Annotated in this window: 45 protein-coding genes (1 of these 45 running past the window's edge); 27 read left to right on the top strand and 18 right to left on the bottom strand. The window is 70.1% G+C overall.

The window, feature by feature from the left end:
* The 5 genes from JOD63_RS00005 to JOD63_RS00025 form a co-directional block, all read right to left on the bottom strand.
* A partial coding sequence (locus JOD63_RS00005; RefSeq protein WP_456152479.1) for a hypothetical protein occupies window positions 1–193 on the bottom strand: 193 nt, incomplete at its 3' end.
* Window positions 193–948: a glucosamine-6-phosphate deaminase gene (locus tag JOD63_RS00010; RefSeq protein ID WP_045274152.1), complete on the bottom strand. Its 756-nt coding sequence runs from the start codon at window positions 946–948 to the stop codon at window positions 193–195. The genes JOD63_RS00005 and JOD63_RS00010, both read right to left, overlap by 1 nt.
* Window positions 945–3,230, bottom strand: a complete 2,286-nt coding sequence (locus JOD63_RS00015) for an MFS transporter (RefSeq protein WP_045274151.1) — start codon at window positions 3,228–3,230, stop codon at window positions 945–947. The genes JOD63_RS00010 and JOD63_RS00015 overlap by 4 nt, the downstream gene beginning before the upstream one ends.
* The gene (locus tag JOD63_RS00020; RefSeq protein WP_045274150.1) at window positions 3,230–4,177 is read right to left on the bottom strand and encodes a BadF/BadG/BcrA/BcrD ATPase family protein; all 948 of its coding nucleotides are present in this window, start codon (window positions 4,175–4,177) and stop codon (window positions 3,230–3,232) included. Before JOD63_RS00020 ends, JOD63_RS00015 begins: the two co-directional genes overlap by 1 nt.
* Window positions 4,170–5,351 carry an ROK family transcriptional regulator gene (locus tag JOD63_RS00025; protein ID WP_045274149.1) on the bottom strand — a complete coding sequence of 394 codons (1,182 nt, stop codon included), beginning with the start codon at window positions 5,349–5,351 and terminating at the stop codon, window positions 4,170–4,172. The genes JOD63_RS00020 and JOD63_RS00025 overlap by 8 nt, the downstream gene beginning before the upstream one ends.
* Before the next feature lie 244 nt (window positions 5,352–5,595).
* Here JOD63_RS00025 and JOD63_RS00030 point away from each other — a divergent pair, with 244 nt between their 5' ends.
* From JOD63_RS00030 to JOD63_RS00050, 5 genes are all read left to right on the top strand, one after another.
* The gene (locus tag JOD63_RS00030; RefSeq protein ID WP_045274148.1) at window positions 5,596–6,840 is read left to right on the top strand and encodes an ABC transporter substrate-binding protein; all 1,245 of its coding nucleotides are present in this window, start codon (window positions 5,596–5,598) and stop codon (window positions 6,838–6,840) included.
* Between the two features lie 74 nt (window positions 6,841–6,914).
* Window positions 6,915–7,865 (top strand): carbohydrate ABC transporter permease, encoded by a 951-nt coding sequence (locus JOD63_RS00035; protein WP_281174253.1) that lies wholly within the window; start codon window positions 6,915–6,917, stop codon window positions 7,863–7,865.
* 25 nt (window positions 7,866–7,890) lie between these two features.
* On the top strand, window positions 7,891–8,814 hold the full coding sequence (locus tag JOD63_RS00040) for a carbohydrate ABC transporter permease (RefSeq protein ID WP_084613605.1): 924 nt from the start codon (window positions 7,891–7,893) through the stop codon (window positions 8,812–8,814).
* Between the two features lie 2 nt (window positions 8,815–8,816).
* On the top strand, window positions 8,817–10,481 hold the full coding sequence (locus JOD63_RS00045) for a hypothetical protein (protein ID WP_052682541.1): 1,665 nt from the start codon (window positions 8,817–8,819) through the stop codon (window positions 10,479–10,481).
* Between the two features lie 72 nt (window positions 10,482–10,553).
* Window positions 10,554–12,932 carry a glycosyl hydrolase family 95 catalytic domain-containing protein gene (locus tag JOD63_RS00050; RefSeq protein ID WP_052682542.1) on the top strand — a complete coding sequence of 793 codons (2,379 nt, stop codon included), beginning with the start codon at window positions 10,554–10,556 and terminating at the stop codon, window positions 12,930–12,932.
* 28 nt (window positions 12,933–12,960) lie between these two features.
* Here JOD63_RS00050 and JOD63_RS00055 read toward each other — a convergent pair whose 3' ends face one another.
* On the bottom strand, window positions 12,961–13,464 hold the full coding sequence (locus JOD63_RS00055) for a pyridoxamine 5'-phosphate oxidase family protein (protein ID WP_045276347.1): 504 nt from the start codon (window positions 13,462–13,464) through the stop codon (window positions 12,961–12,963).
* 198 nt (window positions 13,465–13,662) lie between these two features.
* Between JOD63_RS00055 and JOD63_RS00060 the strand changes: the two genes are divergently transcribed.
* The 6 genes from JOD63_RS00060 (at window position 13,663) to JOD63_RS00085 (ending at window position 20,043) form a co-directional block, all read left to right on the top strand.
* Window positions 13,663–13,884, top strand: a complete 222-nt coding sequence (locus JOD63_RS00060) for a hypothetical protein (RefSeq protein WP_045276348.1) — start codon at window positions 13,663–13,665, stop codon at window positions 13,882–13,884.
* Window positions 13,885–13,914: 30 nt separating this feature from the next.
* Complete coding sequence (locus JOD63_RS00065) at window positions 13,915–15,000, top strand: acyl-CoA dehydrogenase family protein (RefSeq protein ID WP_084613639.1); 1,086 nt, start codon at window positions 13,915–13,917, stop codon at window positions 14,998–15,000.
* On the top strand, window positions 14,997–16,364 hold the full coding sequence (locus JOD63_RS00070; RefSeq protein ID WP_045276349.1) for a PIG-L family deacetylase: 1,368 nt from the start codon (window positions 14,997–14,999) through the stop codon (window positions 16,362–16,364). Before JOD63_RS00065 ends, JOD63_RS00070 begins: the two co-directional genes overlap by 4 nt.
* Window positions 16,361–17,068 carry a glycosyltransferase gene (locus JOD63_RS00075; protein ID WP_045276350.1) on the top strand — a complete coding sequence of 236 codons (708 nt, stop codon included), beginning with the start codon at window positions 16,361–16,363 and terminating at the stop codon, window positions 17,066–17,068. The genes JOD63_RS00070 and JOD63_RS00075 overlap by 4 nt, the downstream gene beginning before the upstream one ends.
* An 81-nt stretch (window positions 17,069–17,149) precedes the next feature.
* Entirely contained in the window at window positions 17,150–17,701 is a 552-nt protein-coding gene (locus JOD63_RS00080) for a Dps family protein (protein WP_045276351.1), read from the top strand.
* 110 nt (window positions 17,702–17,811) lie between these two features.
* Entirely contained in the window at window positions 17,812–20,043 is a 2,232-nt protein-coding gene (locus tag JOD63_RS00085; protein WP_045276352.1) for a beta-galactosidase, read from the top strand.
* 27 nt (window positions 20,044–20,070) lie between these two features.
* Here the strand turns inward: JOD63_RS00085 and JOD63_RS00090 are convergent, their stop codons facing one another.
* On the bottom strand, window positions 20,071–21,054 hold the full coding sequence (locus JOD63_RS00090; RefSeq protein ID WP_211088011.1) for a LacI family DNA-binding transcriptional regulator: 984 nt from the start codon (window positions 21,052–21,054) through the stop codon (window positions 20,071–20,073).
* A gap of 208 nt (window positions 21,055–21,262) precedes the next feature.
* On the opposite strand from JOD63_RS00090, the gene JOD63_RS00095 reads away from it, so the two are divergent.
* From JOD63_RS00095 to JOD63_RS00125, 7 genes are all read left to right on the top strand, one after another.
* Entirely contained in the window at window positions 21,263–22,585 is a 1,323-nt protein-coding gene (locus JOD63_RS00095; RefSeq protein WP_052682544.1) for an ABC transporter substrate-binding protein, read from the top strand.
* 71 nt (window positions 22,586–22,656) lie between these two features.
* Window positions 22,657–23,541 carry a carbohydrate ABC transporter permease gene (locus JOD63_RS00100; protein ID WP_045276354.1) on the top strand — a complete coding sequence of 295 codons (885 nt, stop codon included), beginning with the start codon at window positions 22,657–22,659 and terminating at the stop codon, window positions 23,539–23,541.
* 3 nt (window positions 23,542–23,544) lie between these two features.
* Window positions 23,545–24,453, top strand: a complete 909-nt coding sequence (locus JOD63_RS00105) for a carbohydrate ABC transporter permease (RefSeq protein ID WP_052682545.1) — start codon at window positions 23,545–23,547, stop codon at window positions 24,451–24,453.
* 2 nt (window positions 24,454–24,455) lie between these two features.
* Complete coding sequence (locus JOD63_RS00110; RefSeq protein WP_211088012.1) at window positions 24,456–27,080, top strand: glycoside hydrolase family 78 protein; 2,625 nt, start codon at window positions 24,456–24,458, stop codon at window positions 27,078–27,080.
* A gap of 74 nt (window positions 27,081–27,154) precedes the next feature.
* Window positions 27,155–28,204 (top strand): family 43 glycosylhydrolase, encoded by a 1,050-nt coding sequence (locus JOD63_RS00115; RefSeq protein WP_045276487.1) that lies wholly within the window; start codon window positions 27,155–27,157, stop codon window positions 28,202–28,204.
* Window positions 28,205–28,281: 77 nt separating this feature from the next.
* Window positions 28,282–29,211 carry an aldo/keto reductase gene (locus tag JOD63_RS00120; protein WP_045276355.1) on the top strand — a complete coding sequence of 310 codons (930 nt, stop codon included), beginning with the start codon at window positions 28,282–28,284 and terminating at the stop codon, window positions 29,209–29,211.
* A gap of 61 nt (window positions 29,212–29,272) precedes the next feature.
* Complete coding sequence (locus JOD63_RS00125; protein WP_157004024.1) at window positions 29,273–29,443, top strand: hypothetical protein; 171 nt, start codon at window positions 29,273–29,275, stop codon at window positions 29,441–29,443.
* Between the two features lie 61 nt (window positions 29,444–29,504).
* On the opposite strand, the gene JOD63_RS00130 is transcribed toward JOD63_RS00125, so the two are convergent.
* Window positions 29,505–30,359, bottom strand: coding sequence for an aldo/keto reductase (locus tag JOD63_RS00130; RefSeq protein ID WP_045276488.1), 855 nt, complete (start codon window positions 30,357–30,359; stop codon window positions 29,505–29,507).
* Window positions 30,360–30,527: 168 nt separating this feature from the next.
* On the opposite strand from JOD63_RS00130, the gene JOD63_RS00135 reads away from it, so the two are divergent.
* Window positions 30,528–31,406, top strand: coding sequence for a helix-turn-helix transcriptional regulator (locus JOD63_RS00135; protein WP_045276356.1), 879 nt, complete (start codon window positions 30,528–30,530; stop codon window positions 31,404–31,406).
* On the opposite strand, the gene JOD63_RS00140 is transcribed toward JOD63_RS00135, so the two are convergent.
* Window positions 31,407–33,482: a DUF5054 domain-containing protein gene (locus JOD63_RS00140; RefSeq protein ID WP_052682547.1), complete on the bottom strand. Its 2,076-nt coding sequence runs from the start codon at window positions 33,480–33,482 to the stop codon at window positions 31,407–31,409.
* Between the two features lie 112 nt (window positions 33,483–33,594).
* On the opposite strand from JOD63_RS00140, the gene JOD63_RS00145 reads away from it, so the two are divergent.
* Window positions 33,595–36,618, top strand: coding sequence for an alpha-mannosidase (locus JOD63_RS00145; protein ID WP_045276489.1), 3,024 nt, complete (start codon window positions 33,595–33,597; stop codon window positions 36,616–36,618).
* A 37-nt stretch (window positions 36,619–36,655) separates the two neighbouring features.
* Here JOD63_RS00145 and JOD63_RS00150 read toward each other — a convergent pair whose 3' ends face one another.
* Window positions 36,656–38,536, bottom strand: a complete 1,881-nt coding sequence (locus JOD63_RS00150; protein ID WP_052682548.1) for a hypothetical protein — start codon at window positions 38,534–38,536, stop codon at window positions 36,656–36,658.
* On the bottom strand, window positions 38,533–40,893 hold the full coding sequence (locus JOD63_RS00155) for a glycoside hydrolase family 31 protein (protein WP_052682549.1): 2,361 nt from the start codon (window positions 40,891–40,893) through the stop codon (window positions 38,533–38,535). The genes JOD63_RS00150 and JOD63_RS00155 overlap by 4 nt, the downstream gene beginning before the upstream one ends.
* 23 nt (window positions 40,894–40,916) lie before the next feature.
* Between JOD63_RS00155 and JOD63_RS00160 the strand changes: the two genes are divergently transcribed.
* From JOD63_RS00160 to JOD63_RS00175, 4 genes are read left to right on the top strand one after another with little or no spacing between them, the layout of a single operon-like run.
* Entirely contained in the window at window positions 40,917–41,945 is a 1,029-nt protein-coding gene (locus tag JOD63_RS00160) for a LacI family DNA-binding transcriptional regulator (protein ID WP_084613609.1), read from the top strand.
* 39 nt (window positions 41,946–41,984) lie between these two features.
* Window positions 41,985–43,799 (top strand): glycoside hydrolase family 2 protein, encoded by a 1,815-nt coding sequence (locus tag JOD63_RS00165; RefSeq protein WP_045276358.1) that lies wholly within the window; start codon window positions 41,985–41,987, stop codon window positions 43,797–43,799.
* Window positions 43,796–45,031: a glycoside hydrolase family 32 protein gene (locus tag JOD63_RS00170; RefSeq protein ID WP_052682550.1), complete on the top strand. Its 1,236-nt coding sequence runs from the start codon at window positions 43,796–43,798 to the stop codon at window positions 45,029–45,031. Before JOD63_RS00165 ends, JOD63_RS00170 begins: the two co-directional genes overlap by 4 nt.
* Window positions 45,028–46,800 (top strand): ABC transporter ATP-binding protein, encoded by a 1,773-nt coding sequence (locus JOD63_RS00175; protein WP_045276359.1) that lies wholly within the window; start codon window positions 45,028–45,030, stop codon window positions 46,798–46,800. Before JOD63_RS00170 ends, JOD63_RS00175 begins: the two co-directional genes overlap by 4 nt.
* Window positions 46,801–46,824: 24 nt before the next feature.
* Here the strand turns inward: JOD63_RS00175 and JOD63_RS00180 are convergent, their stop codons facing one another.
* The 7 genes from JOD63_RS00180 to JOD63_RS00210 all read right to left on the bottom strand — a co-directional run bounded on the left by JOD63_RS00180 (window position 46,825) and on the right by JOD63_RS00210 (window position 53,378).
* On the bottom strand, window positions 46,825–47,094 hold the full coding sequence (locus tag JOD63_RS00180) for a hypothetical protein (protein ID WP_045276360.1): 270 nt from the start codon (window positions 47,092–47,094) through the stop codon (window positions 46,825–46,827).
* Window positions 47,095–47,106: 12 nt separating this feature from the next.
* Entirely contained in the window at window positions 47,107–47,937 is an 831-nt protein-coding gene (locus tag JOD63_RS00185; RefSeq protein ID WP_045276361.1) for an ATP-binding cassette domain-containing protein, read from the bottom strand.
* Window positions 47,930–48,832, bottom strand: coding sequence for an ATP-binding cassette domain-containing protein (locus JOD63_RS00190; protein ID WP_052682551.1), 903 nt, complete (start codon window positions 48,830–48,832; stop codon window positions 47,930–47,932). Before JOD63_RS00190 ends, JOD63_RS00185 begins: the two co-directional genes overlap by 8 nt.
* Complete coding sequence (locus JOD63_RS00195) at window positions 48,829–49,725, bottom strand: ABC transporter permease (protein ID WP_052682552.1); 897 nt, start codon at window positions 49,723–49,725, stop codon at window positions 48,829–48,831. Before JOD63_RS00195 ends, JOD63_RS00190 begins: the two co-directional genes overlap by 4 nt.
* Window positions 49,722–50,642 (bottom strand): ABC transporter permease, encoded by a 921-nt coding sequence (locus tag JOD63_RS00200; protein ID WP_169748414.1) that lies wholly within the window; start codon window positions 50,640–50,642, stop codon window positions 49,722–49,724. Before JOD63_RS00200 ends, JOD63_RS00195 begins: the two co-directional genes overlap by 4 nt.
* 53 nt (window positions 50,643–50,695) lie before the next feature.
* Window positions 50,696–52,207, bottom strand: coding sequence for an ABC transporter substrate-binding protein (locus JOD63_RS00205; RefSeq protein WP_045276363.1), 1,512 nt, complete (start codon window positions 52,205–52,207; stop codon window positions 50,696–50,698).
* 127 nt (window positions 52,208–52,334) lie between these two features.
* A complete protein-coding gene (locus tag JOD63_RS00210; protein WP_052682553.1) occupies window positions 52,335–53,378 on the bottom strand; it encodes a YncE family protein in 1,044 nt (347 codons plus the stop codon).
* A gap of 80 nt (window positions 53,379–53,458) precedes the next feature.
* Between JOD63_RS00210 and JOD63_RS00215 the strand changes: the two genes are divergently transcribed.
* From JOD63_RS00215 to JOD63_RS00225, 3 genes are all read left to right on the top strand, one after another.
* The gene (locus tag JOD63_RS00215; protein WP_045276364.1) at window positions 53,459–54,442 is read left to right on the top strand and encodes an ornithine cyclodeaminase family protein; all 984 of its coding nucleotides are present in this window, start codon (window positions 53,459–53,461) and stop codon (window positions 54,440–54,442) included.
* Window positions 54,443–54,451: 9 nt separating this feature from the next.
* On the top strand, window positions 54,452–55,168 hold the full coding sequence (locus tag JOD63_RS00220; protein ID WP_084613619.1) for a GntR family transcriptional regulator: 717 nt from the start codon (window positions 54,452–54,454) through the stop codon (window positions 55,166–55,168).
* Between the two features lie 135 nt (window positions 55,169–55,303).
* Window positions 55,304–57,671, top strand: partial view of a TIM barrel protein gene (locus JOD63_RS00225; protein ID WP_211088013.1) — the 5' portion only. It continues 383 nt past the right edge of the window; the window shows 2,368 of its 2,751 coding nt (coding positions 1–2,368); its start codon is at window positions 55,304–55,306; the stop codon falls past the right edge of the window.

The following is a 57,671-nucleotide window of genomic DNA, read 5'->3' on the forward strand; positions in this document are numbered from 1 at the left end:
CGATGGTGTCCCATTCGCCGGCGGCGGAACCGGTGCGCCAGTCGTCGGGTGCGTCCCAGGGCGACGGTGAGAGGCGGAACCGCCACGCGCCGTCGAGCGACTGCTCAGGGGCGTCGCTGCGCATGCGCGAGCGCGGTGCGATGGTGCCGTCACCCGGTCCGATGCGGGCGATGTCGATGCCGGCGGCGGGCATCACGCGACTGCCCCGATCGACAGATGCGAGGAGGGGAGCAGCGCCGCGGCCGCTTCGTCGAGGAAGAGGGTGACGCGCGGATGCTGTCGCAGGAAGGATGCCGGCACCGCCGGGCCGATCGGTCCGCGCACCGCCGCGGCGACGGCATCCGCCTTCGCCGCGCCCGCGGCGACCAGGACGATCTCGCGCGCGTCGAGGATCGTGCCCACGCCCTGCGTCACCGCCTGCGTGGGAACGTCGTCGGCGCTGTCGAAGAACCGGCTGTTGTCGGCGATCGTCTGCGGTGCGAGGTCGACCACCCGCGTGCGTGACGAATACGCCGACCCGGGTTCGTTGAACCCGATGTGCCCGTTCGAGCCGATGCCGAGGATCTGCAGGTCCACACCGCCGGCTGCCGCGATCGCGCGGTCGTACGCGGCCGCGGTGGTGTGCCGGTCGGCGGTCGCGCCGTGGGGAACGTGGACGCGGGCCGGGTCGAGGCCGAGCGGCTGCCTCGCGTCACGATCGATGACCGCGTGGTAGCTCTGCGGATGCCGCGGATCGATGCCGACGTACTCGTCGAGGGCGAATGCGGTGGCACCGCTCAGGTCGAGGCTGCGCACGACGTGCTCGTGCAGGGCGCGGTACAGCGGCTGAGGCGATGACCCCGTTGCGACGCCGAGCACCAGCCGCGGTCGGCGCGCCGCGACGGCGGCGACGAGATCGGCGGCGGCGGCACCGGCTGCGGCGGCGTCGGGCGAGACGAAGATCCTCATGACGGGTCCTTTCGGGCGAGGAGCGTGTCGACCTCGGGGTAGAGCACGGCGTCGGGTGAGAGCCCGCGGCGCGCGGCGAGCGCGAGCGCGAGGCGCTGCAGCGGCACGATGGCGGGGATAGGCGCCAGAGTCCGAGGCAGGGGAGTGAGGGCGACGACCGCGGGGGACGAGGCGAAGCGCTCCGGGCGATCGGTGAGCACGAGCGTCGCCACGCCGATGTCGCGCAGCCACGCTTCGAGCGACACCGCGCGGTCGAACATCGGGTCGGCCGTCGCGACGACGACCACGGACGAGTCCAGGCTGAGCCGGCGATGCGGACCGTGGGTGAACTCCTCGACGTCGTATGCGGAGGTCGCCACGAGCGCGATCTCGACGATCTTCAGCGCCGCCTCCTGGGCGGTCGCAAGGTGAGTCTGCGTCCCGACGATGTGCAGTCCGTCGGCGACGTCGACGGCGTCCGCGAACGACGCGATGGCCCCGGCACCGCCGTCGAGGGCGGTCCGTGTTGCGGCGGGGAGTTCGCCGATGCCGTCGATCGTCGTTCCGGCGAGCACGGCGGCGAGCCGGAGCAGAGTCACGACGGTCGTGGAGTAGCCTTTCGTCTTCGCGCCGACGTCTTCCGGTCCGGCCGAGATGTCGAGCACGACGTCGACCGGCGGCGCGTGCTCTGCGGCGCCAGTCACGAACACCGTCATCGCGCCGCGGCTGCGGGCGAGGTCGACAGCGTTCCGAACCAGCACGGAGCGCGCAGACTGGCTGATCGCAACCACGAGCGTGTGGTCGTCGAATCTCGAAGCCGGGAGGGCGAACACCGCCTCGGACGGGGTGAGCACCCGGACCTCGGCGCCCGGCAGGACGGTGGCGGCGAACGCCTCGACCGCGCGTGCCGCGAACGACGAGGTGCCGGAGCCGATGAACACGACGCGCTCCGCCCGTGCGCCGAGCGCGCGAAGCGCGACCACTGTCGAATCGGGCCACGCCTCGCTCGCGCGGGCGAGTGCTTCGGGCTGCTCGGTCATGAAGGCCTGGACTTTCGACACGGGAGGCTCACTCTCGGGGGCCGGTGCTGCGGAGTCCTCCGCGCGCGTGCGACGCGTGAAGACCTGGACGGTGAGGGGGATGGATGCGAGGAGGGCCAGAGCGATGACGGCGAACGCCAGCCGGACGTCGACGGCCTCGGCGACGAGTCCGATGACGGGCGGGCCGATCACGGTCGCCAGCGACGCCACCGACGCCACGGCCGCGACACTCGCCGCGGCACGCGGCTGCGCGGCGGCGAGCGACATGCTCACGGGCACGGCGAGTGCGGCGCCGAGCCCCCAGATCGCCGCCGCCGCCAGGGCCGCCGGGACCGACGGTGCGACGGCGACCAGCAGGACGCCGGAGACTGCGAGCGCGGTCGACGAGACCACCGACACCCGTCGCCCGACGCGGTCGATGAGCGGCCCGGTGAGCAGTCGACCGGCGGTCTGCGCGATGAGGAACGTCGACAGGGCTCCCGCGCCCACGGCCGCCTGCGCGCCGTGGCCGTCGACCACGGCGACGGCGAGCCAGTTGTTCGCGGCGCTCTCCGAGAGCGTCGCCGCGAAGACGATGCCGCCGAGCATGAGCACGGTGGGCGTCGTCCAGACCGAGCGGGGGAGGCGGATTCCGGCGGTGATGGTCGGAACTGCGCTGTCGGCGACGCTCGCGGTCGCCTGCCGGTGACCGGCATCCACCGTGATCAGCAGCTGCGCCGCGACTCGCAGTGCCGCAGCGATCACGGCGAGCGCGAGGAACTGCACGCCGATCGGGATGCCTGCCGCCGCTGCCACCCCGCCCAGGGCAGCGCCACCGGCTCCGGCGAGCGAGTAGAACGCGTGGAAGCGCGGAACGATGGTCTTGCCGGCGCGCGCTTCGGCGGCGGCGCCGAGCACGCCCTGGGGCACGTTGGTCAGGGCGAACGCCGCTCCGTGCACGACCCCGCCGAGGAGGAGCACCGCGAAGACGCCGAGCGTGGTCGCCGCAGCGAGCACGAGGTAGGCGGCGGCGAACGCGATGGTCGCGAGTCCGTACCCCCACCGCGCGCCGCGGCGCTCGACGAGGAGGCCGGCCAGAGACACCATGACCAGCGTGCCGAGGGCGTTCGCGAGCAGGAACGCCGCGATGCCCTCGGTGCCGGTGCCGACCGACGACCCGATCTCGGGAAGGCGCGCGTTCCACGAAGCCATCGAGAAGCCGTTGGTCGCATAGGCGAGGCCGACCGCGAGCGTCGTCGGCTGGATGCGGCGTGGGCTCCGCATCACGATGAGAAGGATGCCGCGGTCAGCGCCGTGCGCCGTCGCGCAAGGGCGAGCGCGCCGGCGGCCGGCGGCACGTCGAGCACGCGCACCGTCAAGTCGGATGCGCGTTCGCGCAGGGACGCGACGAGCGCGTCGGCGAGCATCGGCTGGGCGGTGATCACACCCCCGGCGGCGACGACGGTCGTTCCGGTCGCGCCCCGCGCGCGCACGGCCTGCACCATCTCGGCGAGATGCGCGCCCGAGCGGCGGATGACCTGCTTCGCGATCAGCGATCCCTCGTCGGCGGCGGCGAACACCTGGGGTGCGAATCCACCCCACAGGGTGTCGGACGGTGCTGCTTGGAAGCGCAGTGCGAGTTCGACGTGGTCGTCGGTGCCGAAGTGGCGCAGAAGCCTCCGCGCGGCCGGGTCGGCGAGCGACGCCGTGCCGTTGCGGTCGACCTCGCGCAGCACCGCGACGCAGAGCTGACGGGTGAGTCCCGGCGCGCTGGCGTCGTCGGCGATGAGCCAGCCATGGCCATCGGCGGCGATGGTCTCACCGCCTCGGCCGACGCCGACGACGGCCGACCCGGTGCCCGCGATGACGCAGATCGCGTCGTCGGCGCCGATGGCGGGGCCGAGCAGCACCGCGTCGTTCACCGCTTCGACGTGCCCGGCGAGGTGCGAGCGGAGTACCGCGGTCGCGTGCTGCTGCTGTGCGATGCTGTCGATGCCGTGCGCGCCGACGACTGTGCTGCCGGGCTCCCCGCCGACGGCATCGACCACGACCTGCGCGAGCCGGGCGAGGTTGCCATCGTGCTCGAAGATGCTGCCGCGGCGCCAGACGGCGCTGGCGACGACCACGTCGACGCCGTGGTCGGTCACGATGTGGGTCTTCGTGCCGCCGACGTCGACGCCGACGGCCGGGGCGCCCGGGGCAGGTGCAGTCGTGGATGCATCGTCACGCAAGGTAGAGCCCGCCCTTCACCTGCTCGATGACGAGCTGCCCCACTCCGATGACGGCGGCGCGCTCGCCGAGGGCGCCGATGACGATGCGCGGCGGATTGGGAATGCGGCCGCGGAGGCGGGTCTCGATCTCGGAGACGAGCACATCGGCGCGCGCGGGGAGCCTGCCCGAGAGGATGACCTCTGCGGTGTCGAGCACGACGGAGAGCGCCGCGATCGAGATCGCGATGTAGTCGAGCAGTTCGGCTGCCGGGTCGAGTGCGGTGGGCACGCCTTCGGCGTATTCGTCGAGGATCGAGATGCTCGAGTCGCGCCGTGCGCCGGGGGTGCGGGCGGCGCCGAGCGAGAGCACGCGGCTCTCGAGGTCGCCCGCCTCGTCGTAGGTGCGCGCGAACGCGGAGCGATCCGCGATGAGCGAGCCGATCTCGCCCGCGCCCGACCGGAAGCCGCGGAGCAGTCGGCCGTCGGCGACGATGCCCGCGCCGAGGCCGACGCCGAGGAGGAACGCGGCCATGTGCTGGCTGCCCTGCGCGGCGCCCCGAGCCCATTCGCCGACGGCGACGGCGTTCGCGTCGTTCTCGACGACGACGGGAAGCCCGCCGGTGCGCTCGGCGACACGATCGCGCAGCGGTACGCTGCTCCACCCGAGTTCGACGGAATGGCCGACGACGCCGCTCCGGTCGACGAGGCCCGGAACGGCGATGCCGACGCCCTGCGCCGGGGTGCCGCGCTCGGCGGCCGTGGCGATGAGATCCTCGACCGCCTGGAGCACGCCGTCGAGGCGGGACGTCGGGCTGAGCGCCCCGTCGGCCCCGCGCAGGGGAGTGTCGTGCGTGTGCGACACGGCCCCGTTCATGTCGATGAGGGCGCCCCGCGCGGTGTCGTCGGTGATGTCGATCGCGACGACCGTTCGACTTTCGCCGAGGAAGCGGTAGCGATGGGTCGGTCGCCCGATGCCTCCGTCTGCCTCACGCTCGACCGCGATCGTGCCCTCGTCGACGAGACGCGTGCAGAGGCGATGCACGGTCGCGCTGGCGAGGCCGGTCCGCTCGGTGATCTCGGCGCGGGTGAGGGGGCCGTGCTGCTCGAGCGCGTCGACGATCGCGGTGCGATTGAGCCGGGTGACCGTGTGGTTCGTGGCCGTCGCGCGAGCGGAGGTGGTGTCGCCCTCTCGCATGCTGACTCCTGTCGGGGGATCGTCCTCTAATAGATGCTTGCGATGAGATAAAAGCAGAACCGGAGGTCGATCTGCAAACAAACCCGCGAGTTTTCAGTCGAATGTGTCATTCATGTTTCGGCTGGTAACGAGTGAGTGAAGCATGTGTCGGATAGTTGATCTCGAATTGAACGACTAGATCTCAGAGTGATAAGAAATGGGAACGCACCACAGGACCTTCCCCTTCTCACTCACAGGAGTCGCCTTGCGATACACCCGACTTGCGACCGCCGTCACTGCAGTCGCCGCCCTCACAGCCCTCGCCGGATGCTCGTCGTCCAGCGCGGGCGATGGTCCCGCCACCCTTGAGTTCGTCATCTCGGGCGATCAGAACGGCGCGTACCAGGCGCTCGCCGACCGCTATTTCGAGGAGACGGGCGTGACCGTCGAGATCGTCGACGTGCCCTACGACGACCTGACCACGCGGCTCCGCAACGGCGCCCAGGCCGGCGATCTGCCGGCGCTCGCACGCACCGCGGGACTCGACCCGCTGTGGGAGGACGCTGCGATGGAGCTCGGCGACATCGCCGAGGCGCACGACATCATGGACGAGCTGATCGTCGAGGGCCCGGAGGGCCAGGTGCTGACGCTGCCCTCTGACCTGACCGCGGTCGGGCTGTACATCAACAAGTCGCTGTTCGACGAGGCCGGAGTCTCGTACCCGACCGACGAGTCCGACATCTGGACGTGGGACGAGTACCTCGCCGCGCTCACCGAGGTCGTCGAGAACACCGACGCGCAGTACGGCATGGTGATGGACGGATCGGTTCACCGTCTGCGCTCGATGCTGTACCAGTTCGGGTCCAACGGCGACTACTACCAGGAGGACGGCGAGTTCGTCATGGGCGAGGGCACCGAAGAGGCGCTCCAGACCTTCTCCGACATCAACGACGACAAGATGATGCCGCGATCGGTGTGGCTGTCGGGTGACGACGCGAGTGCACTCTTCCAGTCCGGCCGCATCGCCGCCTACTACTCGGGCGTCTGGCAGATCTCGTCGTTCAACGAGTCGATCACGGCGTTCGACTGGCTGCCGGTCTACATGCCGTACGAGACCGAGCGTGCGACCAACATCGGCACGAACTGGATCGTCGGCTTCGAGGGAACCGGCGTCGAGGAGGAGACGCAGGACTTCATCGACTGGATGTACACGGCTGAGAACTACGCGCAGCTCAGTGCCGATGCGAGCTTCCTTCCCGTGATCGAAGGGCTCGAGGTCCCGTACGAGCAGAACGCCGAGTACCTCGATCTGTACAACCACGAGATCGCCGCGGCGAACGAGCTCTCGTTCCTGCAGACCCGCTCGATGGTGGAGTTCGCGTACGACGGCGTGGCCCTCGACAGCGAGCCGCTGACCACCGAGATCCCGGCGTTCCTCAACGGCGAGCAGTCGCTCGACGACACCATCACCGCAGTCGAGTCCGGCATGGACGCGCTCGTCAACGGCTGACACCCGCGGGTGGGCGGACTCCGCGTCCGCCCACCCGCCCCCACTCATCACCTCCCGCCGAACAGGAGACCCCCGTGACCGTCACCGTTTCCCCGCCGAGCCCGCGGGTCCGCCGGCACCACCCGCCCGCGCTGCGGCGCCGCGGCCCGCGTCGCAACCGGCACATCTTCGCCCCGACGGTGCTCGTCGGCGCTGCGGCGATCCTGTTCGTGATCTTCTTCCTCTGGCCCGCGGTCCTCGGGCTGAGCTACTCGTTCACGGACTATCGCGGCGTCGGCAGTCCCGACTTCATCGGCTTCGCCAACTACGCGGAGCTGTTCGCCGACCCCGACTTCTACCGAGCACTCGGGCGCACGTTCCTGTTCGTCGCGATGAGCGTGCCCGTCGGCTTCGTGCTGTCGCTCACCCTCGCAGTGCTGCTCGTGAACCCCCACACCAAGGGCAAGCCGGTCGCCCGCCTCGTGTTCTTCCTGCCGTGGCTCATCTCTCCGATCGTCGCCGGGGTCACCTGGCGGTGGCTCTTCGGCGAGAGCTTCGGCATCGTCAACTACGCCATCTCGCAACTCGGCGGCAATCCGCTGCAGTGGTCGACGAACGGCACGCTCGCGCTCATCGTGATCGTCCTCGCCGCCGCGTGGGGCGGTGCGGCCTTCAACATGCTGCTGTTCATGGCGGCGATCCGGAATGTGCCCGCGTCGTATTACGAGGCCGCGGCGCTCGACGGGGCGAACGGCTGGCAGCGCTTCCGCCACATCACGCTGCCGAGCATCGCTCCGACCTCGTTCATGGTCATCCTGCTGTCGACCATCGGCTCGATGAAGGAGTTCGCTCTGATCCAGGCGCTCAGCGGCGGCGGACCCGGCACCGAGAACCGCCTCATCGTCCAGTACATCTACGAGACCGGGTTCGAGTTCGCCCGAGTCGGATACGCCAGCGCGGTCTCGATGGTGCTGATGGTCATCCTCATCGTCATGGCCGTCATCCAGCTCGGCATCGACCGCCGTGCGAGCCGCGACCTCGCGTGACCCGGACCCCAGAAAAGAGACGATCATGACCCTCACCTCGGTTCCGCCCACCACAGAGGCTGTCGTCGCCTCCGCCCCCGCGCAGGTCGACACGGCGCCAGCCCCGGGGAGGCGTCGCGTCCCGTGGCGCGTGCGCTTCACGCGGTCCGCACTGCCGACCGCGGCGATGTGGATCCTCGCGGCGCTGTTCCTCGTGCCGATCCTGTGGCTGATCCTGAGCTCTCTCAAGCCGGCCGGCGAGCTGTTCACCTTCCCGCTGAGCGTCTTCCCCGAGAACCCGACCCTCGAGAACTACGCCGGCGCGTGGGAGAAGATCGACTTCGCGCGGTACGTCGGCAACACCGCTCTCGTGGCCACCGTCACCACCGCGCTCACCGTCTTCGTGAGCGCCTGCACGGGCTACGCGCTCGCGAAGTACCAGTCCTGGGTGCTCCGCGCACTGTTCATCTGCTTCCTCGCGACGACCATGCTCCCCACCGAGGTGATCCTCAGCCCGTCGTTCATCGTGGTGCGAAACCTCGGCCTGTACGACACGCTCGCCGGCGTCATCGTGCCGTCGATCATCACCGCGACCGGCATCTTCATGTTCCGGCAGTTCTTCATGACCGTGCCCGACGAGCTGATCGATGCCGCGCGCATGGACGGCGCCCGGGAGCTGACGATCTTCTTCCGCATCATGCTTCCGCTGGCCTCGCCCATCCTCGTCACCCTGGCGATCTTCTCGTTCCAGTGGCGATGGAACGACTACGTCTGGCCGCTCATCGTGCTCAACTCGCCCGAGCTGTTCACGCTGCAGACGGCGCTGCGCTCGCTCGTCGGCGCCGAGAACATCCAGTGGTCGCTGCTGCTTGCGGCATCCGTCATCTCGATCCTCCCGCTGCTGGTCATCTTCCTGATCTTCCAGAAGTACATCGTCAGCGCCGATCTGAACGCGGGGCTGAAGGATTGAGCGTGCCGGCTCGCACGGCGACGGCCGTCGACCTCGACCTCGCCGCGCTCGCCGACCGCGCACGCGTCAGCACGAGCGGTGACGCCTACTCGCCGTACCTTCCGGCGCACCGGCGTGCGATGCGGCGCGCGCTCATCGCCGTCGCTCTCGCGGTGGTCGACGGCGCAGCGGCCGCCGAGCATCGCGAACGGACGGATGCTGCGCTCGACGATCTCACCCTGACGCAGCGCCCGTCGGGTCTGTTCGCCGGAGGGGACAACGGCGAGTCGCCGCCCGACAGCTCGTTCACCGCGAACGACCTGTGTCGCGCGATCCGCCTGATCGACAGGTCGGGAGTCGCGGGTCTCGATGCCCAGCGTGCGCGCCTGGTCGAGATCGGGTCGAGGCTCGCCCCGGCCCTGCTGGTCGGCGGCGTCCACACGCCGAACCACCGTTGGGAGATCGCGTCGGCCCTCGCGGCCCTCGGTGAGGTTCTCGGGCACCCTTCCCTCAGCGAAGGCGCGATCGCCTGGCTCGCCGAGGGGGTCGATATCGACGCCGACGGGATGTACTCGGAGCGCAGCGCGAACTACGCCGTGCACGTGAGCGGACCGTGCTTGATCGAGCTCGCGCGGCTGCTCGGCCGCGACGACCTCGCCGCGGCGGTCGAGCGCAATCTGCGTGCGACGCTTCCGCTCATCGATGATCGCGGCCGGGTCGAGACCGTGCACTCGCGCCGACAGGACCAGTCGGGCGACTTCGACGCCGAGCCGTACCTTCCCCTGCTGCTGTGGGCAGCCCGCCGCACGCAGGACGCGCGCTTCACTGCAGCCGCAGATGACATCGTCCGTCGAGGGCTGACGGATCCGGCATCCCGTCTCGTCGAGATCCTCGACGCGCACGACGACGCCCCGCTGCCGCCTGGTGCGCCGCGGTCGGACCACGAGACGGCCGTCCTTCCCAGTTCGGGCCTGGTGCGCTGGCGCGACGACGCCCTCACCACCACGGTGTTCGCCGGGTCGGACTTCGCCACCACCGGGCGTATCGCGTCCGGGCTCTCGAACTCCTCCACGCTCGTGCGTGCGCGTCGCGGCGACCTCGAGCTGCGCGCACTGCGTATCGCCCCCGAGTTCTTCGGCATCGGAGCCCTGCGCCCCCGGCTCGTCTTCGCCGACGAACACACCGCGGTGCTGCAGGAGTCGCGCTCGGCGGCGTTCTACGGGCCGCTGCCCATCACGCGTCTGCGCGCAGGCGGCGACTACCCGCTCACTCCCGACGGCCGGTTCTTCGCGGCGATGGACTTCGGGGCGCGGCCGAAGCATCCGCATACGCTCCGGAGCGACGTCACGATCTCGCGCGCAGCGTCGGGCTTCACCCTCGATGCCGCGTGGCAGGGCATGGATGTTCCGGTGGCCGTCGAGCTCGTGTTCCCCGCCGGCCACTCGGTGCTCGGAGCGGACTTCGATGCCGCGGTCGACGCGCTGGTTCCCACCGGAGCCTCGTTCGTCGTCCGATCGCCGAGCGGTGCCGAACTCGCAGTGTCGTGGACGGGCGGCGAGCCCGCTGTGACAGGATTCGACGAGGGCGAGTCGTTCACCGCGGTGGGCGGACGAGACCGCGTCGACGGCGTCCGGGTTCTGGTGCCGACGCGCACCACCCGCGACTTCGTTCTGACGGTCTCGCTCTGAGACGCCGCCAGGCCCGAGCGCGGTGAGCGCTCGGCGTCGAGCACCGTTGTACTGAGCCGATGGAGGTGACGCGTGAGCGATCATGTGCTGTGGTACCGCGAGCCGGCGCGGACGTGGACGCAGGCGCTACCTGTCGGCAACGGAGCGCTCGGGGCGATGTGCTTCGGCGAACTCGCTGACGCACTCGTGCAGCTCAACGACGAGACGGCCTGGTCGGGAAGCCCGCAGAGCGAGTCCGCCGAGCCGGTCGTCTCGGCGGAGGATGCCCGAGCGGCGCTGGACGCCGCCCGCGCGCACATGACGCGCGGCGAATACCCCGAGGCGGATGCCGCGGTGCGCCGCCTCCAGCACCGACACACGCAGGCCTACCTGCCGTTCGGCGACCTGCGCGTACAGGTGACCGCGCGGGGCGAGGCGCCCGACACCGCAGGCGGGCCCGCCCAGGCGTATCGCCGCGAGCTCGACCTGACCACCGCGACCCACTCCGCGATCGGGTCGATCGCCGGCATCGCCGTGTCGCACTCGACCTGGGTGAGCGGGCCCCACGGGGTGCTGGTGCACACGTTCGAGTCGGAGGAGCCGGTCGACGTGCAGGTGCTGCTCGACACCCCGCTCCGCGAGACGCGACGCGATGGCGTCGCCCTCGAGCAGACCGTGCACGTGCGGCTGCCGACCGACGTGGTCCCCGGCCACGATGACGCTGACGAACCCATCCGCTACGCCGCCGATGAGGAGTCGGTCGCGGGCGTCGTCCACGCAAGGGTCGAGACCGACGGTGTCGCCGAGGGCGACAGCATCCGGAACGCACGGACGGTGACGGTGGTGCTCGCCACCGACACGACGTTCACGCGCATCGGCGAGCCGCTCGAGGCAGACGTCGCCGCGGCCGAGGCTCGGGCTCGGGCGCGTGTCGATGCAGCGCTCGTCGATGGCATCGACGCGGTGCGCGCACGCCAGCTGGCCGACCACGCGGCGCTGTACGACGCCGCGGCGATCCGGCTCGGCGACTCGACGCACGACGGCTCGGACACCCTTTCGCGCCTCAGAGCGGTCAACGGCTCCGACGCGGCGGACCTGCCGGCCGACCCGGGGCTCGCGGCGCTGCTGTTCCACTACGGCCGGTACCTGCTGATCTGCTCGTCGCGCCCGGGCGGGCTGCCGGCGACCCTGCAGGGCATCTGGAACGATCAGCTTCGCCCGCCGTGGAGCTCGAACTACACGACCAACATCAACGTCGAGATGAACTACTGGGGGGCGCACACCACCTCGCTCAGCGAGACCGAGGATCCGCTGGTCGCGCTCATCGCGGCGCTCGCCGTCCGCGGCGCCGAGACGGCTGAGCGCCTCTACGACGCGCCGGGGTGGGTCGCCCACCACAACACCGACGCGTGGGCGTACACGCAGCCCGTCGGCGGGGGAGAGCACGACCCCGCGTGGGCGTTCTGGCCGATGGCGGGGCTGTGGCTGTGCCTGCATCTCGCCGACCGCGACAGGTTCGGCGTGGCCGACCGGCAGGAGCTGGAGCGCACGTTCGACATCGTGCGCGGTGCGGTGGAGTTCGCTCAGGCCTGGGTGTCGCGCCAGCCCGACGGCACGCTCGGCACCCTGCTGTCGACCTCACCCGAGACCGACTTCACGACCGCAGACGGTGCCCGAGGATCGGTCGCACGGTCGGCGACGCTCGACCTCGTGCTGCTGCACGCGAACTTCGGCTACCTGACGGACCTCGCCGAGCGCCTCGGCCGCGCAGACGACCCCGTCGTCGTGGCCGCGCGCGACATGCTGACGGATCTCCCCGGCATTCCGCTGACCGATGACGGATCGGTCGCGGAGTGGCGCGACGCGGTCACCCCGACCGATCCGCATCACCGGCACGTCTCGCCGCTCCTGTTCGCCTACCCGGGCGTCGGCCAACTCGATGAGGTGCTCGCGGCGGCGACACGCAGGTTCCTGGACCTGCGCGGCGACGAGTCGACAGGATGGTCGCTGGCGTGGAAGCTCGCGCTGCGTGCCCGCCTGAGCCAGCCCGACCGGGTCGACCGTCTGCTCGCACTCGTGTTCCGCGACATGCGCGACGACCGCGGCGGCGAGTCGGGCGGTCTCTACGACAACCTCCTCGCCGCGCACCCGCCGTTCCAGATCGACGGCAACCTGGGCTACACGGCCGCCGTCGCCGAGATGCTCGTGCACTCCCACGGCGAGGGCCTCCGGCTGCTGCCGGCGGTGCCGGCATCCTTCGGATCCGGTGAGGTGCGCGGGCTCGTCGCCCGACCCGGTGTCGCGCTCGCATTCTCGTGGGACACGGCGGAGGACGCGCCGCGGCTGACGTCGCTGCGGATGCGCGCGATGACGAATGCCGCGCGGCGCACGCATCGCGTCGACCACCCCGGCGGCGCACTCGTCGTCACGCTCGACGACGGCGAGTGGCACGAGGTCGACCTGCGCGGGTGACGACGGATGCCGCCCCTCGGCGCGCGCGTCAGCAGACGACCCGGCCGTGGTTCATGATGTCGTCGTCAGGCGTGTCCCGCGTGACGAGGGCTTTCAGCATGCCGGCCGCCGTCGCTACCTTCCCCTTCGCGGGCTCCCAGAACTCTGTCTCGACCGGGGTGACGCGCAGCAGCGCGATGCCCGGGGTGTCGAGTCCGTCCGCGAACCAGATGTCGAGGTCAGGCGTGTAGAGCTCCTTCATCCGCTCGGTGTCGTGGACGACGCTCGCGCGCCCCGCGACGGAGACGTATCGGTGGCCCTTCGCGTCGCAGTACGACAGCCCGATATCGCGGTCCGCCTCAGCCTCCTCCACCTTCTTCGAATCCTCCGCGGTGAAGAACCAGATGTCGCCCGCGTCGTCCATCTCGCGCGTGCTCATCGGTCTGCTCACGAGATTCCCCGACTCGTCCTGTGTCGTGAGCATCGTGAAGTCGATGTCTTCGACGAGTTCCTTCACCTTGGCGATGGCTTCTGCGCCTGTCATCTCGGTCATGTCTCGATGGTGAGCCGAGTCGCGTGGAGCCGACAGGGGATTGACACGCGCTCCGCGAAGAGGCATCGCGCGCGATCGCGGGTCGTGCCGCTTCACGACGAGCGGGCTTACCCGTCTCGAACCGGGAATGTCAACCCCCGGGCGTTGACGAGACGTCTTCCTGACAATGACTGCACGCAACCACAGAGATGGGAAGTGATGACGTTGAGCATCGTCGAACCCCCCGAGCGGCCCACGAGGCCTGATCACGACGAGCTTGTTCCGTCACCGCCCCCGGCAGCGACCGACCGCGTCGACGGCGACGATCTCACCGTCGATCTCGACGACGGATCAAGCGATGAGGACGACGAGTTCAGCGACGAGTTCGAAGAGCAGCTGCGCGAGCTGCTCGTGCAGGAGGGCATCATCGATGCCGAGTAGGCGATGACGATCCGGGGCTCCTCTTCGTCCGTGACGGAGATCCCCGATGCGGCGCTGGATCCGACAGCCGGGCAGAGTCCGATCATCGCGCATGCGCTCGCCTCGGCGCGCGGACGCCTGGGCGCTGAGGCGGCGATCGGTGATGTGCTGAACTGGTGCGTCGAGATCGCTGCAGATGTGCCGCTCGCCGGCGACGGCCGTACGCGCGAGCTGTGGGATCTGCTGGGGGCGGTCGCGGCCGTCGACGTCACCGCTGCGCGCGTTCTCGAACCGCATCTCGATGCGCTCAGCATCCTCCGCCAGTCCGGCGTCGTGGCGGCGGAAGGCGGTGTCGCGCCCGGCGCGCTCTCCGACATCGAGGCAGGGGAGACGTCGTCGTGGGGAGTGTTCGCCGCAGAGGCGCCGGGCATGCGCGTCGACGCAGTACCGGACGGCAGCGCCTGGCTGCTCACCGGGACGAAGCCGTGGTGCTCGCTCGCGGGGGTGCTCACCCACGCGCTCGTCACCGCATGGGTGGATGAGTCGCACCGCAGGATCTTCGCGGTCGATCTTCGATCCTCAGGCGTCGACGCCCATCCGGGTCCGTGGTCGCCTCACGGCCTGGCAGATGTCGTGAGTGCGCCCGTGGACTTCGACCGGGTACGCGCGGTGCCGCTCGGCGTTGACGACTGGTATCTCGAACGCCCCGGGTTCGCCTGGGGCGGCATGTCGGTCGCGGCGTGTTGGTGGGGTGGCGCGCTGCCTCTCCGTGACGCGCTGATCGCCGCCGCACGTTCGTCGCGCGCTGATCAGGTCGCCCTCGTTCACGCGGGAAGAGTGGATGCGGCGCTCTGGGCCGCTCGCGCCTGCCTCGCAGAAGCGGCGGCTCTGGTCGACCGAGGCGATTCTGCGGCGGTCGGCGACGGACTGCTCGCCCAGCGGGTGCGGGCCGTGGTCGCGGATGCCGCTGCTCTCGCCCTGGCCGAGTCGGATGCCGCGCTGGGCCCGGGGCCCCTCGTCGCCGACCCGGTGCATGCCCGTCGTGTGGCCGACCTGCATCTCTACCTCCGACAGCACCATGGCCTGCGCGACATGGCTCGCATCGGACGCGCGTTCCGTGAGCGGGGCGGTCGATGACCGCCGCGTTCAGCCACCTCGATCCCGGGACGCCCGAGGCGGTTTGGCGGGCCGACACGAGACTCGCATCGCTGCCCGCGCTCGACATCGACGTCGACGATCTCATCGTCGTCTCCGCGCACCCCGACGATGAGACGCTGGGCGCCGGCGGGCTCATGCATCAGGTGTCGCGCAGAGAAGGCCGCGTGACGGTCGTGATCGCCACCGACGGTGAGGCGTCGTATCCCGATTCGAGCACATACAGCCCGACCGCGCTCGCCGGAAGGCGGAGGATCGAACTCATCACCGCCCTGCTCGCCGTCGCTCCTCGAGCGCGCGTGCACTTTCTCGCCTTGCCCGATGGGAGACTCGACGCGAGCGCGGCAGACCTCGAAGTCGCGCTCGCGGCCATCATCGACGCATCGCCCGGCCGGCCCGAGCGCGCACTCATCGCAGCGCCGTGGTCGGGCGATGGTCACCGCGATCACAGAATCGCCGCCGAGTCCGTGTCACGGGTCGCTGGGCCCCGCGGCATCCGCCACGTCGGGTACCCGATCTGGCTGTGGCACTGGGGACTCCCGGAAGACGTGCCGTGGCGGCTCGGCTACGGGCTGGATCTCTCCGACGAAGACCGAGAGGCCAAGGAGCGGGCACTCCGCGCACACGTCTCGCAGGTTGCCAGGCTGTCGGATGCCCCTGGCGACGAGCCGATCATCTCGAGCGGAATGGCGAGTCACTTCGCGCGCGATCGCGAGTTATTCCTGACCGAATCGCGTGGCGACGCGGCATCGGTCGACGCTGCATGGTTCGACGACTTCTACGCGCGCCACGATGATCCGTGGGGATTCGAGAGCCGCTGGTACGAGAAGCGCAAACGAGCTCTGCTGCTCGCCAGCCTGCCGTCGCCATCGCTCGGCTCGGTACTGGAGATCGGATGCGCGACCGGGCTCATCACGACCGAACTCGCCGAGCGCGCTCGACACGTCCTGGCGCTGGATGCTTCGTCCATCGCCCTCGACGCCGCGCGTGCACGCATCGGCGACGATCAGTCCGTCGATCTCCGGCTCGGCGTCGTGCCGGGGGACTGGCCGCACGGGGAGTTCGACACGATCGTGCTCTCCGAAGTCGGGTACTACTTCTCGCTGAGCGATCTCGATCGCACGGTCTCGCTGATCGACTCCGCGCTCGCCGCGGGAGGAACGCTGGTCGCATGCCACTGGCGGCATCCCGTCGCCGACTACCCGCTCACTGGCGACCAGGTGCATGCCCGGCTGCGGACAGTCGACGCATGGCACCGGCTGTCGTCGCACGAGGAGGAGGACTTCGTCCTCGAGGTGTTCACCCGCGACACCGCGTCAGTCGCCCGGCGCGAAGGACTCGCATGAGCACGCGAGCGCTCGCGGCTGTCGCCGTCGTCGTGCCGGTGCACAACGAGCGGGCGCTGCTCGCGCGATGCCTCGACTCTCTTGAGGCCGCCGTCGCGGAGAGTCCCGTGCCGTGCGTCGTGCGCATCGTGCTGGACCGCTGCTCGGACGGGTCCGCCGAGATCGCGGCGCGGCATCCCTTTCCGGTGGTGCGGATCGAGGCGAACTCGGTCGGACTCGCGCGGCGAGCTGGTGTCGACGCCGCACTCGCAACTCTCGCGGCGTTGCCCGCGGAGCGCGTGTGGATCGCGAACACCGACGCGGACTCGGTCGTGCCTCGCGGCTGGGTGCGCGTGCACCGCGACCTGGCGGACCGCGGGGCGGATGTCGTGTTGGGCACCGTCCGCCCGGACTTCGACGACCTCTCCGCCGCGCATCGGCGACACTGGCTCCGCAGGCACACGCGCGGCGCTCCCGAAGGCAAGACCTATGGCGCGAATCTCGGCGTCCGTGCGAGCGCCTACCGGGCTGTCGGCGGCTTCGGGGATCGGGCTCTGGGCGAGGATGTGCAACTCGTCGAGGCCTGCAGATCCCGAGGAGCTGTCGTGGTGGCGAGCGACGATGCCGAGGTGGTCACGTCGGGTCGCATCGTCGGTCGCGCCCCCGGCGGATACGCGGACTTTCTGCGAGTGACCGCCGAGAGTCTCGCCTCCGGCGCGACCTGACCGCACGCGGCTTCTGTAGTCCGGGAACACGGCGGTGTCAAGGGCGGGGTGCGGCTCTCGTCTTCGCCGTAGGGTCCCGTCATGGCTACGACATCGAAGACCAGAACCGCTCGCTCCGCACCCGGCGGAACCGGGGCGAAGCCCACGCGGCGCCAGAATGCGGAGAAGGGGTTCGTCGCGTCGAAGAAGCTCGACGAGAGCCTGCAGGCGGTGCTCGTCGATCTGATCGAACTCGGCATTCAAGGCAAACAGGCTCATTGGAACGTCGTCGGACGCAACTTCCGCGACACCCATCTCCAGCTCGACGAGATCATCGATGCCTCCCGCGAGTTCAGCGACAGCGTCGCCGAGCGCATGCGGGCACTCCACGCCGTGCCCGACGGGCGTAGCGACACCGTCGCGGGCACGACGACGCTGCCGGAGTTCCCCCAGGGCGAGATCGACACCGCTGAGACGGTCGATCTGATCACCGTCCGGCTGGAGGCGACAGTCGCGACGATCCGCGATGTCCACGACGACGTCGACGAAGAGGATCCCACGAGCGCCGACATCCTGCACGCGATCATCGAGAAGCTCGAGCAGTTCGCCTGGATGATCAGCGCCGAGAACCGGTCACCCGCGAAGCGGGGGTGACCAGCACCGCCTTCAGGATCGTCCATGTGCGCGAGGCAATCGTGCATGGGCCCGGCGCATCCGCCTGGCTAGCCTGGGTGTCGCACCGTCCGCTCCGGCATGAAGGCACCATGAAGCACACCGCACGACACCGTCCGTTCTCCGGCCCCGAGACCCCGGCAGCCCAGCCCGATCCCGCCGAGGCGGCGCGCGGGCTGTCGGTCACCGATCGGGCCTTCTACCGTGACGGGGTGGGATTCGTGCCGGTCTCGGGCGAGATCCACTACAGCCGGATCCCCCGCGCACGGTGGGCGGAGCGGCTCGGGCAGCTGCGTGCGGCGGGCATCACCCACGCCTCGACGTACGCCTTCTGGAACCACCACGTGCCCGAGCGCGGGGCGCCGTCGTTCGAGGACGGGCTCGACGTCGGGGCCTTCATCGACGAGTGCGCGGCCGCCGGCCTCGAGGTCGTCCTGCGGATCGGGCCGTGGGCGCACGGCGAAGCGCGCAACGGCGGCTTCCCCGACTGGGTGCAGGAGGCACCCGTCGGGCACCGCACCGACGACCCCGCCTACCTGGAGCTGGTCCGCGGGTGGTTCGGCCAGCTCGCCACGGCGCTCGCCGGGCGCGCGCGGCCCGGCGGCGCGATCATCGCGATCCAGCTCGAGAACGAGCTCTACGACCAGCCCGGCCACCTCGTCACCCTCAAGCGGCTCGCGCGGGAGGCGGGGATGGCCGCGCCGCTGTGGACGGCGACCGCGTGGGGGAGCGCCCAGCTGCCCGACGGCGAGGTCGTGCCCCTGTTCAGCGGCTACGCCGACGGCTTCTGGGCCGACCCCGCCCAGGGATGGGACGCCTCGTTCCGCGCGCACTTCTTCCCGTCGCACGAGTGGGACGACCCGGGCGTCGGCGCCGACGTGCGGGCGGCGCTCGGAACCGACGCGGTGGCCGCGGGCGGGTCGCCGACCGACCTGCACGGGTTCCCCCCGGCCACCTGCGAGCTCGGCAGCGGCATGGCGACGGCGTACCACCGTCGGCCCGTGCTGACCGCGCTCGACATCGCCGCGCTCGCGCACAACAAGATCGGCAACGGCTCGGCGTGGCAGGGCTTCTTCATGTTCGCCGGCGGGCGCAATCCGCGCCCCGGGCTCCAGGAGACCATCGCGACGGGCTATCCGAACGACATGCCCGAGCTCGGCTACGACTTCCACGCGCCGATCGGCCAGTCGGGTGACCTCACCGACACCGCCGCGGCGCTGCGTGAGCAGCACGCGTTCCTTGCCGCCTTCGGCGGGATGCTGTCGCAGATGCCGTCGACGCTGCCCGATCGCCTTCCGGCCGGCCTCGACGACACGGGCACCCTGCGCTGGGCGCTGCGCTCCGACGGCGATGCCGGATTCATCGTCATCTCGCACCACCAGCCCTACGAGCCCGTCGACGGCGTCGCCGGCGCGCAGTTCGAGATCACTCTGGACGACGGCGTAGTGACGCTGCCGTCGCAGCCGGTCGACATCCCGTCGGGCACCCTCGCGCGCTGGCCCGTCGGTCTTCGCATCGGCGACATGCGCGTGCGCTGGGCGACGGCATCCGCCCTCACCGTCCTCCCGGGGTCTCGCCCGACGCTCGTGCTGGTGGCCACCGCGGGCGTCGGCACCGAGCTCGCCCTCGACGATCGGGAGCCGGTCACGGTCGCCCCCGGCGTCTTCGCCGCAGACGCCGCAGATGTGCTCGTCCTCGAGTCGTCGGCATCCGTCTGGGTGCAGGAGTCGGTGGCCGGGCGACGGATGCTGCGCACCGGCGGCGAGCTCGCCTTCGCCGGCACCGGCGACGTCGTCCGGGGCGCCGCGACGGTGGAGGAGTACGACCCCGCGTCCGGAACCTGGCAGCCGGTGCAGATCGACGCGCCCGACCTGCCCGCGACGGAGATCCTCGCACCGCACATCGTGCGGGAGGCGGAGGAGGCGCCCGCCGACTACGGGTTCGGCGGGGTGCGGCATCGCGCTCCGTCGACGGAGGCGTTCGACGCGCTCGCAGCGGTGCACCGGCTCGACCTCCCCGACTGGGCCCCCGAAGAGCACGCCGACGCCGTGCTCGAGATCGACTGGGCCGGTGACGTCGCACAGCTGCGCGTCGACGGCGTGCCGGTCGACGACCGCTTCTGGGACGGCACGTCGTGGAGCATCTCGCTCATCGATGCCGGGGTCGCCGCCGGCAGCGTCGTCACCCTGCATGTGCTCCCGCTGTCGGCCCGGAGCACGGTATGGCTTCCGTCTGCTTCGCAGGCGCGCCGGTCGGCGACGGATGCCCTCGCCGAGGTCGGCGAGGTGAGGGTCCGCGCCCGCGGACGGTGGCGCCCGCTCTGAGGCGGGTGTCCGGGAGCGGCCTCCGCGCTACGCGCGCGGAAGCGTGGATGCCCGGGGGATGAGGTGCGGCTCGAGCACGAGCGACCGCGCGATCGCCCCCGGCTCGGCGATGCGCTCGAGCAGGAGCTCTGCTGCGACGCTGCCCATCTGCTCGCCCGGCTGACTGATGGTGGTGATGGGCACCGCGCTCTCGGATGCGAAGTGGTTGTCGTCGTAGCCGGTGATGGCGATGTCGCCGGGGACCGAGAAACCGACCTGCGTCGCGAAGGCCTGCACGAGTCCGACGGCCACCAGGTCGGACGGGGCGACGATGCCGTCGTAGCGGCCGGCGCCGTCTTCGATGATGCGCAGGCCGGCCTCGCGGCCGTGCCGGATCGTGAGGCCGCGCGTCTCCATCAGGTCGATGCGCGCGTCGTCGTGGGCGGCGACCGCGCGCTGAACGCCTTCGTAGCGCTCGCGGACCGCGTTGAGGAAAAGGGGCCCGCCGACGTAGAGCAGCCGGCGTCTGCCGAGGGAGAGGAGGTGGCTCGCGGCGAGCGCACCGCCGTGGCCCTCGTCGACGGCGACGGAGGAGAACCGCGCGTCTGATCGCCAGTTCACGAACACCGTCGGCGTCGTGCGCACCGGGAGGACCTCGGTGCGTGCCAGAGCGGTGTCGAGCGGGGCGAGGATGATCCCGGCCACGCGAGCCCGCTCGAACGTCTCGAGGTTGCCGACTTCGCGCTGCGGATCGATGTCGGTGTTGGCGATGAGCAGATTCATGCCCTGCCGGCGCAGCACCTGCTCCGCCCCGCGGGCGATGTCGACGAAGAACGAGTTGCCGAGGTCTGCCACGACGAGTCCGACGGTGGAGCTGGTGCCGGCAGCGAGCGACCGCGCCGCGTCGTTGCGGACGAAGCCCAGCTCGGCGATCGACGCGAGCACCCTGCGGCGCGTCGCATCCGACACCTTCTCCGGGCTGTTGAGCGTGTTCGAGACCGTGCCGAGTGACACCCCGGCGTGGCGTGCCACATCGGTCATGCTCGGCTGTGCGCGCCCGGGGGGCTGCGTATTGAGTGTGATGGTGACCTCCAGCGCCGCTGCTGGCTCCAGATGACTTCGCCGAATCTCTGAAGCGATTCAATCGTTACCGTTCCGACATTGACACAGTACTTGAGTTGGTGGGAATGTTTGTTTTGAAGCGCTTCAAAGTCGGAAGCGACACATTCAAGGAGGAATCGTGAACACAGCACCACAGGCCCGGCGTCGTGCGTGGGTCGCACTCGGTGTGATCGGCGCGGCGACCATCGCTCTCACCGCCTGCGGGCCGGCCGACAGCGGTGACGGTGGTGACAGCGCCGCGAGCGACGGCGAGTTCACCTACCTCGGCCAGACGCAGAACACGACGATCGTCGGCACCCTCGAGGCGCTCTCGGCAGACCAGTGCGCCGATGCGAACGAGGCCGCGGCACTGTCGACGGATGCGATCGACGGAACGACGTGGGACCAGCAGCTCCAGGTGCTCGCCGGCAACAACGCGCTGTCCGACATGAGCATGGCCGGCGGCACCCCGTCGCTCATGCAGGAGTTCATCGACGCCGATCTCGTCGTCAACCTGACCGAGGAGCTCGAGGCGCTCGGCGTCTCCGACCGCATCCTTCCGGCTGCGGAGTCGACGCTGACCGCGCTCTACGGTGATGGCGACCTCTACGCGCTGCCGACCGAGTTCAACATCGAGGGCTTCTGGTACAACACCCAGCTGCTCGACGAGGCCGGCGTCGACGTTCCCACGACCTGGGACGAGCTCGCCGACGCTGCAGCCGCACTGAAGGCGGCCGACATCCAGCCGTTCGTCGCAGCGGGCAAGGACGGCTGGCCTGTCACCCGCCTCGTGGGCGACTACATCTTCCGCTCGCTGGGCGCCGACGCGCTCCAGAAGGTCGCCGACGGCGAGGCGTCGCTCACCGACCCCGAGTACGTCGAAGCCGCCGAGGCCGTCGCCGAGTTCGGCCGCCAGGGCTACTTCGGCGACGCGGCCGGGTCGATCGACTACAACACCGCGATGAACCAGTTCCTCACCGGTGGCGGCGCCTTCTTCTACATGGGCAGCTGGGCACTGGCGAACTTCAACGACCCCGAGCAGAACCAGATCGGCGCCGAGAACATCGGCTTCGCTCCGTTCCCCGCCGTCGAGGGCGGTGCCGGCAGCATCGACGAGGTTCCCGCGAACGCGGGCATCCCGGTGATGTTCACCACGGGCGGCTGGGACGACGGCTCCGCCGCGTGGCTCGAGTGCGTCGCGCAGGGCTACGGCGACGTCGCGCTCAACGAGTTCGGTCAGGTCACCGGGTTCGTCGTCGACAACCCGCCGGCCGACCAGCCGGCGCTGACGACACTCGTGCAGGACACCATCGCGAACGCACCGGGCAGCGTGCTCTGGTTCGAAGCGAAGTTCTCGCCTGAGGGCACCAGTGTGAGCCAGACGAACGGCGGCGGACTCGCGACCGGAAACCTCTCGGGTCAGGAGTTCATGGAGCTCGTCCAGGCCGGCAACGAAGGCTGATCGCCTCACCTCGGGTCGGGTGGAGCCGGCGATCCGGCTCCACCCGACCGTGAACGAAAGAGAATTCCACCATGCAACGGATGCTCGGTGACTGGCGCGCCGTCGCGGTCCTCCTCGGACCGGCACTGACGGTATACAGCGTCGTGATGCTCGTGCCGATCTTCTGGTCGACCGGCTACACGATGTTCGACGGCAACGCGATCCGCGGGTTCGAGTTCGTCGGCTTCGACAACTTCATCCGCTTCTTCCAAGACCCCACGGCCTGGCAGACCGTCGGGTTCACCATCCGCTACGCCCTGGTCCTGACGATCCTCCAGGTCGCCTGCGGCTACGGCCTCGCGCTGCTGTACGTGTTCTACCTGAAGCGCGGAGGTGCGCTCATCCGCACCCTCGTGTTCTTCCCCGTGATCCTGCCCACGGTGGCGGTCGCGCTGCTGTTCAGCCGCATGTTCGAGGCCGCGCCGGCGGTCGGCCCGATCAACTCGATCATCATGTTCCTCGGCGGCGAGAACGTCGACTGGTTCGGGCAGTCGGGGTCGTCGTTCTGGGTGATCATCCTGATGGACCTGTGGCGATCGATGGGCTTCTACGCGGTGCTCCTCTACGCCGGAGTCGTCGAGATCCCCGACGAGCTGATCGAGTCCGCCCGCATCGACGGGGCCAGCGGCTGGCGCCTCATCCGGTCGATCGTCGTGCCCCTCTCGCTCCCGGTCCTCCTCTCGGCCTTGATCTTCTCGATCAACGGCACCCTGAAGGTGTTCGACACGATCGTGGCGCTCACCAACGGCGGGCCGGGCACCTCGACGACGCCATTGACGGTGTACATGTTCCGCACGTCGTTCAGCTTCGGCGAGTACGGGTACGGGAGCACCGTCGCGTTCATGCTGACGCTGCTGTGCCTCCTGGTCACCCTGTTCATCTTCAACTCGACGCGTCGCGACCTCACGAAGGGCTGAGCCATGACTCTCGACATCGACGACGCCCGCACGGTGGCCATGCCGTCCGTGCAGCCGCCCGCCGCCGGCCGCCGCCGCGGAGCACGTCGGTTCCTCCGACGGCTCCCGGTCATGATCGGCCTCGCGATCCTGGTCATCATCGTGGCCTACCCGCTCATCTGGATGCTCCTCGGTTCCTTCAAGACGCAGAGCGAGTTCCTGAGCGAGCCGTTCTGGGCGCTGCCGCAGCAGTGGAACCTCGACAACTACATCGAGGCCTTCGTCGACGGCGGCCTCGGAACCTACATCCGCAACAGTGTGATCGCGGTGTTCCCGTCGATCATCCTCATCGTGCTGTTCGGCACCGCAGCCGGGTTCGCACTCGAGGTGATGGTGTGGCGCGGACGCGGGGTCGTGCTCCTCATGTTCCTCGCGGGCATCATGATCCCGGTGCAGATGATCCTGCTGCCGCTGTTCACCATCTACTTCCGGCTGCATCTCACCGGCACGCTGTGGCCGCTGATCATCACGTACGTCGCGATCGGCATGCCGCTCACGGTGTTCATGATGGCGACCTACTTCCGGTCGGTGCCGCGCGAGGTCTTCGAGGCGGCGACGATCGACGGGGCGAACATCTACCGCCTGTTCTGGAGCATCGGGATGCCGCTCGTGCGCAACGCGATCTTCACGGTCGCTCTCGTGCAGTTCTTCTTCATCTGGAACGACCTCCTGGTCGCCCTCACCTTCGTCAACACCCAGGACCTGCGCACGATCCAGGTGGGCCTGCTGAACTTCACCGGTCAGTACGGCGCGATCGACTACGGGCCGATGTTCGCGGGCATCGCCGTGAACGTCGTGGGAACGCTCATCCTCTACCTGTTCCTCAACCAGCAGGTCATGAAGGGTCTGACGGCAGGATCGGTGAAGGGCTGATGATGACGGAGATCACCGAGCTCTGGCTCGAGAACCGGCGCGGCGGCATCACGATCGGAATCGATGAGGATGCTCCGCGGCTGTCCCTCGTCGCCGACGGCGGCGTCGACGGATTCGAGGCGCGGTTCGAGGCAGATGGGGCCGAAGCGGTCAGCGCCCGTCTGGACGGCACGCACCTCGCGCCGTGGCCGTTCGCCGCGCTCGCGCCGCGCGCAGGCGGACTGCTGTCGGTGCGCGCCGTCGGCGGCGACTCCTGGTCGGCGCCGGTGCGCGTCGAGCGCGGGCTCGCAGGCGACTGGCGCTCGGATTTCGTGTCGCCCTCGGTGAGCGCGCCGCAGGGAAACGTGCGTCCGGCGCACCTCCTGCGCGCGGCTTTCGACCTGGCGGCATCCGGTGTCGATGCCGAGCGCGTCAGCCGTGCGCGCGTCTACGCCACCGCGCACGGCGTGTACGAGCTCGAGCTCAACGGCGACCGCGTCGGGGATGACCGGCTCGCGCCCGGCTGGACGAGCTACCGCAGCCGCATCCGCTGTCAGACGCACGACGTGACCGGTGCACTGCGCGCCGGCGAGAACGTCGTCGGCGCCTGGCTCGCCGACGGCTGGTATCGCGGGCACATCGGGTTCGACGGCGGGCTGTGGGACATCTACGGACCGGATGTCGCGCTGCTGCTGCAGCTCGAGGTGCACACCGACGACGGCCGGCACGTGATCGTGCCCCTGTCGTGGACGGCGCACGCGTCGCCGATCACGGCGGCAGGGCTCTACGAGGGTGAGACGTACGACGCCCAGCAGGAGCTCGACGGCTGGTCCGCCGCAGGATTCGACGCCTCGAGCTGGGTCGCCGCGACCACCCTCGAGCGCACCCGGTTCGACGCGGGGATCGAAGCGCCGACGGCGCTCCCCGTGCGCGTCATCGAGACGCTCGCTCCGGCGACCGTCGAGCGCCGTGCAGACGGGCGCATCCGTCTCGATTTCGGGCAGAACATCTCGGGTGTCCTGCGCATCCGCCCGCGCGCAGAGCGAGGCCGGGTCATCCGGCTCCACCATGCCGAGGTCATCGAGAACGGCGAACTCGGCACGCGCCCCCTGCGGGCGGCGACGTCGATCGACACCTACACGTGCCGGGGCGTCGAGGGCGAGACCTACGCACCGCGGTTCACGATCCACGGGTTCCAGTACGCCGAGATCGAAGGATGGCAGGGCGACCTGCTGCCGGGCGATGTCGAAGCTCTCGTCATCCACACCGACATGGTGCGCACCGGCACGTTCGAGACCTCCCACGCGGCGCTCGACCAGCTCCACTCGAACGTGGTGTGGAGCATGCGCGACAACTTCGTCGACCTGCCGACGGACTGTCCGCAGCGCGACGAGCGCGTGGGCTGGACGGGCGACATCCAGGTGTTCGCGCCGACGGCGCTGCGCCTCTACGCCGCGCACGGCACGCTGACCGGGTGGCTGCGCGATCTGGCGGCGGAGCAGTGGCCCGACGGGCACGTCCCGCAGTTCGTGCCGTGGGTGGAGTGCGGATTCCCGAACTTCCCGACCGCGGCGTGGGGCGACGCTGCGGTCGTCGTGCCCTGGGAGATGTACCTCAACGACGGCGACACCGCCGTGCTCGAGGCCCAGTACCCGAGCATGCGCGCCTGGGTCGACCTCATCGACCGCCTCACCGAACACACCGGGCTGTGGAACCACGGCTTCCAGCTGGGCGACTGGCTCGATCCGCTCGCTCCGCCCGACAGCCCCGGCGACTCCCACACCGATCGCTACCTCGTCGCCACCGCCTACCACGTCAAAACCGCACGGATCCTCGCGCAGACCGCCGAGCTGCTCGGTGAGCACGCCGACGCCGACCGCTACCGCGCGATCGCCGAGCGCGCCACGACCGCATTCCAGCGCGAGTTCATCAGCGCGTCGGGGCGGGTGGTCAGCGACACCCCCACGTCGATCGCCGTCGCCCTCGTGTTCGACCTGTTCGAGAACGAGGCGCAGGTCGCGCGCGCGGGGGAGCGGCTGCTGCACCTCGTGGGCCACGGCGGCTACAAGATCGCCACCGGCTTCGTCGGGACGCCGATCATCTGCGACGCCCTGGTGCTCGCCGGGAGCATGGACCACGCGTACCACCTGCTCCTGCAGGATCAGCTCCCGTCGTGGCTGTATCCCGTGTCGATGGGGGCGACCACGATCTGGGAGCGCTGGGACAGCATGCTCCCCGACGGCACCATCAACCCGGGCGACATGACCTCGTTCAACCACTACGCGCTCGGCGCCGTGGTCGACTTCCTCCACCGCGTGGTGGCCGGACTCGCTCCAGCCGCACCCGGCTGGAGCGAGATCCGCTTCGCCCCGCGCCCCGGAGGCGGGCTCACCCACGCCTCCGCCTCGTACGACAGCGTGCTCGGCACAGCCCGGTGCGCCTGGCGCCGCGACGGCGGAGCGTTCACCCTCGACGTCGAGGTGCCGGCCGGGGCGCGCGGCACCGTCGTGCTGCCCGGTGGCGGCGACGCGATCGACGTCGGGCCCGGTCGCCACCGATTCGAGGCCGAGTGCCGCAGTGCCGACGACGACCCCGAGCCGCCGTTCATCGGATGGCGCCGACCTCAACCGGCCGCGGTCGAGGCTTGACCCGCCGCACGCACGCTCCGCCCGACCCGGGGCGCGGCATCCGACTTCGCCTCCCTGACAGCAAGGACATCTCGATGAGCACGACCCCGCAGACCGTCATCCGCCCTGGCCGGCCCTGGCTCGACACGAAGGGCGAGCGGATCCACGCCCACGGCGGTTCGGTGATCGAGGTGGACGGCACGTTCTACTGGTACGGCGAGAACAAGGAGTTCTCCACGCCCGGCAGCGGCATCTGGCACTGGGGTGTGCGGTGCTACAGCTCCACCGACCTCGTCAACTGGGAGGACCGGGGCGTCATCATCCCGCCCGACGAGCACGACGAGTCATCGCCACTGCACCCCGCGCAGGGCCTCGACCGGCCGCACATCATCTACAACGCGGCGACCGAGAAGTTCGTCTGCTGGGTGAAGGTGATGACGAAGGGGTCGGTGCAGCGCTCCACCGTGCTCACCGCCGACAGCATCCTGGGGCCGTACGAGATCGCCCGCACGTGGCTGCGCCCGCTCGACATGAGCGCCGGCGACTTCGACCTGGTCGTCGACCCCCACGACGGCAAGGGGTACTACTACTTCGAACGCGTGCACTCAGAGATGATCTGCGCCGACCTGACGAGCGACTACACCGATGTCACGGGGTACTACTCGACGCACTTCCCGCAGCCGCAGCCGCCGTTCGTGCGCGAGGCGCCCGCCCACTTCAGCCGCAACAGGCTGCATTACCTGCTCACCTCCGGCACGACCGGGTACTACCCGAACCCGTCGGAGTCGGCGGTCTCGCGCAGCTATCACGGCCCGTTCGAGGTGCTCGGCGACCTGCACCCGACCGATCAGTCGCGCACCTCGTTCCACTCGCAGATCTCGTCGGTGTTCCGCCACCCGGGCAAAGAGGACCTCTACATCGCGATCGCCGACCGGTGGCTGCCGGGCTACCTCGATCACGGCGCGAAGGCGCAGGACGCGTTCATCGAGCACTTCGCGCCGGGGCGCGACAGCGACCTGCCGATGGAGGAGTTCGCGCACGTCGACACCTCGCTCGCCGACTACGTGTGGCTGCCCATCCGGTTCGAGGGCGACCGCCCCGTCATCGAGTGGCTCGACGAGTGGAGCCCGGCCGACTTCGAGTGACCCGCCATGGCCGTTTGTGACGTTACAGTGAGGGGCGTCCCCTGAACCGCACCACCCGCTCGATCGGAGCAGACTCGATGCGCACACTCGCCCTCCGCGGCACTGACCTGCCGGTGTCGAACATCGTCCTCGGCCTCATGCGGATCGGCTCGCTCGCCGACGAGGAGATCCGCACGCTCGTGCGCACAGCGCGCGACGCGGGCATCAACGTGTTCGATCACGCCGACATCTACGGCGACGAGCGCCATGGCGCCGAGGAGCGATTCGGCTCCGCGGGCGCGGTCCCCGCATCGGAGCGCGACCAGGTCTACATCCAGTCGAAGGTCGGCATCCGGTCGGGGTTCTACGACTTCTCCCGCGAGCACATTCTGCGGACGGTCGACGAGGCGCTGGCGGCGCTGCGCACGGACTACCTCGACGCGCTGCTGCTGCATCGTCCCGACACGCTGATGGAGCCCGATGAGGTGGCCGGGGCATTCGACCACCTCGAGGCCGCGGGTAAGGTGCGGTCGTTCGGCGTCTCGAACCACACGCCAGGGCAGATCGAACTGCTCCGACGTTCCGTGCGTCAGCCGCTCGTGATCAATCAGGTGCAGCTCAGCATCACCCATGCCCCGCTGTTCGCACAGGGGGTGGCGGCGAACATGCTCGATGAGGATCAGTCCATCGACCGCGACAACGGGATCCTGGAGCACGCGCGCCTGAACGACATCACGCTGCAGGCGTGGTCGCCGTTCCAGGCGGGATTCTTCACCGGCGTGTTCCTCGGTGATCGAGAGAACTACGCCGAACTGAACGAGGCCATCGACGAACTCGCGGCGAAGTACAGCGTGACTCCTACCGGCATCGCCGTGGCCTGGATCACCCGCCACCCCGCAGGCATCCAGGTCGTGCTCGGCAGCACGAACCCAGGCCGCGTCGCCGACTCCGCTGCCGGATCCGACGTGCCGCTCACGCGCGAGGAGTGGTACCGCCTGTTCCGCGCGGCCGGTCACCGACTCCCCTGATCAGCGCGAAGCGCACTCGCGCACCGACCATCGGGCCCCGTCGCGATCATCGCCTGATGTCGTGCGGACTCGATCGGGCGAGGTCGAGCGTGAACCGGTAGCGCATGTCGTCGTCGAACCACATGCGGAAGTTCGCTCGCTCGCCGACGACGTGTGGCTGCCCATCCGGTTCGAGGGCGACCGCCCCGTCATCGAGTGGCTCGACGAGTGGAGCCCGGCCGACTTCGCCTGACGGGCGGGAGGCCGGGGTCCACTCTCGACTGCCGCGCGGTCGCCGTCGCCGAGTGACGGCGTCAGTCCTCGGGGATGGGGAACAGCATCCGCTCGTCGAAATCGCGGTCGGGGTCGGGTCCGCTCTCGCGGCCGGTGTCGAGGGAGTCGATGAGCGCCAGCTCGTCTCCCGACAGCTCGAAGTCGAACACAGCGAAGTTCTCGGCGATGCGGGTCGGGTTCGTCGACTTCGGGATCGCGGACCGCCCCTGCTGCAGGTGCCACCGAATCATGACCTGCGCGGGCGACCTGCCGTGCGCGGCGGCGATCGCGGCGATCGTCTCGTCCTGCATCACGCTGCGGCGCTCGTCGCCCCACGGGCCGGGGTAGAACGTGATGCCGCCGATCGGTGACCACGCCTGGGTGAGGATCCCGCGGTCGGCGTCGGCCTCCTGCACGGCTCGCTGCACGTGGTACGGGTGCAGTTCGACCTGATTCACGGCAGGCACCACGTCGACCGCATCCATCAGCCGGCTGATCGCGGCGGGCGTGAAGTTGCTCACGCCGATCGCGCGCACGCGTCCGTCGGCCAGCAGGGTCTCGAGCGCGGTGTAGGCCGCGATCGTCCGGTCGAAGAGGTTCGCCGCCTGCTGGTGCAGGATCAGCAGATCGATCTGCTCGACGCCGAGCTTGCGCGCCGACTTCTGCCACGCGTGCAGCGTCTCTTCGTAGCCGTAGTCGCTCGGCCACACCTTCGTCTCGATGAACACGTCGGCACGGTCGAGCCCGGAGCGACGGATGCCGTCGCCCACCTGTCGCTCGTTGCCGTAGGCGGCTGCCGTGTCGATGTGCCGGTACCCGACCTCGAGCGCGGTCTGCACGGCGGCGGCGGTCTCGTCGGGAGGGCTCTGGAAGACGCCCAGCCCCAGTGCGGGCATGCGGACGTCGTTGTTGAGGATCAGTTCTTCGCTCACGACCGCAACGGTACGCGCACGTCGAGCGAGCAGGGAGGCCCCCGCATTACCTCGATGCTCCGCGCTCGGCGGCGACGAGCAGGTAACGGCAGGGCCTCCCATCACGTCTCCGCGAGGCTTAGCGTGGACGGCATGGGAGACATGCGCGCCGAGGTCAAGGAGTTCCTCTCGACCCGCCGCGGCCGGCTGACGCCGGAGCAGGCAGGGCTCCCGGCGTACGGCGGGAACCGCCGCGTGTCGGGACTGCGGCGCGAGGAGGTCGCGATGCTCGCCGGGGTGTCGGTCGACTACTACGTGCGACTCGAGCGGGGCAATCTCGCCGGCGCGTCGGAGAGCGTGCTGGATTCGCTCGCGACCGCGCTGCAGCTCGACGATGCCGAGCGCCAGCACCTCTTCGACCTCGCCCGAGCGGCCGGCCCCGCGCCCCGGCGCCGGCGGAACCCCGCCAACGCGGTGCGCCCGGCCGTGCAGCAGGTGCTGGACGCGATCGCGGATGCGCCAGCCTGGGTGCGCAACGGCCGCCACGACATCATCGCGACCAATGCCCTCGGCCGCGCGCTGTACTCGCCCGTCTTCGACGACCCGCATCGCCCGGTCAACACCACGCGATTCGCCTACCTCAACCCGGCGGCGCGGGAGTTCTGGCGGGACTACGACCAGATCCTCCACGATGCGGCGTCGATGCTCCGCATGGAAGCGGGCCGCAACCCGCACGATCCCGAGCTCATCCGCCTCGTCGGCGAGCTCTCCACCAGCAGCGAGACGTTCCGCGAGCGATGGGCCTCGCGCGACGTGAAGTTCCACCGCAGCGGCATGAAGCGGCTGCACCACCCGGTGGTCGGCGACCTCGACCTGCAGTACGAGTCGATGGAGCTGCCGAGCGAACCGGGGCTGGTGCTGAACGTGTACACGGCCCCGGCGGGGTCGCCGTCGGCGGACGGGCTCCGGATGCTGGCCTCCTGGGTGGCGACCGGCGCGACCACTGCCCGCGTCGAGAAGCCGACGGGGTGATCAGGCGAGGTCGAGCGTGAACCGATAGCGCATGTCGTCGTCGAACCACATGCGGAAGTTCGTGCCCCACACGTTGTTGTGCAGGTTGACGTGGATGCCGTCGTCGGGCTGCGGCAACCGGTGGTCGAAGCGCAGCAGCGCAGGTTCGCCGACGGCGACCAGCGGTGAGTCGAGCGGGGTGAGCACCGCGCGGCGCGGGCCATCGAGGCGGGCATCCGACACCGCGTGCAGGCTGCGGTTGCCGCCCCGCACCACGGAGCGCGAGTCGACCGGCGTGCCGAGCTTCGTCAGATGCCAGGATGCGGCTGCGCCGACGCGGGGGCGGAACTCGAGCCAGGTCGCCTCCGGCAGCCGTGAGGCGTCACGGCCCGCGAGGTCGAGGGTGATCGAGATAGGCCCGCCGCCTGACGGGAACCGGTAGCAGAGACGGATGCTGCGCGGGGCGCCCCACGCCTGCGAGGCCTCCGCGGGCAGGGCGAGCACGAGCACGGCGGTCGCGCCGTCGTCGCCGTCGACGCGGTGGGCGGAGACCACCCGCGGGACGAACACCCTCGCCGGCAGCCGGTCGGCGATGCTCAGTCCCGGTTTGGACTGGTCGGGCACGGCCCAGAACGCGTTCTCGTCGAGTTCGCGGCAGTACTCGTCGAGCCAGCGCTGCTCGTCGCGCTCGTCGTAGGTCTGATGGCGAAGGCTCGCGAGGGGATGCTCAGGACCCGCCCAGTCGTGGCCGTCGGCGTCGGTCAGTCCGACGAGCGCACCGTCTGCGCCGAACCGTGCGCGGTAGACGCCCAGATCGTGGATCGCGGTGGGATCGATCGCGACGCCGTCACGGTCGCCCGCCTCGCCCGCCGGTCGCGCAGCTTCCAGCATGGCGGCCGCCTCGCCCCGCCGCTGCGGTGAGAGTGCGTCGAGGGCACGGTCGACGTACGCGCGCTGTTCCGCCCACGACGCCTCGAAGGCGGAGTACGTGAGGGGCGAGCGGTTCGCCCGCTGTGCCGGCGCCCACGCGTAGGCCGCGAAAGCCGGCGCGATACCCGCGGGGTCGACCGCATCCGCCGCCCGCGCCCGCTGGAAGTCCGCCTTCTCATAGTTGGCGTAGTCGGGAAGATAGGTCTTCAGATCCTTGCCCCAGGTGTGCTCGGCGATCAGGAGCAGGGCGTCGCTGAACGCCGCGATCTCAGGTTCGTCGACCCGCACCGTGCCCGCGTCGACCCAGCTCGCGCGCAGGCGCAGCAGCGCTCGCAGCTGCGACGTCAGCAGCGGGTCGCTCGCGGCGCCGTGGATCCACGAGTCGCCGATCTCGGCTTCGATGACAGGCAGACTCGCGCGGGACCGGAGCACCGCGGCACCGAAGGCGTCGAGGGTCGACGCGATCACTCTGGCTTCCGGATGCGCCGCCCGCAGCCGGGCGAACAGCTCCTCGATCGCCGCGATGGATGGCGGACCGTGGTTGTCGCCCGAGTGGGCGAGATGCAGGGCGGACTCGCCATCGGGCGCGACGGCGAGTCCGAGGTCGCCGGTGCCGTAGTCCTGCGCGTAGTTCACGACGACCTCGGTGCCGCCGGGGGCACGCCACACGAAGAACTCCGGCACCTCGGGGACTGCCGAGGCGGCGTTCACCCCGAGGTGGAGGAAGCCGAGGCCCGCGCGGGCGAGCAGCGGCACGATCCCGACTGTGTGGCCGGGCACGTCGGTCATCTTCGCCGCGATGGTCTCCACGCCGAATCGTGCGTCGAGCCCGCGGCCGATCGAGATCCCGTGCGCGAACAGGCCGGCATCCATCAGTTCGCTGTGCGAGGTGAGCGGCAGGCCGTGCCAGCGGATCCGGCCCGCGCGGATCGCCCGCTCGAGGGCGTCGCGCTCGGTGTCGCTCCCGGTCCGCAGCGCCTCGTGGATGAGCCACGAACCGGTGGTCCAGACGAAGCGGGCCTCGCCTCCGCGTCGGTCGAGTTCTTCGGCGAGGGCGATCGCACGGGGGAGGAATTCGTGCAGGTACCGCCGGGTGACGTTCGCCGCCGAGTCGGTGAACCCGATGTCGAGGTGCGTCTTGAAGACCACGTGAATCGTCGACACCACGTTCAGATCCTTCTCTCCATCGATCGGGTCGTAGCTGAGCGACCCTCAGTCTAGGGTTTTCCACCGCTTACCGGCATACTGCTGTCGGCCCTCATTGAGATTCGGAGCGATGATGCACGACAACCGGGAAGTCACCGAAGGACGGATCGAGCGTTTCGTTCGCGACATCCTCTTTCCAGCGCTGTATATCGAGCAGATTCCCCTCGCGGTAAGAGTGTGGGACGACCTCGACGAGCCGGTGCCGTTCGCCCACGCCGCCGCCCAGGCCTATCGCCCCGTCGAACTGCCGTACGCGTGGGGACGCGCGTGGTCGACGTCGTGGTTCCGAGCTGAGGGTCGCGTGCCCGAGCGCTGGCTGCGGGGCGACGACGCCGCGACGCGGGTCGAGCTCATCGTCGACCTGGGGTTCACTCACGACCGCCCGGGCTTCCAGGTCGAAGGTCTGGTGTTCCGGCCCGACGGCACCACCGTCAAGTCGGTGAATCCGCGCAGCAGCCACGTCCCCGTCGCTCAGACCGGCGACGGCATCGTCGACCTCTTGATCGAAGGAGCGGCGAATCCGAACATCGCGGGCGACTGGACGTGGAAGCCGACGCCGCTCGGCGACAAGCGCACCGCGGGCGATGAGCTGCTCTACGACTTCCGCCGATGCGACGTCGCACTGATGGACGTCACGGTATGGGAGCTGCTGCAGGACGTGTGGACGCTCGACGGACTCATGCGCGAGCTGCCCGTCGAGTCACCACGGCGGCACCGCATCCTCGGGGCCCTGGAGCGTCTGGTCGACGTGGTCGACCCGGCGGACGTGTCGGGCACCGCCGCGCAGGGACGCGACGCGCTCGTGCCGGCCCTCTCGGCGCCGGCGTCGGCGAGCAGCCACGCGGTCGTCGCGATCGGCCACGCGCACATAGACTCCGCGTGGCTCTGGCCCATCCGCGAGACGATCCGCAAGTGCGCCCGCACGTTCTCGAGCGTGCTCGCACTGATGGACGCCGACCCCGAGTTCCGCTTCGCGTGCTCGTCGGCCCAGCAGCTGAAGTGGATGAAGGACGACTACCCCGAGATCTTCGACCGGATCGTCGAGAAGGTGCGCAGCGGCCAGTTCATCCCGGTCGGCGGCATGTGGGTCGAGCCCGATATGAACCTCCCCGGCGCCGAGGCGATGGTGCGGCAGTTCGTCACCGGCAAGCGCTTCTTCCTCGAGGAGTTCGGCGTCGACACGCGTGAGGCGTGGGTGCCCGACACCTTCGGCTACTCCGGTGCTCTGCCGCAGATCATCCGCGCCTCCGGCACGGACTGGTTCCTGACGCAGAAGATCTCCTGGAACCAGACCAACACGATGCCGCATCACACCTTCCTCTGGGAGGGGATCGACGGCACCCGGGTGTTCACCCACTTCCCGCCCGCCGACACGTACGTGAGCGAGGTGTCGGGTGCCGAGCTCGCCCGCGCGGAGCGCACGTTCCACGACCATCGCGACGGGTCGGTCTCGCTCCTGCCCTTCGGATTCGGCGACGGCGGCGGCGGCCCCACGCGCGAGATGATGGCAGCCGTGCGGCGCACGCGCTCGCTCGAAGGCTCGCCGACGGTCGAGATCGACACCCCGGCCCGCTTCTTCGAACGGGCCGAGGCCGAGATGGCGCAGCCGCCGGTGTGGAGCGGCGAGCTCTATCTCGAGCTGCATCGCGCGAGCTACACCACGCAGCACCGCACGAAGCAGGGCAACCGCCGCAACGAGCACTGGCTGCGCGAGGCCGAGCTGTGGGCGGCGACCGCCGCGGTCCGCACCGGGGCGGACTACCCGTACGACGCCCTCGAGCGCATCTGGCAGCTCGTGCTGCTTCAGCAGTTCCACGACATCCTGCCCGGCACCTCGATCGCCTGGGTGCACCGCGAGGTCGAGGAGAACAACGTCGCGCTCGCCGCCGAGCTCGACGGGCTCATCGCCGAGGCGCTCGCGCGGTTCGATTCCGGTGACGGCGAGGCGTACCTCGCCAACGCCGCCCCATTCACCCGTGACGGCGTCGCGGCACTCGGCGCCGCCCGGCGCGCGACCTCGGCTGCTGCTCCGACGCTCGACCGCACGGTGGACGGTCACGTGCTCGACAACGGCCTCGTACGCGTCGTGATCGACGACCGCGGCCTGATCGTCTCGCTCGTCGATCTGACCACGGGGCGCGACGCGATCGCACCGGGCGCGGAGGGTAACCTGCTCCAGCTGCACCGCGATCTCCCGAACAAGTGGGATGCGTGGGATGTCGACGACCACTACCTGCGCGTCTCGACCGACATCGCCTCGATCTCGTCGATCGCCGGCGCGGAGCATCCGGGTGCCGTGTCGGTCACCGTCGCGCGCATGTTCGGCGCGTCGAGCATCGCCCAGACGCTCACCCTTCGAGCCGGTGACCCCGCCCTCCACATCGACAACGACGTCGACTGGCACGAGAAGTCCAAGCTGCTCAAGCTCGCCTTCCCGCTCGACGTGCACGCCGACCGGGTGGCCGCCGAGACGCAGTTCGGCCACGTGCAGCGCCCCACCCACAGCAACACGTCGTGGGATGCCGCGCGCTTCGAGCTGTGCGCGCACCGCTGGTTCCACGTGGCCGAGCCCGGCTTCGGCGTCGCGATCGCCAACGAGTCGAGCCACGGCTACGACGCGCAGCGCACGACCCGTGCCGACGGCGGCACGACGACGACGGCTCGGGTCTCGCTGCTGCGCGGGCCGACCTTCCCCGATCCGCGCGGCGACGAGGGGCGCCACCGCATCGGGCTGTCGATCCGGGTCGGCGCCGACGTGCGCGCGGCGATCCGCGAGGGCTACCGCCTCAACCTCGGCGACCGCAGGGCGCCCGGTCCGATCGCCCCGCTCGTGCGGGTCGATCATCCTGCCGTGCTCGTCGAGTCGGTGAAGCTCGCCGAAGACCGCGGCGGCGACGTCGTGGTGCGGCTCTACGAGTCGGAGGGTGCCCGCGCGACGACGCGGGTCGCGTTCGACTTCGACGTCGCCGAGGTCGTCGCGACCGACCTGATCGAGCGCGAGATCGACCCGCCCGCCGGCTTCGTGCGCGAGGGGGAGGCGGTATCGCTCCGGCTGCGGCCGTTCCAGCTCGTGACCCTGCGGGTGCGCCGGGCGTGACCTGACGGAGCGGGCCGAGCCATCGGTCCGCTCCCGTTCAGGAGGGGGTGAGCACGACGTGTGCTCCCGGGGCCAGCACGAGGGCCGCCCCGTCGTACTCCTCGCCGTCGAGCGCCACGCGCACGCCGGGGAACAGCGCACTCGCGTCGATGCGGATCGAGCGCTCGTCGTCGGCGAGGTTCCACACGGTGAAGCCGTCGGCGGCGTACCGGTAGCGCACCCGATAGGCCGACTGCGCGAGCGTCACCTCCCCGTGCTCCGCGATGCGCGGGGCGATCAGGAGATCGGCGTCGAGGGCCGGACGCAGGCCGAGGTACTCGTGGAAGAGCACCCAGGCGTAGACGCAGGGGTACTCGTAGTAGTGCTCGGCGCCGTGCCAGGAGGTTCCGTCGACGTAGTACACGTGGCCCATGTCGTAGCGCTCGCCCATGATCCAGGCATCCCGCTCGCCCTCACGCGCCACCTGCTCGAGCTGACGACGGAGCATGCTGCCGTCGCCTCGGGACGCCCAGAACGCGGCATCCCAGCACCAGTAGCGACCGGCGGCGCACAGGTCGTACGGCCCGCCGTCGCCGATCTCGGCATCGGTGTAGTCGGCGATGCGCGCCGAGAGGAACGTCGGGAACCGCTGGAACTCGGGCAGCTCCCGTTCGACGAGCTCGAGCACCGCCTGCTGCTGCGCGTCGTCCGCCGCGCCGACGAGGACGGGGAGGATGTTCGCGAGCAGGTGGATGTGGTCGTGCGGGCGCCCCGACCGATCGACCCAGTCGACGAAGTGTCGCGTGTCGGCATCCCACCACCCGTGCGGGAGCGGCTGCGTGAGCGAGGCCGCCAGGGCGTCGCTCAGCGACCGGTAGCGCGCCGCCTGGGCGTCGCGCCCGAGCAGGTCCTCCAGCTGCGCCAGCAGGTCGAACGATCGCACGGCGAGAGCCTGCGCCATCGTCTCGCGGCCGTCCTTGATGACCTGGTCCTCGTAGTACACGTCGCCCCACAGGCGCCCGAGCACGTCGATGTGCAGCTCGATGCCCGAGGCGGCCCCCTCGATGTCGGCGATGCTGCGACGCAGCCAGTCGAGGTCCGCGGTGCGCGCGACGAACAGCCAGATCGATTCGAGCACCTCGATGTTGCCGGTGACCAGGAACATCACGGCGTTCTCGGTGCCGTCCATGCTGCCTCGGCGCACGTGGTATTCGCGGTCGCCGTTGGGCTGCACCGCGCACGGATCGCGCCAGAGCCCCGTCGGGTCTTCGCGCATCAGGCGCAGCTGCAGCTCGATCATGCGTCGGACGACGTCGCGGTCGAGGTCTCCGCCCCACGCCAGCCGGCCCTTGATCTGGAACTCGTGATCGACGTCGGGATAGGTGCCGGCGTACATGCCCGCCATGGTGCTGCGCACGTAGCCGATCGGGTCGGGGTACTCGGCGGCCGTGGTCCGTTCGATCACCGACGGCAGCATCGTGCCCCAGTAGAACCCCGCCGCTGCGTCGGCGAGCAGCTCGCCGCCGGGGAGATCGAGGGCGAACCGGCCTCCGGTGACGTCGGCGTGCGGGCGGGCGCGATGGTGCGTGAGGCGAGCGGATGCCGCCCCCACGGCGACCGTCCATGCGGTGTCGCCCGGGGTGGCGGTGATGGCGCCGTCGGCCTCGAGGTGCCAGGCGCCGTCGGCGGCGAACGCGTCGACCGGGAGCATCCAGCACGCCCCTGAGCCCGAGAGGGTGCGGCCGGTCGCGTCGCTCGGGAGCACGAACAGCTCGGCGTCGCCGTCGAGCACGAACGCCGGCCCCGGGGGGAAGCGGAACTCGATCGACGTGCGGCCGCCCGTGGCGGTGACGGTCCAGGTGCCCGCGTCGGCCGGGGCGATGGCGCCGTCGCTCGCCGGCAGCGAGACGGCACCGATGGTGGTGGTGGTGGCGGTCACGACGTGAGCCCCTCGCCGCGCGCTGCGAGCTGCTCAGCGATCGCGCTCAGCAGGGCGGCCGGCAGCTCCAAGGCGTGCAGCTCGGCGAACACCTCGGCGTCGGGTCGGCCCGAGGTGAGCACACGCCAGGCTGCCGTCTTGTCCTCGTAGGCGTACTGCGCCGCATTGAGCACGGCGAACAGCCGGTCGGTCGTCCCGCGGGTGCGCGGTGACGGATCGGCGGCGGTCGTCGCGACCAGCGGCGCGCGCACGTCGCCCCGCACCGTCACCGTCGCCCCGCGCGGCGTGACGTCGGCGCCCGGCACCTCGTCGGCACCGAGCGCGAGGAAGGTGATCATCCAGGTGCGCGTCTCGGGCACGACGCCGTCGGGCCCGTCGGCCGGCAGCACGGTCAGCTCGCCGGGCGCCTGCTCCCAGCGGATGGTCGTGCGCACGATCTCGCCGCCGACCACGCCGTCGTCCTCGACGAGGGTGAACTCCCCGTCCGCGCCGGGCGCGACGACGATCTCGAACGCGGCCGGGTTGGCTGCGGCATCCGTGTCGGCTGCGCTCGCGAGCGGGAGGATGCCGCCGGCCGGCAGGAGCACCGGAATGGAGTCGAGCGCGCGGTGCAGGGCGACGTTGCGTCCGCCCTGCGACACGGCCCCGGTGTGCACGTCGATCCACGTGCCGGGCGGCAGCCACGCGTCGGCCCGGCCGAGGAGCGTCACCGGGTCTCGCGGCGACGTGATCGGGGCGACGAGCAGCTCGCTGCCGAACAGGTACTGGCGCGGGGAGGCGTACGCCTCTGGGTGCTCGGGCCACGCGTGGTACAGCGGCAGCACGAGGGGGATGTCGTCGGATGCCGCGCGGTGGTTCATGGTGTGGAGGTACGGCACGAGCCGGACGCGCAGACGCAGCGCTTCGCCGAGTGCCGCGCGGGTCTCGGCGGGGAAGTTCCACGGCTCCTTCGACAGGAACGGGCTGTCCGCCGAGTGCAGCCGGAGGATGGGGGAGTAGACGCCCAGCTGAACCCAGCGCGCGGTCAGCTCGTCGTCGCGGGTGCCGAACATGTGCCCGCCGATGTCGTGGCTCCACCACCCGTAGCCGATGTTCGATGCGGTGGCGGTGAACTCGGGCTGGAAGTCGAGCGAGTCCCAGCTGATGATGGTGTCGCCCGAGAATCCGAGCGGGTAGCGGTGGCTGCCGGGGCCCGCGTAGCGCGAAAGCAGCAGCGGATGCTCGCCGCCGCGGCCGGAGTCCAGGTAGTGGAAGTGGTTCAGCATCCACAGCGGATCGATGCCGGCCACGCGCGAGTGCGGGCCGTGCTGCCAGTCCATCCACCAGAAGTCGACCCCCTGCGCCTCCATCGGGTGATGGAGCACGGTGAGGTAGGCCTCGAGGAAGGCGGGGTCGTCGATGTCGAACGGGATGCGCGCGCCGGTGGCCGCATCGAGACCGAGGGCCTCCGCCATCGCCGGGTAGGCGTCTTCGTACGAGCGCACGCCGTCGGCCGGGTGGAGGTTCAGGGTCGCGCGCATGCCGCGCTCGTGCAGCGCCGCGAGGAATCCCCCCGGGTCGGGGAACAGCTCCGGCTCCCAGCTGTAGCCGGTCCAGGGGCTGCCGTGCTCGGCGGGCACGCTGTCGACGCGGTGCCAGTCCATGTCGATGACGGCGACCGAGAAGCGCACGTCCTCCGCGTCGAAGCGATCGAGGAGCGCCAGGTACGAGTCCTGCGAGTAGCGGTGGTACCGGCTCCACCAGTTGCCGAGCGCCCACCGGGGCAGCACCGGCTGCGAGCCCGAGACCGCGTAGAACGCCCGCAGGGCAGCTGCGAAGTCGTGCGCGTAGGCGAAGACGTACAGGTCGTGCCCCGCCTCGGCGTGCGGGCCCACCCACCCGTCGTCGGTGAACGCGGAGGATGTCGAGTCGTCGACGACGCCCACGCCTTTGCGCGAGATGATCCCGCTGTCGAGCTCGGTGCGGCCGTCGACGGCGTCGAGCGTGCGGGCCGTGCCCCCGAGATCTTCCCGCTCGCCGAACTTCCACTCCTCGAGGCCGCGCCCCGGCCCGAGCGGGCGGATGCGCAGCCCACTCGGACTGAACGGCCGCCGGTCGTAGCGCAGGTGGAACCGTGACGTGATGATCTCGAGGGCATCCGGCCCGTCGATCACCTCGAAGTCGGGCACCGTCAGCGCGCGGTTCAGCGCGAATGTCGTCGCCCGGTCCTCGAACGCCCCGTCGTCGGACCACTCCGCGCGCACGAGGCCGTCGGTGAGGACGGTGAACCTCCAGCGATCGCCGGCGACTATCGCATCGGGATGGGCGAGGGGAGCCGACACGAGACGCAGGTGAGGCGGGACTACAGCGCTGTACACGGTGATGATCCTAAGATGAGCGGATGAGGAGTGGAAGACCGGGCGGCAAGGTCAGGCTCGAGGACGTCGCGAACCTCGCCGGCGTCTCGATGAAGACGGTGTCGAACGTGGTCCACGACCACCCGCACGTCTCGGCGAAGATGCGCGAGCGCGTGCAGTCGGCGATCGACCAGCTCGGCTACCGGCCCAACCTCACGGCCCGCCGGCTCGCGACCGGCCGGACCGGGATGCTCGCACTGGCCATCCCCGAGATCGACCAGCCGTACTTCGCCGAGATCGTCCGCTATGTGGCTGCAGAGGCGGCCGGGCGCGGGTACCGGGTCATCGTCGAGCAGACCCTCAGCGAGGTGGAGGCCGAGCGGGCGATCATCAGCGATCGCGAGGAAGGGCTCGTCGACGGCGTGATCTTCCACCCGATGCGCATCGACACGATGGAGATCGCGCGGCTGCGGCCCGACACCCCGCTCGTGCTGCTCGGCGAGGTGGCGCGGCCGCTGACGACCGACCACGTCATGATCGACAACGTCGCCGCGGCTCGGGTGGGCGTGGAGCTGCTGATCGCCCAGGGACGGTCGCGCATCGGATTCCTGGCCCTGGTGCACGGCGACATCACCGAATCGACGCACCTGCGGCTGCTCGGCTACCAGGAGGCGCTGGTCGCCGCGGGGATGCAGATCGACCCGCAGCTCGTGCTCGAGAGCACCGGCTGGACCGTTGAGGAGGTGATGCAGACGCTGCTCGACGCCCTGGCGGCCGGCATCCGGTTCGATGCGATCGTGTGCCGCGACGACCTCTTCGCGATGGCGGCGATGAAGGCCCTCGACCGGGCGGGGCTGTCGGTGCCGGGCGATGTCGCCGTGCTCGGCTGGGACGACACCCGGTTCGCGCGCTACAGCACGCCGGCGATCTCGAGCGTCTCGCCCGACAAGGCCGCGATCGCCCGGACGGCTCTCGATCTGCTCGAGGAGCGGATGAACGGATACGACGGGGTCGGACGCCACCGCATCGCACCGCACGCGGTGGTCGAACGGGAGACGACGGCGCCGAAGTAGATATTTCCAGCGCTGGAAATTGTCACTAGGCTTCCCCCTATGCATGAGGAAGTGCGCGCGTCCGCGCAGGACGGCACCTACCCCCGACCCCAGCTCGTCCGCCACCGATGGCTCGATCTGAGCGGGGAGTGGGACTTCACCTACGGCGACGAGGTCGACCCGGTCGGCCCCGGTGGCGTCCCGAGCGACCTGCCGCGGACGATCGTCGTCCCCTACCCGCCAGAGTCGCCGCTCTCGGGCATCCACGACACCGGCTTCCATCGCGTGCTCTGGTATCGCCGCCGCGTCACGTCCGACGAGGTCGCCGAGACAGGCCACGGCGACGGGCGCACCCTGCTCCTGCACTTCGGTGCGGTCGACTTCGCCGCCGATGTCTGGATCGACGGCGCTCACGTCGGGTCTCATCGGGGTGGACACACCCCGTTCCACGTCGCGGTGCCGACGCCGGGCGCGGGCTTCGACGTGGTGGTGCGTGCAGTCGACGACCCGCACGACGTCAGCCAGCCGCGCGGGAAGCAGGACTGGCGCGTCGACCCGCACTCGATCTGGTACCACCGCACGTCGGGGATCTGGCAGCCGGTGTGGCTCGAATCGGTTCCCGAACTGCACATCACGCGGGTCGCGTGGCGCCCCGACGTGCCGCACGACCGCGTTCACCTCGCTCTCGAACTGTCGCACCGGCCGACCCGGCCGGTCGAGGCCCGTGTCACGCTCACCCGCGACGACCGCGTGCTCGCGGAGGTGGGCGTTGTGCTCGATGGTCCGGGCGGCGACGTCGACATCGTGATCCCGGCGCTATCGACCGAGCAGGGGTTCGACGAGCTGCTCTGGTCGCCCGAGCATCCCGTGCTCGTCGACGCCCGGATCGAGCTCGTCGGTGCCGACGGCGCTGCCGACGGTGCTGTCGACGTGGTCGCGTCGTACGTCGGCCTGCGCTCGATCGAGACGGCGGGCGACACGTTCCTGCTGAACGGGCGGCCCCATCCGATCCACGGCGTCCTGTCGCAGGGCTACTGGCCCCAGTCGCACCTGGCAGCGCCGTCGGCGGCCGCCCTGCGGGCCGAGGTCGAGCTCATCCTCGACCTCGGGTTCACCACCGCTCGGCTCCACCAGAAGGCGGAGGATCCGCGGCTGCTGTACTGGGCCGACCGGCTGGGGCTGATGGTGTGGGTCGAGTTGCCGAGCGCGTTCCAGCACTCCGATTCCGCCGTGATGAACCTCGCGGCGGAGTGGACCGAGATCGTGCGCCGTGACGCGTCGCACCCGAGCGTGGTCGCGTGGGTGCCGCTCAACGAGAGCTGGGCGGTGCGGCACATCGCGACCGACCCGCGGCAGCAGGCGTTCGCGCGCTCGCTGTACCACCTGACGCACACCCTCGACGGGTCGCGGCCGGTCATCTCGAACGACGGGTGGGAGCACGTGGAGTCCGATCTGCTCACGCTGCACGACTACACGAACGACGCGGAGGAGCTGTCGGCGCGGTACGGCACCCGTGCCGCGATCGCTGCGGCGGTCGAGGGCGTCGCCCCCTTCGGCAAGCGGGTGCTGGTCGGCACTCCCGCCGAGGCTGCGGCGACGGCATCCGCCCCCGTCGTTCTCAGCGAGTTCGGCGGCGTCGCCTTCACGCCCGATGCCGGTGTGGACTCGTGGGGGTATCGGCTCGTCGGGAGCGCCGACGACCTCGACCGTCACCTCACGGCGATCTTCGGAGCGCTCCACGCGAGCACGGCGCTCGCCGGGTGGGTGTACACGCAGCTGACCGACACGGTGCAGGAGCGCAACGGATTGGTGGACGAGAACCGGGTGCCGAAGCTGCCGGTCGAGCGCATCCGCCGGATCGTCCGCGGGGAGTGAGCGCGGTGCGTCCCGAATTCCACTTCACCGCGGATGCCGGCTGGATCAACGATCCGCACGGCATCCGCCACCACGGCGGTCGCTACCAGGTGTTCTTCCAGCAGGTCCCCGGACGCACCGACTGGGCTCGCGACGTGCACTGGGGGCACGCAGTCGGCGACGACCTGCTGTCGCTGCGGCAGCTGCCGATCGCGATCTCTCCGGGCGAGGGCGACGGCGGCATCTGGACAGGATCCCTCGTCGTCGACGACGCCGGCGACGCGCGGATCTTCTACACGTCGACCGACCTGCCGACGCTCGATCACGGACGCATCCGCACGGCCACGCCCCGCGACGACGACTGGATCGCCTGGCGCAAGGGCGACGTCGTCGCCGAGACGCCGGCCGGGATGAGCGTGTTCCGCGACCCATGGGTGTTCCGCGACGGCAGCGGGTGGAGCATGGTGGTGGGCGGCCGCCACGACGACGGTGCGGCCGCCATCGTCTCGTACCGGTCGGACGATCTGCACACGTGGTCGTACGGCGGCCTCGCGCTGCGACCCGCCGAAGACCCCGACACCGCGCTCGCGCGGAACACGCTGTGGGAGTGTCCCCAGCTGTTCGAGATCGACGGCCGGCACGTGCTCGTGCTCTCGGTGGAGGACCCTGGCGAGCCGCGCTATGTCGGCTACGCCGTCGGACGCTGGAGCGACGGGCGATTCGACGCCGAGGCGTGGGGGCGACTGAGCTTCAGTCGCAGCCCCTATGCGCCGACCTTCTTCCCTGACGCCGTCGGACGGCCGTCACTCGTGTTCTGGCTCTCCGAGACCGCGGGCGAGGACTGGGCCGGGACGCTCAGCATCCCCTACCTGCTCTCGCTCGACGGCGACGCTCTCACCCTCGAACCGCACCCCGATCTGCTGCGTCATCGGCGCCCGCAGTCGGGCCCGGCTGTCGATGCGCCCGCCGTCGACATCGAGTGGTCGCCGAGCGAGGGCGACGCCCTCACGATCGACGGCACCGCGGGCGCGCTCGTCGCGCTGCGGATCGACGGCGACGAGGTGCAGGTGGAGACTGCCGTGCAGACATCGCGGATGCCGCTCGCCGGCGTCGTCCGGATCATCATCGACGGGCCCGTGCTCGAGGTCACCACCGGGCTCGGCGTGTTCGGCGCGCTCGTCGCACCCGGTTCGCGGCTCACGGTCGGCGGCGACCTGGACGGAGCCCGCATCCACCCCCTCGTGCGCGCATGACCGCCGCGGCCTCGTCAGCGCCGGTCGAGATCGACGGTTCCCGCCCGGTGCGGTCGGTGTTCCGCCTCCTCGGCCGCTACCGTCGCCGGGTCGTCACGTCGGCCATGATCTTCCCGATCAAGGACTCCCCGCGCTGGCTCATGCCGGTGGTGACCGCCCAGGTCATCGACCTCGTCGTGGCGGGCGGCCCGCTCGATGAGCTTGCGCTGTGGGCGGGCATCGCCTTTCTCGCCCTCGCGCAGAACTACCCGACGCACGTGCTGTGGACCCGGCTGTTCATGGGTGCCGTCCGCCAGAGCGGGGCCGACCTGCGCAACGCCCTCACCGCGCGGCTGCAGACCCTGTCGATCGGCTTCCATCGGCGCGTGTCGAGCTCGATCGTGCAGACCAAGGTCGTCCGCGACGTCGAGAACATCGAGCTGATGCTCCAGCAGGTGACTCACTCGGTGCTGGCTGAGTCGATGGTGATCATCGGCGCGATCGTGGTCACGGCGATAACGATGCCCTACTTCCTGCCGGTGTACGCCCTCACGATCCCCATCGCCGTGGCGATGCGGTCGCTCCTGGCGGCGCGGTCGCGGCGCCGCAACGAAGCCTTCCGCCGCGACGTCGAGGTGTTCTCGAGCCGCGTCGGTGAGATGGCGACGCTCATGCCCATCACCCGTGCGCACGGGCTCGAAGCCACCGCCCGCGCCCGTGTCGCGGAGGGAGCGGACGAGGTGGCTACCTCGGGCTACGCGCTCGACATGCTCAACGGCCGGTTCCAGTCGCTGTCGTGGATCGTGCTGCAACTGCTGTCGGTGGGCTGCCTGGTCACCGCGGCCGCGGTGGCGATCATCAACCCCGGCTCGATCACGGCCGGTGAGGTGGTGCAGCTGTCGTCGTACTTCGGGCTGATCACCGGGGGGCTCACCCAGGTGCTCATGCTCTGGCCGATCGCGGCAAAGGGCATCGAGTCGGTGCGCTCGATCGGCGAGGTGCTCGCCGACCCCGACCTGGAGGAGAACGAGGGCAAGCGCGTCGTCACGGAGGTCACCGGCGCCCTGCGCTTCGAGGCGGTCACCTTCCGCTACGACGACGATCGCGAACCTGCCCTTCGAGACATCGACCTCGCCATCGCGGCCGGCGAGACGGTGGCGTTCGTCGGGTCGTCGGGGTCGGGCAAGTCGACGCTGCTGAACCTCGCGCTCGGCTTCCTCCGTCCGACCCGTGGCCGACTGCTCATCGACGGGATGGATGCCGCGGCACTCGACCTGCGCACGTTCCGTCGTCACGTGTCGGTGGTGCCGCAGGAGTCGGTGCTCTTCGAGGGATCGATCCGCGACAACGTGGCCTACGGGCTCGGCGAGGTGTCGGACGAGCGGGTGCGGCGCGCTCTCGAAGACGCCAACGCGGCGGAGATCGTCGACGCGCTGCCGGAGGGATGGCACACCGTCGCCGGAGAGCGCGGCGCACGTCTGTCGGGCGGGCAGCGCCAGCGCATCGCCATCGCGCGCGCCCTCGTGCGAGACCCCGAGGTGCTGCTCCTCGATGAGGCGACGTCGGCGCTCGACCCCGAGTCCGAGGGGCTCGTGCGCGATGCGCTCGCCCGCCTGATGCGCGGGCGCACGACGCTCGTGGTGGCGCACCGGCTGTCGACGATCCGCGGCGCCGACCGCATCGTCGTCATGGAGCACGGGCGCATCGTCGAGGTGGGAAGCCATGCCGAGCTCATGGCGCGCGGCGGACGCTACAGCAGGCTCGAGCGCGCCCAGCAGGCGCCGGAGTAGGCGGCCTGTTCAGGCCACCGGGCGTTACCAGATGACGCCGCCGCCGATCGAGATTCCGCCCCACGTGAGGGCGATGAAGATCGCCGCGAAGACGACAGGTGCGATGCCCTTGCCACCGCGGGCCAGACCCTTGAACAGTCCGATGACCGCGAGCACCGCGGCGATGACCGAGAGGCCTCCGCCCACGATCAGCCCGATGAACAACGGGATCGGCATGAGGACGAGGCCGGCCAGGGCGACCCAGAAGGCGGCCCAGGCGACGGGGTTCGAGGGACGCTGAACGGCATTCGACATGGGTCGATCCTCTCAGATGCCGCGGTCGGCGCTCTCCATCACGTGCTCCACCGGGTGCAGCCAGGTGCGGTCGCGCGGGTCGGGTGTCGGAGCTGCGGCGAGCAGCCGCGCGGTGTACTCCTCCTTCGGCGCGTCGAACACCTCCGCGGTTCCGCCCTGTTCGACGATCCGTCCGTGCTGCATGATCGCGACCCGATCGGAGACATGGCGCACGACCGCCAGGTCGTGCGAGACGAACAGATACGACAACCCCAGCTCGTCCTGCAGCCGCGCGATGAGGTCGAGGACCTGTGCTCGCACCGACACGTCCAGTGCCGAGACGGGCTCGTCGAGGACCACGAGGTCCGGGCGTCTGATGAGCGCTCGGGCGATGACCACGCGCTGGCGCTGCCCGCCGGAGAGCGCCGCGGGGCGGCGCCCGGCGAGCCCCCCGATCCCCACCAGATCGAGCATCCGGATGACCTCATCGCGCCGGTACTCTCCCGCGATCACCAGGGGTTCGGCGACGCTGTCGTGCACGGTCATCCGAGGATCCAGCGCGGTGTACGGATCCTGGAAGACCATCTGCACGCGCCGGCTGAGTTCCTGACGGCCGAATCGATTGGGGCGGGTGATGTCCAGACCATCCAGCAGCACTCGTCCCGCACGAACCGGGGTGAGACCGAAGATGCTGCGCGACACGGTCGTCTTGCCGCTGCCGGACTCCCCGACGACAGCCAGGGTCTCACCGCGCGCGATCGTGAGGCTGACCCCGTCGACGGCCCGCACGACTCTGCGGCCGGGGCCGAAGCCCGACCGATACTCGACACGCAGATCGCGGATGGAGAGAAGCGGATCAGCCAATGGGGGCTCCTTGTGCGACGAGGTGGCCGGGACTGATCTCCACCAGGGGACCGGATGCGCCCCGCGGAGGCATGGTGAGGGACGCGGTGCCCCGGGGAACACGGCCCACCTCGGCGGCGGCGAGGAGTGCGCGGGTGTACGGATGTGCGGGGCGGTCGTATACGTCGAGGACGTCGCCGCACTCGAGCAGCCGGCCGTCGCGCATGACGGCGATGCGGTCGGCCACACCGCCACTGAGCCCGAGGTCGTGGGTGATGAGGATCATTCCCGCTCCCGTCTTCGAACGAGCGTCGGCGAGCACGCGCATCACCTGTGCCTGCACGGTCACGTCGAGTGCCGTCGTCGGTTCGTCGGCGATGAGCAGAGCCGGGTCGTTCGCCACCGCCATCGCGATCATCGCGCGCTGCCTCATCCCACCCGACCACTGGTGAGGGTACGCGCGAGCCATCTCCGCCGGACGCCGGATCCCGACGTTCTCGAACAGGTCGACGGCGAGGGCCCGGGCACCGCGCCGGGAGAGCCCGGGACGGTGCTGCCGGAGCGACGAAGCCAGTTGCGTCCCCACTCGCCGCAGCGGGTTCAGTGCGGTCAGCGGGTCTTGGAAGATCATCGACACCGACCGGCCGCGGAGGCTTCGCAGCTGCGCGTCGGTCGCCTCGCGCAGACTTTCGCCGCGGAGGCGGATGTCGCCGGAGGCGATCCGCACACTGGGCGGGAGGAGGCCGATCGCGGCGAGCATGGTGAGCGTCTTCCCGCTCCCCGATTCGCCCACGAGGCCCAGCACCTCGCCCTCCTCGACCGTGAGCGACAGGCCGTGCACCAGATCACGCTCGGTGCCGTCGGGTTCGGTCGCGCGGAGCACGAGTCGGTCGATCTCCAGCAGTGGGGTGCTCAACGGTGTTCCTTCCGGCCCAGGACGAAATCGCCGTTCTCCGTGGTGAATCGCTGGCTGATGAAGGCTGCCCCGCCGATGACGAAGAACATCGCGATGCCGGGGAGAAGGGCTTGACTCGGCACGAGACGCATCATGCGCTGCCCCTCGAAGATCATCCCGCCCCACGTCGGCGTCGGTGGCTGCACGCCGAGGCCGAGGTAATCCAGTCCGGCGAGGATCAGCATCACCGCACCGATATCGGTCACCGTCACGATCAGGAGCGGGCCGGCGACAGACGGGAGGATGTGACGGCGCAGCACGTGCGCGGTGGTGGCGCCCTGGAGGATCGGTGCCAGCACGAAGTCCCGATCACGCAGCGACATGGCGATGCTGCGCGCGACGCGCGCATACCCCATCCAGTACGACACTCCGAGCACGACCACGGTGAGCCCGACGCTGCTGCCCAGGGTCGCGGCGAGCGCCATGAGGAGGAGCACGACAGGCAGGGCGAGTTGGACGTCCGACACCGTGCTGAGTGCGTTGTCCGCCCATCCTCCCCGATAGCCGGCGATCAGTCCGATGATCGTTCCGATGATCAGGTTGATGAGGACGATCGCGAGCGTGAGGAGGAGGCTGATGCGCCCTCCGAGGGCGAGGCGGCTCATCATGTCGCGCCCGAGTGCATCGGTGCCGAGCGGGTGCGCAGCATCCTGGAAGGCGGGCAGATTCGTTGCGCTCAGATCTTGACCCATCGGGTCGAAATCGGGAAGGAGCGGCACGATGACGACGAAGGCGACGACCGTTGTGAGGAAGGCGACGCCGACGAGGATCAGCGGACGCGCGCTGCCGCGTCGACGAGAACGGGGTGGAAGGGCGCCCGACGAGGTCGGTGCCGCCAGGATCGCGTCGGTCATCGGATTCTCACTCTCGGGTCGAGGACACGATGCAGGATGTCGTTCAGCACGTTCACCACGATGAACCCGACAGCGACGACGAGGAGCGCCGCCTGGACGACCGGGAAGTCTCGCTGAGCGACTGCTTCGATCAGGGCGGAGCCGATCCCCGGCCACGCGAACACCTGCTCCACGATGACCGTTCCGCCGAGGAGCATCGCGAGGTTGAGACCTGCGACGGTGAGGACGGGGAGGAAGGCATTGGGAAGGACGTCGAGGACGAGGATGCCGGCTCGAGATCTCCCTGCGGCACGGGCGGTCCTGACGTAGTCCATGCGGGTCTGCTCGGCCATCTCCGCGTCGAGCAGTCGCACGTAGAGGACGAACTGACCCGTCGCGATGGTCAGGATCGGCAGGATGTAGGCCGCAGGCGACGCCGCTCCGAGCGACGGCAGCCAGCCAAGCATCACGGAGAAGATCAGCACGGCGAGCACACCGAAGAAGAAGTCGGGCACGGAGTGACGAAGGGTCCCCGACCAGAGGAACACCGCACGCAGGCGGCGGCTGGCGGCGAAGTAGATCGCCAGGACCGCTGCGACGGCGACGGCCAGCCCGATCGCGAAGGCCGGGAGCGCGAGCGAGATCGTCGCGGGCATCCGCTCCCACACGATCGCCAGAGCGGGGGTGCCGGGGCGGCGGTAGGAGTCGCCGAAGTCTCCGACGAGCGCGCCGGTGGCGAAGTCCACGAACTGGACCGGCAGCGGCCGATCGAATCCCATCGAGCGCTCGAGGTCCGCGACCTGCTGCGGTGTCGCGTTCTCGCCCAGGAGCAGTGCGGCCGGCGAGCCGGTGAGGCGCCCCAGCGTGAACGCGACGACGAGCACGATCGCGATCGTCGTCGCAGCCTGCAGCACTCTGCGGATCACATAGGTGAGCATCGACATCCCTTCGACTGCGGGGCGGACGATCGTTGATCGCCCGCCCCGGATCATCAGTCCGCTACGCGGATGTCCTGCACGCGGAAGATGCCGTCTGCAGCCGGAGACCAGTCGAACGAGGGGTCGATCGCGTACGTGTAGTTGTTCGCGTACAGCGGCACCGTCTGGACGTTCGCGTCGTTGAGCGCCCAGATGTCGCGATACACGTCGTCACGCTCCTCGCCGACCGCTGCCTGCTGCGTGGAGTAGAGCTCGACCATCTCCGGGGTGCCGAAGTAGTCCTCGGGACCGCCGGCGAGCAGCTGACTGACCACGACGTCGCCGTCCATCACGGACGGCGCCCACCCGTTGAGGTAGAGGCCCGAGACCGCGTGATCGGCGAGTGCGAGCGAGAACGTGGCCTGATCGGTGCCGGCGAGCTCGATGTTCAGGCCGATCTCGGTCAGCGTCCCGGCGATCGCCTGCGCGACGTCGCCGGCCTGCGACATGCCCCCCGACGACGCGTATTGGAGGGTGATCGGAGTTCCGTCGTAGTCGGAGCCCGCAACGAGTGCCGCCGCGGCGTCGAGGTCGGCGGCGGGAACCGGGTAGTCGGCGACGTTGCCCTGCACGCCCTCGGCGAGCAGCTGGCCGGTCGGCGTCGCGAGACCACCCAGCAGGTTGGCGGTGAGTTCATCGCGATCGACGGCCAGGGCGATCGCCTCGCGGATCTGCACATCGGCGAGGGGCGCCGCAGCGGGGTTGATGCCGAGGAAGGCGACCTGGTTGCCGGGCGCGGTCGCGACCTCGACTGCCGGGTTCGCCTCCACCACGGGTACCTGACTGGCCGGGATCGATGCGATGTCGAGAGTGCCCGATTCGACGCCGGTGACGCGGGCGTCCTCAGCCCCGACGAAGGCGAACGTGACGTCGGCGACCTCGGGCGCGTCGCCCCAGTACTCGTCGTTGCGCGTCACCACATAGTCGACCCCCGCAGACTGCGAGACGAACTTGTACGGGCCCGTTCCCACCGGCGCCTCAGCGAACCGGCCGTCGGCGTCCGCATATGCGACGGCCGGGACGATGCCGATCGTGCCGACCATCGATGGCCATGCGGCGTACGCGTTGTTCAGTGTGAACACCACGCGCCCTGCGTCATCGGACTCCACCGTCGAGAGCATGGAGATCGCCGCACGGTTCGTCGACTCCGGCGAGGCCAGGATCGTCTCATATGTCGCGACGATGTCATCGGCGGTCACGGCCGTGCCGTCGTGGAAGACGACGCCGTCGCGGAGCACGAAAGTCCAGGTGGTGAGGTCCGCGCTGGACTCCCACTCGGTCGCCAGGCCCGGTTCGATCGTCCCGTCCGACGCGATGCGGGTCAGGCCGTCGTACAGCGCGTAGTAGATGTTCCACGCGGCGACCGAGCGGGTCATGATCGGGTCGGTTCCCGGCGGCTCGGCCGGAAGGGCGATCACAGCCGAGACCTCTTCTGCGGATGTCGGCTCGGCGTCGCCGGCGCACCCGGCGAGGACGAGTCCGCCGGCGATCGTGAGCGCGATGGCGGAGGTCCGGCGTCGGTTCATGTCTGGTCCATTTCATCGAGGTGGAGCATTTGGTATTCCATCTACCAAAAGTCTGTCCGGCTCGTCGACGTCATGCCAAACCGGCGACGCTTCCTTTACGCGGAGTTCACGCCGCGAAACATCCGCGTTACACGACCACCGCTGCGAGCACCTGGGGCTTGCCGGGAACCGTCACGCGGGTGACCGAATCGTCGTCGAGCGCGACGAGCGTGAGACCGTCCCAGGGGCCACGGCTCGTCGACCCGCCGGTGAGAACGGCGTACGCGCGGGTGTCCGCCGGGTCTCTCCAGAAGATGACGTTCTCGTGCCCGCGATCGAGTTCGACGAGCCGCTCCGCTCCTGTCGCAAGGTCGCGGACGGTGAGGCTCGGGCCGAGCTTCGCGCCACCCACCTGGCCGACGCCGACGACGAGCAGCCGGCCGTCGTCGGTCAGGGCGACCCCGTGCTGATGGGTGTCGCCGGTCATCGGCTCCGTGCGATGCGCCCCGGTCGCACCGTCGATCACGAGCAGCCCTCGTCCTTGATACGGCAGGTAGATGGTCTCGTCCTCCGCAACAGCGGCGTAGTGCGGCTTCATGTGGGACATGTGCCCACCGGCGGTTCCGAAAGGCGCGATTTCCTGGACTTTTACCGCGTGGCTTGCAATGTCGATCGTGTGAAGGGTGAACGAGTCGTGATCGATCGAATGCACCGAACGGCCATCGGCCGAGCGCACCAGATCGAACGGTCGCTCCCCGATCTCCACGCTGTCGACCACGGCGCCGACGGCCGTGTCGACCACCTCGACCGACGACATCCGTCCCTCGCGGTGCACGCCGACGAAGAAGGTCCTGCCGTCGGGTGCGGCGACGATGCCGGTGCCGCCCGGGCGGTATTCGCCATACGCGATTGTGTCCGGTGCGTCGCGGTACGGGATCAGGCCGGTGAGCTCCGTGACCTGCCGATCGACGAGTGAGACGCCCCGGGCGGTGGCGACGGCGACGGTGCCGTCGGTCGGGCTGACGGCGACGCCCCACGGTGCGGGGCCGACGTCGACGGTCCGCCGCGCGACGCTGTCCGCGGCGCGCCCGGCGAGGTCGACGAGCGCGATCTCCGAGCCTTCGGACAGGGTCGCGACGAAGGTCGACGCGGTGTGGGGAGCGGCGGCTGATCGGTGCATCGAGGTGGTCATGAGTCTCCTTCTGACGGAACTGATCTGGTATACAAGATACCCAAAGGCGCCGTTATCCCAACCCGCAGGAAAGAGCCGCGATGACCCTCTTGCTCACTCGAAGCGTGCTCGAGCAACTCGTCGACCCGGCGGCGACCGTCGCCGCCGTTCGGGCTGCCCTGTGCGCGGTCGAGCAGTCGGCGGCGTTCCAGCCTGCACCGTCGATCGTCACAGCAGCCCACGTCCCAGAGGAGTTCCTGGTGATGGCGGCGTCGGGCCACGACGACCTCGTCGCGGCGAAGCTCATGAGCGACATCCCGGCGAATGCCGGGCGAGGACTGCCCACCCAGCGGTCGGCCATTCTCATCACGCGGCTCAGCGACGGGGTTCCGGTCGCGATTCTCGACGGGAAGGTGCCGACACGCGAGCGCACAGCAGCGGCGACCGCCGTCGCGACGGACGCGCTCGCGCGCGCCGACAGCGTGGAGCTCGCTCTGATCGGGGCGGGCGGACTGGCTGCACCCCACGTGCGCGCGCTCTGCGAGGTGCGGCAGTTCCGGCGCGTGACGGTGTGGTCGCGTTCGAGCGAGCGCATCGAGGCGCTCCAGCTCGCGCTCGCCGACGTCGACGTCGAGGTGCGGGCTGCGCCCACGCCACAAGGCGCCGTACAGGGGGCCGACGTGGTCTGCACGCTCACCCCGGCTCGTCATCCCGTGCTCGAGGGTGCCTGGCTCGAACCGGGCCAGCACGTGAACGCGGTCGGTGCTCCACCCCGCGCCGATCATCGCGAGATCGACAGCGAGGTCGTGCGGCGGTCGAGCGTGTTCCTGGATGACGTCGCAACCGCGATGGTGAAGTCCGGCGACGTGCTGATTCCACTCGGAGAGGGCATGATCGGGGCCGATGCTCTGCGCACGACGCTCGGTGCCGTGTTGAACGGCACGCGACCGGGACGCACACATGAGAATGAGATCACTCTCTACAATTCCGTAGGAATCGGCGTGCAGGACCTTGCCGTGTCCGCGCTCTACATCGAGCGCGCGCGGGCTCGTGGACTCGGCCTCGAGGTGGATCTGGCTGCATAGGACGGGAACATGACCGAGCAAGACGATGCGGTGGGCCCCGTTCGCGACGTTCGCCGGCCGCTCGCGGTGGGCTCGACCTATCAGTCGCTCACCACGCAGGTGTTCCAGGAGTTGCGCGAGCGGATCATCGAAGGCCTCTACCCGCCCGGCACACGGCTGCCGGAGCGCGAGCTGTCGGAGGATCTGCAGGTCTCCCGCATTCCGATCCGAGAGGCACTGCCTCGGCTCGAAGCCGAGGGGTACATCGTGACGATGCCGCGTCGGGGAGCGATCGTACGGCAGCTCACCCTGCGCGACATCGAGGAGCTGTTCGACCTGCGCATCACGCTCGAGGTGTTCGCCGCCCGTCAAGCAGCGCTGCGCGCGCAGACGACGCCGCCGGGACCGCAGCTGCGGGAGCTCGTCGCCCGTGCCCTCGAGTTCACCGAGCAGCACAGCGAGCACGAGATCTCCTCGGTCAACAGCGCCATCCACGAAGAGATCGTCCGCCTCGCCGGCAACGATCTGCTCGGCAGTGTCATGCAGACCATCATGGGTCGATCTCGCTGGCTGTTCCGGCTGACCACGCAGCGCGACCAATCCGAGCAGTACCGCGAGCACACCGAGCTCGCCGACGCGATCTACGCCGGCGACGTCGAGCTCTCCGGAGCGATCGCGTACTCGCACATCCAGAAGGGGCGCGCGCCGAGCATCGCTCTCCTGCACGATCGGCTGCCCGCTGAGTGACCTGTTTCACGCGGGAAGCCGCCGGTGAGTATTCGTGGCGGACTCGTCCGATGCACCTGCTGAGTGGAACGATCTTTGCCCTCAGACGCGGCAGGCCGCAGGATTCAGGCATCCTGACTCCCTGAGGCGGTTCCGATGAGCGGCACACCCGGCCAGCCGAGGCTCGCCCTGTCGACCGTGTGCCTGTCGGGGACGCTCGAAGACAAGCTTGCTGCGACCGCGGCGGCCGGGTTCGCGGGCATGGAGATCCTCGACTACGACCTCGTCATGTCGCCGTGGTCCCCTCAGCGGCTCGCGGAAGAGGCGCGCGGGCGCGGCTTGTCGATCGAGGTCTACCAGCCGTTCCACCTCGAGACGGTGCCGCCCGATCAGTTCGATGGCACACTCCGCCACGCGGAGCAGAAGTTCCGATTGCTCTCCGAGCTTGGAGCGCGAGTGCTGGTGTGCTGCTCGACCCGCACCGAGCGCGGTCTCGACGATGACGATCTGGCGGCCGAGCAGCTGCACGTGCTCGCCGGCCGGGCCGCGGAGCACGGCATCCGTCTCGCCTACGAGGCCGTCCCGTGGGGTCGCGTCCGCAGCCATGAGGATGCCTGGCGCCTCGTCGAGCGGGTCGATCACCCCGCCCTCGGACTGTGTCTCGACAGCTCCCACGTGCTCGCGGGAGGCGGAGACCCGGCGGCGATCGCGCGCGTCGACGTGGACAAGGTGTTCCATGTGCAGCTCGCCGACGCGCCCGCGGCGAGTCCTGACGTCCGCGAATGGAGCCTCCACCACCGGATGTTCCCCGGTCAGGGGTCGCTCGATGTAGCGGGCTTCCTTCGTCAGATCCTCGCGATGGGCTACGACGGCCCGATGGCGCTCGAGGTGTTCAATGACGTGTACCAGCAGGAGGATCCGCGGCATGCCGCGACGGATGCGATGCGGGCGATGCTCGTGCTCGCCGAGACGGTCGGCGCAGCCGGGCTGCTCGGCACGCCGGATGGGATCGGCTCCGACGATCTGCCGCCCGCGCCCTCGCTCGGAGGATTCGCGTTCGCCGAGCTCGCGGTCGACCAGGTGTCGGCGCCGATCGTCGCGCGCACGCTCTCCGCGCTCGGCTTCGCGCACGTGGGTCAGCACCGGTCCATCCCGGTGCAGCTCTGGGAACAGGGCGACGCGCGAGTGCTCCTCAACTTCGCACCGCAGCGCACGATAGCGCCGGCGACCGCATCCATCTGCGCCTTCGCGGTCGAGAGCTCCGATCCGGAAGCGTCGATGGCCCGTGCGGCGCGACTGCTCGCGCCGAAGCTGCCTCGGCCGCGCCGCGCCGAGGAGGCGGACCTCAGCTCGGTCGCCACGCCCGACGGCACCGCGCTCTTCCTCTGCGCCGGCGACGGCGACGCAGACGGCGACAGCGACCCCGCCCGCGACTGGCTCGACGACTTCGCGCCGACGGGCATGCCGTCGCCCGCACGCCCCGTGCTCGATTCGATCGACCATCTCTCGATCACCGAGTCGATCGACGACTTCGACCAGTCGACGCTCTTCTATCGTTCGGTGCTCGGACTCGTTCCCGGTGAGCCGACGGAGATCACCGCGCCGTTCGGCACCGTGCGGCGCTGGGCGGCGAGCGACCCCGGCGGTCGGGTGCGCGTGACGCTGAGTACGACGCCGCTTCGCCGAGGGGACTGGGCGCCGGCGGTCTCGAACCCGCAGGTCGTGGTGTTCTCGACTGCTGACGCCATCGCGTGTGCGCGGGCGCTGCGCGAGCGCGGCGCGCCGATCCTGCAGATGCCGGCCAACTACTACGACGACCTCGAAGGTCGACTCACGCTCCCCGACGGATTCGTCGACACCCTGCGCGAGCACTCGATCCTCTACGACCGCGATGAGAGCGGTGAGTATCTGCACATGTTCACCGAGATGCTCGGGTCGCGGGTGTTCTTCGAGATCGTGCAGCGCATCGACGGGTACAGCGGGTTCGGCGCCGCGCAGAGCATCCCGCTGCGGATGGCGGCGCATCGGCGCCAGCGACTGCGGATGCTCGCCGTCGCCCCGACGACCGCGTCGCCGGACGATCCGCACCAGTACTCGCTCGCGCACCTGACGGCGCTGAGCCTGTCGCCGCCCGAGCTGGTGGATGCCGCGGCCGCGGCCGGGTACCGCTATGTGGGTCTCCGCATGACCAAGGTCACCGCCGAGGAGCCGCACTATCCACTGACCTACGATCCTGCGCTCATGCGGGCGACCAAGACCCACCTCGCCGCGACCGGTGTCGAAGTGCTCGACATCGAGCTCGCGCGCTTCACCTCCGGCGACAGCCCCCGCGACTACCTCCGCTTCCTCGAGGCCGGTGCCGAACTCGGCGCGCGTCACGTCATCACGCAGCTTCCCGATGCGGACTTCGCTCGCAAGACCGACCGATTCGCCGAGCTCTGCCAGCTTGCCCTGCCGCTCGGCCTCACGGTCGACCTCGAGTTCCCGTCGTGGACGGAGACGCCGAACCTGACGGAGGCCACCC

This window comes from Microbacterium terrae (genome assembly GCF_017831975.1).
Taxonomy (GTDB): Bacteria; Actinomycetota; Actinomycetes; order Actinomycetales; family Microbacteriaceae; genus Microbacterium; species Microbacterium terrae.

Coding starts and splice junctions, on each gene's coding strand:
- JOD63_RS00010 (WP_045274152.1), bottom strand. CDS start 948: ATGAGGATCTTCGTCTCGCCCGACGCCGCCGCAGCCGGTGCCGCCGCC.
- JOD63_RS00015 (WP_045274151.1), bottom strand. CDS start 3,230: ATGCGGAGCCCACGCCGCATCCAGCCGACGACGCTCGCGGTCGGCCTC.
- JOD63_RS00025 (WP_045274149.1), bottom strand. CDS start 5,351: ATGCGAGAGGGCGACACCACCTCCGCTCGCGCGACGGCCACGAACCAC.
- JOD63_RS00040 (WP_084613605.1), top strand. CDS start 7,891: ATGACCCTCACCTCGGTTCCGCCCACCACAGAGGCTGTCGTCGCCTCC.
- JOD63_RS00055 (WP_045276347.1), bottom strand. CDS start 13,464: ATGACCGAGATGACAGGCGCAGAAGCCATCGCCAAGGTGAAGGAACTC.
- JOD63_RS00060 (WP_045276348.1), top strand. CDS start 13,663: ATGACGTTGAGCATCGTCGAACCCCCCGAGCGGCCCACGAGGCCTGAT.
- JOD63_RS00070 (WP_045276349.1), top strand. CDS start 14,997: ATGACCGCCGCGTTCAGCCACCTCGATCCCGGGACGCCCGAGGCGGTT.
- JOD63_RS00075 (WP_045276350.1), top strand. CDS start 16,361: ATGAGCACGCGAGCGCTCGCGGCTGTCGCCGTCGTCGTGCCGGTGCAC.
- JOD63_RS00080 (WP_045276351.1), top strand. CDS start 17,150: ATGGCTACGACATCGAAGACCAGAACCGCTCGCTCCGCACCCGGCGGA.
- JOD63_RS00085 (WP_045276352.1), top strand. CDS start 17,812: ATGAAGCACACCGCACGACACCGTCCGTTCTCCGGCCCCGAGACCCCG.
- JOD63_RS00100 (WP_045276354.1), top strand. CDS start 22,657: ATGCAACGGATGCTCGGTGACTGGCGCGCCGTCGCGGTCCTCCTCGGA.
- JOD63_RS00105 (WP_052682545.1), top strand. CDS start 23,545: ATGACTCTCGACATCGACGACGCCCGCACGGTGGCCATGCCGTCCGTG.
- JOD63_RS00110 (WP_211088012.1), top strand. CDS start 24,456: ATGACGGAGATCACCGAGCTCTGGCTCGAGAACCGGCGCGGCGGCATC.
- JOD63_RS00115 (WP_045276487.1), top strand. CDS start 27,155: ATGAGCACGACCCCGCAGACCGTCATCCGCCCTGGCCGGCCCTGGCTC.
- JOD63_RS00120 (WP_045276355.1), top strand. CDS start 28,282: ATGCGCACACTCGCCCTCCGCGGCACTGACCTGCCGGTGTCGAACATC.
- JOD63_RS00130 (WP_045276488.1), bottom strand. CDS start 30,359: ATGCCCGCACTGGGGCTGGGCGTCTTCCAGAGCCCTCCCGACGAGACC.
- JOD63_RS00135 (WP_045276356.1), top strand. CDS start 30,528: ATGGGAGACATGCGCGCCGAGGTCAAGGAGTTCCTCTCGACCCGCCGC.
- JOD63_RS00145 (WP_045276489.1), top strand. CDS start 33,595: ATGCACGACAACCGGGAAGTCACCGAAGGACGGATCGAGCGTTTCGTT.
- JOD63_RS00160 (WP_084613609.1), top strand. CDS start 40,917: ATGAGGAGTGGAAGACCGGGCGGCAAGGTCAGGCTCGAGGACGTCGCG.
- JOD63_RS00165 (WP_045276358.1), top strand. CDS start 41,985: ATGCATGAGGAAGTGCGCGCGTCCGCGCAGGACGGCACCTACCCCCGA.
- JOD63_RS00175 (WP_045276359.1), top strand. CDS start 45,028: ATGACCGCCGCGGCCTCGTCAGCGCCGGTCGAGATCGACGGTTCCCGC.
- JOD63_RS00180 (WP_045276360.1), bottom strand. CDS start 47,094: ATGTCGAATGCCGTTCAGCGTCCCTCGAACCCCGTCGCCTGGGCCGCC.
- JOD63_RS00195 (WP_052682552.1), bottom strand. CDS start 49,725: ATGACCGACGCGATCCTGGCGGCACCGACCTCGTCGGGCGCCCTTCCA.
- JOD63_RS00200 (WP_169748414.1), bottom strand. CDS start 50,642: ATGCTCACCTATGTGATCCGCAGAGTGCTGCAGGCTGCGACGACGATC.
- JOD63_RS00205 (WP_045276363.1), bottom strand. CDS start 52,207: ATGAACCGACGCCGGACCTCCGCCATCGCGCTCACGATCGCCGGCGGA.
- JOD63_RS00210 (WP_052682553.1), bottom strand. CDS start 53,378: ATGACCACCTCGATGCACCGATCAGCCGCCGCTCCCCACACCGCGTCG.
- JOD63_RS00215 (WP_045276364.1), top strand. CDS start 53,459: ATGACCCTCTTGCTCACTCGAAGCGTGCTCGAGCAACTCGTCGACCCG.
- JOD63_RS00220 (WP_084613619.1), top strand. CDS start 54,452: ATGACCGAGCAAGACGATGCGGTGGGCCCCGTTCGCGACGTTCGCCGG.